The 56,209-nt window shown below is 63.6% G+C and carries 58 protein-coding genes (2 of these 58 running past the window's edge); 31 read left to right on the forward strand and 27 right to left on the reverse strand.

Annotated elements, in window-relative coordinates:
- Positions 1-1,196 carry the 5' portion of a serine palmitoyltransferase gene (gene spt / locus VR863_RS14115; RefSeq protein WP_324829102.1) on the reverse strand. 55 nt of this gene lie to the left of the window's left edge, so the window shows 1,196 of its 1,251 coding nt (coding positions 1-1,196); its start codon is at positions 1,194-1,196; its stop codon lies off the left edge, out of view.
- Positions 1,196-1,438 (reverse strand): acyl carrier protein, encoded by a 243-nt coding sequence (locus tag VR863_RS14120; protein ID WP_324829103.1) that lies wholly within the window; start codon positions 1,436-1,438, stop codon positions 1,196-1,198. The genes spt and VR863_RS14120 overlap by 1 nt, the downstream gene beginning before the upstream one ends.
- Positions 1,439-1,554: 116 nt before the next feature.
- Here VR863_RS14120 and VR863_RS14125 point away from each other — a divergent pair, with 116 nt between their 5' ends.
- On the forward strand, positions 1,555-2,160 hold the full coding sequence (locus tag VR863_RS14125; protein WP_324829104.1) for a Pycsar system effector family protein: 606 nt from the start codon (positions 1,555-1,557) through the stop codon (positions 2,158-2,160).
- On the opposite strand, the gene VR863_RS14130 is transcribed toward VR863_RS14125, so the two are convergent.
- Positions 2,157-2,525: a response regulator gene (locus VR863_RS14130; protein WP_324829105.1), complete on the reverse strand. Its 369-nt coding sequence runs from the start codon at positions 2,523-2,525 to the stop codon at positions 2,157-2,159. The two genes, VR863_RS14125 and VR863_RS14130, sit on opposite strands and share 4 nt — an antisense overlap.
- 51 nt (positions 2,526-2,576) lie before the next feature.
- Here VR863_RS14130 and VR863_RS14135 point away from each other — a divergent pair, with 51 nt between their 5' ends.
- From VR863_RS14135 to VR863_RS14155, 5 genes are read left to right on the forward strand one after another with little or no spacing between them, the layout of a single operon-like run.
- The gene (locus VR863_RS14135; RefSeq protein WP_324829106.1) at positions 2,577-2,867 is read left to right on the forward strand and encodes a DUF3572 domain-containing protein; all 291 of its coding nucleotides are present in this window, start codon (positions 2,577-2,579) and stop codon (positions 2,865-2,867) included.
- Positions 2,864-3,493 (forward strand): HAD family hydrolase, encoded by a 630-nt coding sequence (locus VR863_RS14140; RefSeq protein WP_324829107.1) that lies wholly within the window; start codon positions 2,864-2,866, stop codon positions 3,491-3,493. The genes VR863_RS14135 and VR863_RS14140 overlap by 4 nt, the downstream gene beginning before the upstream one ends.
- Entirely contained in the window at positions 3,490-3,945 is a 456-nt protein-coding gene (locus VR863_RS14145) for a RidA family protein (protein WP_324829108.1), read from the forward strand. Before VR863_RS14140 ends, VR863_RS14145 begins: the two co-directional genes overlap by 4 nt.
- Positions 3,929-4,690 (forward strand): glycerophosphodiester phosphodiesterase family protein, encoded by a 762-nt coding sequence (locus VR863_RS14150; RefSeq protein ID WP_434784999.1) that lies wholly within the window; start codon positions 3,929-3,931, stop codon positions 4,688-4,690. Before VR863_RS14145 ends, VR863_RS14150 begins: the two co-directional genes overlap by 17 nt.
- Entirely contained in the window at positions 4,687-5,823 is a 1,137-nt protein-coding gene (locus tag VR863_RS14155) for a GNAT family N-acetyltransferase (protein ID WP_324829110.1), read from the forward strand. The genes VR863_RS14150 and VR863_RS14155 overlap by 4 nt, the downstream gene beginning before the upstream one ends.
- 4 nt (positions 5,824-5,827) lie before the next feature.
- Here the strand turns inward: VR863_RS14155 and VR863_RS14160 are convergent, their stop codons facing one another.
- Entirely contained in the window at positions 5,828-6,157 is a 330-nt protein-coding gene (locus tag VR863_RS14160; RefSeq protein ID WP_324829111.1) for an SEL1-like repeat protein, read from the reverse strand.
- 287 nt (positions 6,158-6,444) lie between these two features.
- Between VR863_RS14160 and dksA the strand changes: the two genes are divergently transcribed.
- From dksA to kynU, 7 genes are all read left to right on the forward strand, one after another.
- A complete protein-coding gene (gene dksA, locus VR863_RS14165) occupies positions 6,445-6,903 on the forward strand; it encodes an RNA polymerase-binding protein DksA (protein ID WP_324829112.1) in 459 nt (152 codons plus the stop codon).
- Positions 6,904-7,032: 129 nt separating this feature from the next.
- Positions 7,033-7,395, forward strand: a complete 363-nt coding sequence (locus VR863_RS14170; RefSeq protein WP_324829113.1) for a PilZ domain-containing protein — start codon at positions 7,033-7,035, stop codon at positions 7,393-7,395.
- 48 nt (positions 7,396-7,443) lie between these two features.
- Positions 7,444-8,904, forward strand: a complete 1,461-nt coding sequence (locus VR863_RS14175; protein WP_324829114.1) for an ABC transporter substrate-binding protein — start codon at positions 7,444-7,446, stop codon at positions 8,902-8,904.
- Positions 8,905-8,909: 5 nt separating this feature from the next.
- A complete protein-coding gene (locus VR863_RS14180) occupies positions 8,910-9,329 on the forward strand; it encodes a DUF4112 domain-containing protein (protein ID WP_324829115.1) in 420 nt (139 codons plus the stop codon).
- A gap of 36 nt (positions 9,330-9,365) precedes the next feature.
- Positions 9,366-10,157: a tryptophan 2,3-dioxygenase gene (locus VR863_RS14185; RefSeq protein ID WP_324829116.1), complete on the forward strand. Its 792-nt coding sequence runs from the start codon at positions 9,366-9,368 to the stop codon at positions 10,155-10,157.
- Complete coding sequence (gene kynB / locus VR863_RS14190; RefSeq protein WP_324829117.1) at positions 10,154-10,804, forward strand: arylformamidase; 651 nt, start codon at positions 10,154-10,156, stop codon at positions 10,802-10,804. Before VR863_RS14185 ends, kynB begins: the two co-directional genes overlap by 4 nt.
- Positions 10,797-12,014, forward strand: a complete 1,218-nt coding sequence (kynU, locus tag VR863_RS14195) for a kynureninase (RefSeq protein WP_324829118.1) — start codon at positions 10,797-10,799, stop codon at positions 12,012-12,014. The genes kynB and kynU overlap by 8 nt, the downstream gene beginning before the upstream one ends.
- Positions 12,015-12,053: 39 nt before the next feature.
- Here kynU and VR863_RS14200 read toward each other — a convergent pair whose 3' ends face one another.
- Positions 12,054-12,662: an HNH endonuclease gene (locus tag VR863_RS14200; RefSeq protein ID WP_324829119.1), complete on the reverse strand. Its 609-nt coding sequence runs from the start codon at positions 12,660-12,662 to the stop codon at positions 12,054-12,056.
- A 116-nt stretch (positions 12,663-12,778) separates the two neighbouring features.
- Here VR863_RS14200 and gluQRS point away from each other — a divergent pair, with 116 nt between their 5' ends.
- The 5 genes from gluQRS to VR863_RS14225 all read left to right on the forward strand — a co-directional run bounded on the left by gluQRS (position 12,779) and on the right by VR863_RS14225 (position 15,763).
- The gene (gene gluQRS / locus VR863_RS14205) at positions 12,779-13,609 is read left to right on the forward strand and encodes a tRNA glutamyl-Q(34) synthetase GluQRS (protein ID WP_324829120.1); all 831 of its coding nucleotides are present in this window, start codon (positions 12,779-12,781) and stop codon (positions 13,607-13,609) included.
- A gap of 12 nt (positions 13,610-13,621) precedes the next feature.
- Complete coding sequence (locus VR863_RS14210) at positions 13,622-13,852, forward strand: hypothetical protein (RefSeq protein ID WP_324829121.1); 231 nt, start codon at positions 13,622-13,624, stop codon at positions 13,850-13,852.
- A 15-nt stretch (positions 13,853-13,867) separates the two neighbouring features.
- Positions 13,868-14,446 (forward strand): cob(I)yrinic acid a,c-diamide adenosyltransferase, encoded by a 579-nt coding sequence (locus tag VR863_RS14215; RefSeq protein WP_324829122.1) that lies wholly within the window; start codon positions 13,868-13,870, stop codon positions 14,444-14,446.
- 72 nt (positions 14,447-14,518) lie between these two features.
- Complete coding sequence (locus tag VR863_RS14220) at positions 14,519-15,391, forward strand: 3-hydroxyacyl-CoA dehydrogenase NAD-binding domain-containing protein (protein ID WP_324829123.1); 873 nt, start codon at positions 14,519-14,521, stop codon at positions 15,389-15,391.
- 60 nt (positions 15,392-15,451) lie between these two features.
- Complete coding sequence (locus VR863_RS14225) at positions 15,452-15,763, forward strand: hypothetical protein (RefSeq protein WP_324829124.1); 312 nt, start codon at positions 15,452-15,454, stop codon at positions 15,761-15,763.
- Between the two features lie 10 nt (positions 15,764-15,773).
- Here the strand turns inward: VR863_RS14225 and VR863_RS14230 are convergent, their stop codons facing one another.
- Genes VR863_RS14230 through mutS form a run of 3 tightly spaced genes read right to left on the reverse strand, consistent with a single transcriptional unit; the run spans position 15,774 to position 19,205 of the window.
- Positions 15,774-16,187: a YidH family protein gene (locus tag VR863_RS14230; RefSeq protein ID WP_324829125.1), complete on the reverse strand. Its 414-nt coding sequence runs from the start codon at positions 16,185-16,187 to the stop codon at positions 15,774-15,776.
- Between the two features lie 34 nt (positions 16,188-16,221).
- Positions 16,222-16,572 carry a hypothetical protein gene (locus tag VR863_RS14235; protein ID WP_324829126.1) on the reverse strand — a complete coding sequence of 117 codons (351 nt, stop codon included), beginning with the start codon at positions 16,570-16,572 and terminating at the stop codon, positions 16,222-16,224.
- Positions 16,573-16,598: 26 nt separating this feature from the next.
- Positions 16,599-19,205, reverse strand: a complete 2,607-nt coding sequence (mutS, locus tag VR863_RS14240; RefSeq protein ID WP_324829127.1) for a DNA mismatch repair protein MutS — start codon at positions 19,203-19,205, stop codon at positions 16,599-16,601.
- Positions 19,206-19,317: 112 nt separating this feature from the next.
- Between mutS and VR863_RS14245 the strand changes: the two genes are divergently transcribed.
- The gene (locus VR863_RS14245) at positions 19,318-21,579 is read left to right on the forward strand and encodes an NADP-dependent malic enzyme (protein WP_324829128.1); all 2,262 of its coding nucleotides are present in this window, start codon (positions 19,318-19,320) and stop codon (positions 21,577-21,579) included.
- A gap of 1 nt (position 21,580) precedes the next feature.
- Here VR863_RS14245 and VR863_RS14250 read toward each other — a convergent pair whose 3' ends face one another.
- Entirely contained in the window at positions 21,581-22,345 is a 765-nt protein-coding gene (locus VR863_RS14250; RefSeq protein WP_324829129.1) for a sulfite exporter TauE/SafE family protein, read from the reverse strand.
- A 208-nt stretch (positions 22,346-22,553) separates the two neighbouring features.
- Here VR863_RS14250 and VR863_RS14255 point away from each other — a divergent pair, with 208 nt between their 5' ends.
- Complete coding sequence (locus tag VR863_RS14255) at positions 22,554-23,162, forward strand: outer membrane protein (protein ID WP_324829130.1); 609 nt, start codon at positions 22,554-22,556, stop codon at positions 23,160-23,162.
- Between the two features lie 47 nt (positions 23,163-23,209).
- Here VR863_RS14255 and trmB read toward each other — a convergent pair whose 3' ends face one another.
- The 5 genes from trmB to lptB form a co-directional block, all read right to left on the reverse strand.
- Complete coding sequence (gene trmB / locus VR863_RS14260) at positions 23,210-23,911, reverse strand: tRNA (guanine(46)-N(7))-methyltransferase TrmB (protein WP_324829131.1); 702 nt, start codon at positions 23,909-23,911, stop codon at positions 23,210-23,212.
- 19 nt (positions 23,912-23,930) lie between these two features.
- Positions 23,931-24,695, reverse strand: a complete 765-nt coding sequence (locus VR863_RS14265; protein ID WP_324829132.1) for a sulfite exporter TauE/SafE family protein — start codon at positions 24,693-24,695, stop codon at positions 23,931-23,933.
- Positions 24,696-24,852: 157 nt separating this feature from the next.
- Positions 24,853-25,548 (reverse strand): response regulator transcription factor CtrA, encoded by a 696-nt coding sequence (ctrA, locus tag VR863_RS14270; RefSeq protein WP_324829133.1) that lies wholly within the window; start codon positions 25,546-25,548, stop codon positions 24,853-24,855.
- Positions 25,549-25,687: 139 nt separating this feature from the next.
- Complete coding sequence (gene rpoN / locus VR863_RS14275) at positions 25,688-27,139, reverse strand: RNA polymerase factor sigma-54 (protein ID WP_324829134.1); 1,452 nt, start codon at positions 27,137-27,139, stop codon at positions 25,688-25,690.
- Positions 27,140-27,165: 26 nt separating this feature from the next.
- Complete coding sequence (gene lptB / locus VR863_RS14280) at positions 27,166-27,951, reverse strand: LPS export ABC transporter ATP-binding protein (RefSeq protein ID WP_324829135.1); 786 nt, start codon at positions 27,949-27,951, stop codon at positions 27,166-27,168.
- 183 nt (positions 27,952-28,134) lie between these two features.
- Here lptB and VR863_RS14285 point away from each other — a divergent pair, with 183 nt between their 5' ends.
- The 3 genes from VR863_RS14285 to VR863_RS14295 all read left to right on the forward strand — a co-directional run bounded on the left by VR863_RS14285 (position 28,135) and on the right by VR863_RS14295 (position 31,307).
- Complete coding sequence (locus VR863_RS14285) at positions 28,135-28,509, forward strand: hypothetical protein (RefSeq protein WP_324829136.1); 375 nt, start codon at positions 28,135-28,137, stop codon at positions 28,507-28,509.
- Positions 28,510-28,584: 75 nt separating this feature from the next.
- Entirely contained in the window at positions 28,585-29,931 is a 1,347-nt protein-coding gene (locus VR863_RS14290; protein ID WP_324829137.1) for a TldD/PmbA family protein, read from the forward strand.
- On the forward strand, positions 29,928-31,307 hold the full coding sequence (locus VR863_RS14295) for a mechanosensitive ion channel family protein (protein ID WP_324829138.1): 1,380 nt from the start codon (positions 29,928-29,930) through the stop codon (positions 31,305-31,307). Before VR863_RS14290 ends, VR863_RS14295 begins: the two co-directional genes overlap by 4 nt.
- A 7-nt stretch (positions 31,308-31,314) precedes the next feature.
- Here VR863_RS14295 and ppa read toward each other — a convergent pair whose 3' ends face one another.
- Positions 31,315-31,848 (reverse strand): inorganic diphosphatase, encoded by a 534-nt coding sequence (ppa, locus tag VR863_RS14300; protein WP_324829139.1) that lies wholly within the window; start codon positions 31,846-31,848, stop codon positions 31,315-31,317.
- A 98-nt stretch (positions 31,849-31,946) separates the two neighbouring features.
- Positions 31,947-33,854 (reverse strand): M61 family metallopeptidase, encoded by a 1,908-nt coding sequence (locus VR863_RS14305; RefSeq protein ID WP_324829140.1) that lies wholly within the window; start codon positions 33,852-33,854, stop codon positions 31,947-31,949.
- Positions 33,855-33,936: 82 nt separating this feature from the next.
- On the opposite strand from VR863_RS14305, the gene hisS reads away from it, so the two are divergent.
- From hisS to metK, 6 genes are all read left to right on the forward strand, one after another.
- Positions 33,937-35,178 (forward strand): histidine--tRNA ligase, encoded by a 1,242-nt coding sequence (gene hisS, locus VR863_RS14310; RefSeq protein ID WP_324829141.1) that lies wholly within the window; start codon positions 33,937-33,939, stop codon positions 35,176-35,178.
- Positions 35,175-36,242 (forward strand): peptide chain release factor 1, encoded by a 1,068-nt coding sequence (prfA, locus tag VR863_RS14315; RefSeq protein WP_324829142.1) that lies wholly within the window; start codon positions 35,175-35,177, stop codon positions 36,240-36,242. Before hisS ends, prfA begins: the two co-directional genes overlap by 4 nt.
- Positions 36,235-37,077, forward strand: a complete 843-nt coding sequence (gene prmC, locus VR863_RS14320) for a peptide chain release factor N(5)-glutamine methyltransferase (protein ID WP_324829143.1) — start codon at positions 36,235-36,237, stop codon at positions 37,075-37,077. The genes prfA and prmC overlap by 8 nt, the downstream gene beginning before the upstream one ends.
- Before the next feature lie 244 nt (positions 37,078-37,321).
- Positions 37,322-37,990: a DUF4167 domain-containing protein gene (locus VR863_RS14325; protein ID WP_324829144.1), complete on the forward strand. Its 669-nt coding sequence runs from the start codon at positions 37,322-37,324 to the stop codon at positions 37,988-37,990.
- A gap of 41 nt (positions 37,991-38,031) precedes the next feature.
- The gene (lnt, locus tag VR863_RS14330) at positions 38,032-39,621 is read left to right on the forward strand and encodes an apolipoprotein N-acyltransferase (RefSeq protein ID WP_324829145.1); all 1,590 of its coding nucleotides are present in this window, start codon (positions 38,032-38,034) and stop codon (positions 39,619-39,621) included.
- A gap of 37 nt (positions 39,622-39,658) precedes the next feature.
- Positions 39,659-40,897, forward strand: coding sequence for a methionine adenosyltransferase (gene metK / locus VR863_RS14335; RefSeq protein ID WP_324829146.1), 1,239 nt, complete (start codon positions 39,659-39,661; stop codon positions 40,895-40,897).
- A gap of 33 nt (positions 40,898-40,930) precedes the next feature.
- Here metK and VR863_RS14340 read toward each other — a convergent pair whose 3' ends face one another.
- Genes VR863_RS14340 through VR863_RS14370 form a run of 7 tightly spaced genes read right to left on the reverse strand, consistent with a single transcriptional unit; the run spans position 40,931 to position 46,779 of the window.
- Positions 40,931-42,076 (reverse strand): CaiB/BaiF CoA transferase family protein, encoded by a 1,146-nt coding sequence (locus tag VR863_RS14340; protein ID WP_324829147.1) that lies wholly within the window; start codon positions 42,074-42,076, stop codon positions 40,931-40,933.
- 40 nt (positions 42,077-42,116) lie between these two features.
- Positions 42,117-42,785 (reverse strand): ferritin-like domain-containing protein, encoded by a 669-nt coding sequence (locus VR863_RS14345; RefSeq protein WP_324829148.1) that lies wholly within the window; start codon positions 42,783-42,785, stop codon positions 42,117-42,119.
- Positions 42,786-42,837: 52 nt separating this feature from the next.
- On the reverse strand, positions 42,838-43,977 hold the full coding sequence (locus VR863_RS14350; RefSeq protein ID WP_324829149.1) for an NAD(P)H-dependent flavin oxidoreductase: 1,140 nt from the start codon (positions 43,975-43,977) through the stop codon (positions 42,838-42,840).
- Positions 43,978-44,030: 53 nt separating this feature from the next.
- Positions 44,031-44,687, reverse strand: coding sequence for a CoA transferase subunit B (locus VR863_RS14355; RefSeq protein WP_324829150.1), 657 nt, complete (start codon positions 44,685-44,687; stop codon positions 44,031-44,033).
- A gap of 1 nt (position 44,688) precedes the next feature.
- Complete coding sequence (locus VR863_RS14360) at positions 44,689-45,621, reverse strand: 5'-nucleotidase, lipoprotein e(P4) family (RefSeq protein WP_324829151.1); 933 nt, start codon at positions 45,619-45,621, stop codon at positions 44,689-44,691.
- Positions 45,618-46,070, reverse strand: coding sequence for a YybH family protein (locus VR863_RS14365; RefSeq protein WP_324829152.1), 453 nt, complete (start codon positions 46,068-46,070; stop codon positions 45,618-45,620). Before VR863_RS14365 ends, VR863_RS14360 begins: the two co-directional genes overlap by 4 nt.
- A 1-nt stretch (position 46,071) precedes the next feature.
- Positions 46,072-46,779, reverse strand: a complete 708-nt coding sequence (locus VR863_RS14370; protein WP_324829153.1) for a CoA transferase subunit A — start codon at positions 46,777-46,779, stop codon at positions 46,072-46,074.
- A gap of 420 nt (positions 46,780-47,199) precedes the next feature.
- On the opposite strand from VR863_RS14370, the gene VR863_RS14375 reads away from it, so the two are divergent.
- A complete protein-coding gene (locus VR863_RS14375) occupies positions 47,200-49,527 on the forward strand; it encodes a CDC48 family AAA ATPase (protein ID WP_324829154.1) in 2,328 nt (775 codons plus the stop codon).
- On the opposite strand, the gene VR863_RS14380 is transcribed toward VR863_RS14375, so the two are convergent.
- The 3 genes from VR863_RS14380 to polA are packed head-to-tail and all read right to left on the reverse strand — an operon-like array spanning position 49,524 to position 54,760.
- Entirely contained in the window at positions 49,524-50,603 is a 1,080-nt protein-coding gene (locus tag VR863_RS14380; protein WP_324829155.1) for a mechanosensitive ion channel family protein, read from the reverse strand. The two genes, VR863_RS14375 and VR863_RS14380, sit on opposite strands and share 4 nt — an antisense overlap.
- Positions 50,604-50,648: 45 nt before the next feature.
- Positions 50,649-51,905: a sensor histidine kinase gene (locus VR863_RS14385; RefSeq protein WP_324829156.1), complete on the reverse strand. Its 1,257-nt coding sequence runs from the start codon at positions 51,903-51,905 to the stop codon at positions 50,649-50,651.
- A gap of 20 nt (positions 51,906-51,925) precedes the next feature.
- Positions 51,926-54,760, reverse strand: coding sequence for a DNA polymerase I (gene polA / locus VR863_RS14390; RefSeq protein ID WP_324829157.1), 2,835 nt, complete (start codon positions 54,758-54,760; stop codon positions 51,926-51,928).
- 236 nt (positions 54,761-54,996) lie between these two features.
- Here polA and VR863_RS14395 point away from each other — a divergent pair, with 236 nt between their 5' ends.
- On the forward strand, positions 54,997-55,248 hold the full coding sequence (locus VR863_RS14395) for a hypothetical protein (RefSeq protein WP_324829158.1): 252 nt from the start codon (positions 54,997-54,999) through the stop codon (positions 55,246-55,248).
- A 113-nt stretch (positions 55,249-55,361) separates the two neighbouring features.
- Here the strand turns inward: VR863_RS14395 and VR863_RS14400 are convergent, their stop codons facing one another.
- Positions 55,362-56,209 carry the 3' portion of a serine hydrolase gene (locus tag VR863_RS14400; RefSeq protein ID WP_434785011.1) on the reverse strand. It continues 166 nt past the right edge of the window, so only the last 848 of its 1,014 coding nucleotides appear in the window; the start codon falls outside the window, past its right edge — the gene reads right to left on this strand; its stop codon occupies positions 55,362-55,364.

Raw genomic sequence — 56,209 nt, forward strand, 5'->3', positions numbered from 1 at the left:
ACTTCCTCTTCGGAATGTTCGGCGCACAGCGAACAGCGCAGAAGCGTCATGTTCGCAGGCGTCGCCGGAGGCCGCGCCAGGTTGACGTACAGCCCGCCCTGGATCAGCGCTTCCCACATCGCCGCACCCTTTTCGAGGTCGGGCATGATAACCGCGATGATCGCGCTTTGCGGTTCATCGGTGCCCAGCTGGAAGCCAAGGCCTTTCAGGCCCTTGTGAAGGTTGCGGGAATTTTCCCACAGATGGGCGCGCTTGTCCGAACCGTGCATCAGCTTGCGGATGCTGGTTTCCGCCGTGGCGACCACGCTGGGCGGCAGCGACGCGGTGAACACGTAGGGGCGGCAGACCAGGCGCAGGATTTCGAATTTGGGATGGTTCGAAACGCAGAAGCCCCCGACGGTGCCCACGCTTTTGGAAAAGGTGCCGATAATGAAATCGACATCGTCCAGCACGCCTGCGTCTTCCACCACGCCGCGTCCGTTCTCGCCGATGAAGCCCATCGAATGCGCTTCGTCGACCAGCACCATCGCGCCATATTTCTTGGCGATGGCGACCATTTCCTTGAGCGGAGCGACATCGCCCAGCATCGAATAGACGCCTTCCAGGATGACCAGTTTCCCGGCACCTTCCGGGATGCGGCGAAGGCGCTTTTCCATCGCCTCGATATCGTTGTGCTTGAACGGCACGACTTCCGCGTTGCCCAGGGCGCAGCCGTCCCAGATGCTGGCGTGGCTGTCGATGTCGAGGATGATGTAGTCACCCTTGCCCGCGATGGTGGAGATGATCCCCAGATTGGCCTGATAGCCGGTCGAGAAGACCATGGCGTGGTCCATGCCGTAGAAGTCCATGAGCGCCTGCTCGACTTCCTTGTGGCCCTGGTACGTGCCGTTGAGAACGCGGCTGCCGGTTGTGCCCGCACCGAAATCGGCCAGTGCCTGCTTGCCGGCCTCGACCACATCGGGATCGAAGGTCATGCCCATGTAATTGTAGGTGCCGAGCAGGATCGTTTCGCGGCCGTTGCAGATCGCGCGGGTCGGGCTGAGCACCTTTTCCATGACCAGGTTGAACGGATCTTCGACGCCGCTGGCCAACAGGCCTTCCCGCATGGCGATGATGTCGTCGAATTTGGAGAACAGGTCCTTGCCCGCTCCGTCCATGGCAACCGGCTGGTCCGGCTGGCTGATACCTTCGCTCATCAGTCGGCCTGCAGCTTGGCCACGGCGTCGACGAGCTGGCCGTAGTTTTCGATCTCGGCCTGCTGGTTCATGGTGATGATGATATCGAACTCGTCCTCGATTTCGGCGACGAAATCCATCACCGTCAGGCTATCGAATTCGAGATCGTTGGCAAATGTCGTACCGTCTGCGATCGCGACGCCCTTCTTGTTGAAGGGCTCGATCAGCGAACGGATGGTTGTGTCGACTTCGGCGCGGTCCATGGCGGGGCGTTCCAATCCTTGTAACGGCACGGACGGTGGATGCCGTGCATGAATGGGCGGCAAAGCGGTCAATGGGTGCGCTTGTCAAGCTTGGGTCGCAGTGGCACCTTGGCTCAATGGTCGCAAATACCTGTTCCAGCGGGGGAAAACGGATGGGCGATTCGAAAATTACGAAGCCGGCGTCGGGCACGGGATCGGGCAGCGGCGGGGAGCGACCGAAGAAAACCTATTCGAACAACGCGATCCACCTGATGCGAACCGCGCAGATGAGCACGCTCAAGCTGTCCCAGATGGCGGACCAGAAGGCATCGATCCTGCTGGGCGCGACGTTTCTGGTGTTTTCGCTTTCCGTCAGCCGCGCCCTGACCGGACAGATGCCGGTATCGCTGATGATCCTGGCCAGCTTCTCCTTCACCAGTTCGCTGTGTGCGGTGATGGCGGTCTTGCCCAAGGTCGGGCGGCCAGACGGCAAGGCAGCCAATTCCAACCTCCTGTTCTTCGGGCACTTCACCTGGATGGACGAGGAAGAATGGCAGGACAAGCTGCTCGAGAAGCTGGAGACCGACGAAGCCGTTTTCCGCGCGATGGCGCACGACATGTACCAGAACGGCCAGGTGCTGGCTGGCAAGAAATACCGCTTCCTCGCGCTTGCCTACAAGATTTTCATGGCCGGGCTGTTCGTCACGCTCGGCGTGTTCCTGTTCGAAATGTACGCGGCCTAGCCGGGGAGCAGCGCGCGCACCGCCGCCATGAACGGCCCGATCGAAACCGGCTTGGCGAGGTAATCGGCCGCGCCCGCTTCGCGGATGCGTTCCTCGTCGCCCTTGCCGGCATAGGCGGTCACGGCCAGCACCGGGATGCCGGCCAGTTCAGGATCGGCTTTCAACAGCGCAATCAGGTCAACCCCGCTGACATTGGGCAGCTGAATGTCCATTATGATCAGGTCGGGCGCGAATCGCTTTGCCGTAGCAAGCACGTTCTGGCCGTCGGCCACGGGCACGACTTCAAAGCCGTTTGCCTTCAGCACGTCGCAGAACAGTTTCCGGTTGAGATCGTTGTCCTCGACAACGAGGATTCTCTTTGCCACGTGCGGGCCTCCTTGGCTCATGCGATGGCGCCATATTGAAAACGAAGGGAAGTGACAATTATTCGCGAAACTTCGCCAACCGGGTCTGATACCCGTCCGCCCGAAGTGCTGGCGCTCGAAGCGCTGGGGTGGGCGCTGGCCGACGAGCGCCGCGCGGAACGCCTGTTGTCGCTGACCGGCCTCACGCCGGAACGCCTTCGCCACGGGATCGAGGACCGCGGGGTCCAGGGTGCCGTGCTGGAATTTCTCGCCAATCACGAACCCGATCTCGTTCTTGCCGCCGATGCGCTGGGCACCACGCCCGAAGCGCTCGTCTCCGCCCACAAGGAGCTTGCCCGATGAGCCGCCCGCTGATCGTATCCGATTGCGATGAAGTTCTGTTGTACATGGTTTCGCCGTTCCGGGACTGGTTGGGCGAACAGCATGGCGTCGAATTCCGCATGGAGGGCAATGATTTCGCCAACGCGCTTCGTTGGCAGGAAAGCGGCGAAGTGCTGGCACCGGAAGAAATCTGGCGCATGCTGGGCGGATTCTTCGACACCGAAATGCATCGCCAGTCGCCGATTCCCGGCGCGATCGAGGGCATCAACACGCTGGCCGATCATGCCGATGTCGTCATTCTCACCAACCTTGTCGACAAGCGACAGGAGATGCGCACCCGCCAGCTGGCCGATCACGGCCTTCACGCGCGCGTCTTCACCAACCAGGGTCCCAAGGGGCCGGCGCTGCAAGCCATTCTGGACGAATACAATCCAAGCCAGGCGATCTTCATCGACGATCTGGCCCAACATCACCGGTCCGCCCGGGAAACCATCGGCGGGATCACCACGCTGCACCTTTGCGGCGAACCCATGCTCGCTCCGCACATCGATTGCGCCCACAAATCGGGCCACGCCGACGCCCGCATCGACCGTTGGGACGAAGCGTTGCCGTGGCTGATGGGCAAACTTGAAAAGGAAACCACATGAACGTTGCCTACCGACTGCAGGAACTGGGAATCGAACTCCCCCATGCGGCTGCGCCTGTCGCCAGCTACCAGCCGGTGGTGGTGGACGGCCACACCGCGTACGTTTCGGGCCAGCTACCCTTTGTCGACGGCAAGCTGGTGACCGGCAAGCTGGGCGATGACGTGACGCTCGAGCAGGGTCAGGAAGCGGCGCGGGCCTGCGGGCTCATGATCCTGGCTCAGCTCCAGTCGGCGCGGCTTCTGGAACGCGTGGCGCATTTCGTGAAACTGGGCGGCTTCGTCGCGTCGACTCCCGATTTCACCGATCAGCCCAAGGTCGCCAACGGCGCTTCGGATCTGATGGTCGAAATCTTCGGCGACGCTGGCAAACATGCACGCAGCGCCGTGGGTGTGCCGGTGCTTCCGCTCAACGCTGCTGTAGAGGTCGATGCGATCATTGCTCTCAAGGCTTGACCGGCATCTCGCTCCGCCACCGGACCCCGCGCGGGTTCGTTGGCTGGGCGAATGGACCTACGCCCATCGGGGCCTGCACTCCGATGGTGTGCCCGAAAATTCGCTCGCCGCGTTCGCCGGCGCGATCGAGCGGGGTTTCGGGATCGAGTGCGATATCCAGCGCAGCCGTGACGACGCGGCCATGCTGGTCCACGATTGGGAACTGGATCGGCTGACCGGGGTCCGCGGGCCGACATCGGGCTATTCGGCCGAAGAACTGGCGCAGATCGCTTTTCTCGATTCCGAACACAAGCTGGCCCGGCTGGACGATCTGCTCGCGCTTGTCGAAGGCAAGGTACCGATCCTGATCGAGATCAAGTCGCGCCGCGGATACGATGTCGCCCAAAGCTGCCGCGCGGTGCGGGATTCGCTCGGGTCCTATGCGGGCCTGCACGCGGTGATGAGTTTCGATCCGCGTGTATCGGCATGGTTCCGCCGGAATTCGCCCGAAACGGTGCGCGGCCTGGTGATGCGCGAAGACGAACACGGTTACACGCAAAAGCCATGGCAGCGGCATGCCGCGCTGTGGGCCGCGCGTCCGGATTTTCTTGCCTATCATATCGCCGCCTTGCCGAACGCGATGGTCGCGTCCTTGCGGCAGGCGGGGATGCCGGTGACCAGCTGGACGGTAAATTCGCCCGAACTGCTGGAGCGGGCACGCCAGTATGCCGATGCGCCGATTGCAGAAGGCGCCGGCATCGTATGAGCGAAGCCGATCTGACTGCACGGGTTGGCGGTTCGGTCAGCGCTTTCGACCGCAGCGAATGGAACGCGCTGGCCGGTTCGGAAAACCCCTTCGTCAGCCACGAATTCCTGACGGCGCTGGAAGAATCCGGCAGCGTCGGGGCGGGAACCGGCTGGCAGTCGGTTCCGATCGTCCTCGGCACGGAAGGCGGCCCGTTGCTGGCGGCGATGCCCGCCTATCTCAAGAGCCACAGCCAGGGCGAATACGTCTTCGACCACAGCTGGGCCGATGCCTACGAACGGGCAGGCGGGCGCTATTACCCCAAATTGCAGATCGCGGCCCCGTTCACCCCCGCCACCGGCCCGCGCCTGCTGCTATCGGACGATGCCTTTGCCGCGCCGTTGCTGTCGGCGGCCGAACAATTGTGCACCCAGAACGGGTTTTCGTCCGCCCACGCGACCTTCATCGAACCTGGACAACAGCGATTGTTCGACGACGCCGGCTGGCTTTTGCGTTCGGATATCCAGTTTCACTGGCGCAACCGCGGCCTCGACAGCTTTGATCAGTTTCTCGCCACTCTTGCCTCGCGCAAGCGCAAGGACCTGCGCAAGGAACGTGCCGCGGCACAAGCCGATGTGGAAATCGTGCGGCTTCGCGGCGGCGATATACGGCCCGAACATTGGGATGCCTTCTGGCATTTCTACCAGGACACCGGGGCCCGGAAGTGGGGGCAGCCCTATCTGACGCGCGAAGCGTTCGACCTGTTTGGCGAACGTATGGGGGACGCGATCCTGCTGATCCTGGCCTTGCAGGATGGCGCGCCGATCGCGGGCGCGCTGAACTTTATCGGCGCGGATGCCATCTACGGCCGTTATTGGGGCTGCACGCGCGACGTGCGCTTCCTGCATTTCGAATTGTGTTATTACCAGGCCATCGACGTGGCGATCGAACTGGGTCTTTCCCGCGTCGAGGCCGGGGCCCAGGGCGGGCACAAGCTGGCGCGCGGGTATGAGCCTGTCGAAACCGTGTCGGCGCACTGGATCGCCGATCCGGGTTTTCGTGAAGCGGTGGCCGAATTTCTCGAGCGCGAACGCGCTGGCGTGGCCGCCGATCGCAATTACCTGAGCAACAGGACCCCGTTCAGGAAGGGGTAGTGCGTCAGGCTGCCTTGCGGTGGCCCTCGATCAGCCATTCGCGAGCGCGGCGCTGAGCTTCTGCGATTTCGCGGGCTGTCATTTCTTCCGAAACATCGGCGCGGCACCAGGCGGCTTCTTCATGACCCTTGGACGCGGCAATGTTGAACCACTTGTGGGCTTCGATCATGTCGCTGTTCGTGCCGTGGCTGCCGGTCGAAAACGCGACCCCGAGATCATAGAGCGCGTCGATGCTGCCATTGGAATAGGCTGCAAGACATTCTGCGATCAGTGCCTGGGCCGCTTTGCCCTGGACGACCTTGCCTGCGCCACCTTCGATACCGGTAAGTGCCATTGTATTTCCCCCGTTGTTCCCGGCATCCCCTTGCCGGTGAACAAAGAGGTCGCCTTTTATGGTCAATAAAAGGTTAACGCGGGGCCGGATTAATTTATCGGTCAGCCTGGAATCGGTCCCCGCTGCAACGGTTGTGTAGGAAACAATTCGCTGACTGGATTGGCGCTTGTATGCGCTTGGGGCCTTCCGTATAGGGCCGCCAATCAGGGCGAGGGAGTGCCGGAAAAATTCGGACTCGCGGGACGTGTTTGCCCTTTCGATTTGGGTTTTATGGGTGAGAGAGTCGAATGGCCTCAACGGCTTCAAGCGACATGGAAAAACTGGCAAAGGCCCGCGCTGCGGTCGGTGCTGACTACGTCCCCGGCGAAGACGAAGAGTATATGAGCGAACGTCAGCTCGATTACTTTCGCCTGCTTTTGCTGGATTGGAAAAAATCCATCCACGATGCTGCGGGCCAGACGCTCCAGTCTCTTCAGGATGGCCCGATCCGCGAACCGGACCTTAACGATCGCGCATCGTCGGAAACCGACTGGGGGATCGAACTGCGAACCCGCGATCGCCAGCGCAAGCTTATTTCCAAGATCGATTCCGCGCTGCGCCGGATCGATCAGGGCGAATACGGATATTGCGAAGTTACCGGCGATCCCATCGGCTTGAAGCGCCTCATCGCGCGCCCCGTGGCAACCATGACCGTCGAGGCACAGGAAGCGCATGAGCGCCGCGAGAAAATCTCGCGCGACGATTGATCGCGAAAATCCTTCCGCGAAATTTACCCTGAAATTTTACCGCATTTTCAGGCGGCGGCGTCAGGGTCTTTTCCTGAACGCCATTCCCTTTTGACGGAATGCGCCCGCGAAGAGGAGCTTGCGACCAGAATGTCTGCAGTGGATACCCGCAATGTATCGCGCGACAGCCTGTTCCTGTTTGCGGAACTGGTGGTCGACGGCCAGGCCGATGGCGCAAAGGTTAAGGTTCGCAACCTCTCGGCCGGGGGCATGATGGCCGAAGGCGCGCTTGCCACGGCGCGCGGCGATCGTGTCACGGTGACTTTGCGTAACGTCGGCAATGTAAGGGGTGTTGTCGCCTGGGTTCAGGGAAACCGGTTCGGTGTTGCGTTCGATACCGAAGTGGACCCCTTGCTTGCGCGCCCGGCGGTGAAGACCGGCGAAAGCGCGTCGCCGCGGTACACGCGCCCGATCGGTGTGGGCGGGAGCGGCCAGGGCATGCGCGCGATCTGACGAAAACCGCGGCTGACGGGGCACTGCTGTCCTGCTAGGCACGTTGCCATGCGATTGGCCGCCACCTTTTTTCTGCTCCTAACAACTGCCGCCTGCAGCGGCGGGATCGACGATGGTGTCGTCGACGTGGCCTTCATCGGCGAAACCGGCGATCTTGAAGCCGATGGCCTTCGGCTGGCCTATGCGGGGCAGCATTTGCGCGCGGCGCAGACACAGGGGCTGGTCCGGCTGGATGCAGGCGGGGCCGTGGTCCCCGCGATTGCCGAACGCTGGATCGTTACCGACGATGGTGCCAGCTACATCTTCCGCATTCGCGAATTCGATCTGCCCGACGGTACCCGCCTGACCGCGCAGGTGGTGCGCGACAGCCTGCGACGCACACTCCGGCGTCTGCAGGGAACCTCGCTCGGGCTCGATCTTGCCAAGGTGAACGATATCCGTGCGATGACCGGGCGGGTGGTCGAAATCCGGCTCGCCAGCCCGATGCCCGACCTGTTGCAACTTCTGGCACAGCCCGAACTCGGCCTTGCGCTGGACAAGACCAGTCTTGGCCCCATGGCGGCGACCGCGCAGGGCGATTCGTTCCTGCTCGATCCGATGCCACCCGAAGCGCGCGGGCTGCCGATGCAGCCCAATTGGGACGACGTGGTGACCACCGTGCGCGTGGATGCGGTGGACGCATCGGCCGCGACCGAAGGTTTCGCGCAAGGTCGGTTCGACATCGTCCTCGGTGGCCGGCTTTCCACCTTGCCGCTGGCGGATTCCGGGCCCCTGACGCGCGGCACTATCAGGCTCGATGCGGCGATGGGCCTGTTCGGGCTCGATGTCGTTCGCCCCACGGGGTTTCTCGCTACGCCTGAAAACCGGGAAGCGCTGGCGCTGGCGATAGACCGGAACAACCTGATGCAGGCGTTCAATATCGGCGGGTGGGTGCCCACCACGCGGATCGTGGCTGCCGGCCTCCCCGGGGATACGGGGACGGTGGGTGAACGCTGGGTAGATATCGGGATTGCCGATCGCCGTGCGCGGGCGTCCGCCCGCGTTGCCCAATGGCGCGCAGCCAACGGGGCGGCCCCCAATCTCGGCATCGCCTTGCCGGAAGGTCCGGGTTCGGATCTCCTGTTCGACGCACTTGCGCGCGATTTCGCGGCGATCGGCGTGGGGGTCCGGCGCGCCGGACCAGGAGAAACGGCGGACCTCATGCTGCGCGACAGGGTCGCCCGCTATGGCGCCGCGCGCTGGTTCCTCAACCAGTTCAACTGCCAGGTTTCGCGCAAGGTGTGTTCGACCGATGCGGATTACCTGGTCGCGCTTGGCGTCGATGCCAGCGACGCGGCGGAAGAGGCATCGCTTCTGGCGGAAGCGGAAACGACCTTGCTGGCCACCAACCTCTACATCCCTCTGGGTGCCCCGGTGCGCTGGTCGCTGGTGCGCGGAGACATCAACGGCTTTCTGGAGAACGGCTGGAACGTCCATCCCTTGTTCCCGCTTTCCAGAGCGCCCATCTAGGGTCCATGACCGAGCCGACCAATCGTGCGCGCCCCATGGGGCTGGATCTTCCAACCGGCACCGATCCGCTGTCCATTCGAAAGCGTATCGAGGCGATGGAGCAATTGCTGGAACGAAGCTTCGTTCTGCCGGGCACGAAATACCCCATCGGCCTCGACTCGATCATCGGCCTTGTGCCGGTCCTGGGCGATGTCGTGACAGCCGTGCTTGGCGCCTACATGGTCTGGGAAGCGCGCAATCTGGGGCTGCCGAAGTGGAAGCTCTGGCGCATGGCGGGCAATGTCGCTTTCGACAGCGCGCTGGGTGCCGTTCCCCTTGTCGGCGACGCGTTCGACTTCGTTTACCGGTCGAACACGCGCAACCTGAAAATCGTCAAGAAGCACCTCGACAAGCATCACCCCGCGACGCGCGGGATCGAGGGGTAGTTTCGCTCGCAACGAATGCGCGCTAGGGCATCTGCCATGGCGCAAAACGTTACCTACGGATCCTATCTCGATCTCGACCGCATCCTGTCGGCGCAGCATCCCACTTCGGACGCGCACGACGAGATGCTGTTCATCATCGTCCATCAGGCCAGCGAGCTCTGGCTCAAGTTGTGCATCCACGAACTGGTCGCGGCACGCGCCTGCATCATCGAAGACCGCCTGCGGCCTGCGTTCAAGATGCTGGCCCGCGTGGCGCGCGCGCAGGTCCAATTGATCCAGAGCTGGGATGTTCTGAGCACGATGACCCCGCATGATTATTCCACCATTCGCCCGCATCTTGGGGGCTCGTCCGGCTTCCAGTCGGCACAGTACCGGATGATGGAATTTCTGCTGGGCGGGCGTAAGCCGCAGATGGTCACGATGCACGATGCGACCCCGCAGGTGGCGGATGAACTGCGCGGCGAACTTGCCCGCAAGAGCATCTATGCCGAAACCGTGGCGCTGCTTGCCCGGCGCGGGTTTGCGATCACCGATGCCGTGCTGGATCGGCCGCTTGGCGAACCGTGGGACCATTCCCCCGAAGTCGAGGCGGCGTGGGCACAGATTTACCGCGATCCCAGGGAACATTGGGACCTGTACGAACTCGCCGAAAAGCTGGTGGACCTGGAATACCATTTCCAGCGGTGGCGGTTCGGACACCTGAAGACGGTGGAGCGTATCATCGGTTTCAAGACCGGAACGGGGGGAACACCCGGCGTGCCTTATCTTGCCGGCGTTCTGAAACAGGCCTTCTTCCCCGAATTGCTGAGCGTGAGGACCGCATTATGAGTTCGTGGCGTTCGCGGCGGCGGATTTGGGATATTTCCCAGACACTGCGCCCCGGTCTGCCCGTCTGGCCGGGCGATACCGCGTTCATGTTCGAGCGCAGCTGGCGGATGGAGGACGGATCGCCCGTCAACGTCGGCCGGATGACCATGAGCACGCATTCGGGAACGCACGGCGATGCGCCGCTGCATTACGCCGCCGACGCCGACGATATCGCCGCCGTCGAACTTGATCCGTATATCGGCGAATGCCTTGTGATCGACGCGACGCAGGTCGCCGGGGGCAGGATCGACGTCGGCGATCTGCCGCATATCGAAAGCGCGGATCGCGTGCTGTTCCGGACATTCGATGCCTTTCCGCACGATAAATGGGACAGCACTTTCACGGCCATATCTGCAGACGCCATCGCCTGGCTGGCCCTGCAAGGCGTCAAACTGGTGGGGACCGATGCCCCTTCCGTCGATCCGCAGGATTCCAAGACCATGGACGCCCACAAGGCCGTGCTGGCGCACGACATGCGGATTCTCGAAGGGTTGGTGCTCGATGGCGTTCCCGAAGGGCGATACGAACTGATAGCGTTGCCGTTGAAGATTGCCGGGGGCGATGCAGGCCTGTGCCGCGCCATACTGAGGGATCTGGTCGATGATTGAGCGCGCAAGAACACTCGATGTGGGCGATCCGCTGGCCCGATACCGGGACCGTTTCGACCTGCCCGAAGGGGTAATCTACCTTGACGGAAATTCGCTCGGTTGCCTGCCGCGCGAAACGCCCACGCGCCTTGCAAAGGTGGTTCGCGAAGAGTGGGGCCAGGACCTGATTCGCAGCTGGAACACCGCCGGCTGGATCGCCATGCCGCAGCGCGTCGGGGCGAAAATCGCGCCGATGATCGGGGCCAAATCCCACGAAGTGATCGTGTGCGACAGCGTGTCTGTGAACCTGTTCAAGCTGATATCCGCCGCGTTGCAGATGCGCCCCGGACGCAAGGCGGTGTTGAGCGAACCGGGGAATTTTCCGACCGATCTCTACATCATCGAAGGGCTTGAAAAACAGGGCCTTGCGACCCGGCGTCTGGCCCCGCGTGACGCGATCGCGGGGGCACTGGATGGCGATGTCGCGTTGCTGCTGCTGACCCATGCGCATTACAAGACCGGCGAACTGTTCGATATGCCGGCGCTGACCCGCGCGGCGCATGATGCCGGCGCGCTGGTCCTTTGGGATCTGTCGCATTCGGGCGGTGCTCTGCCCGTCGATCTGGGGGAATGCGGTGCCGATTTCGCAGTCGGGTGCGGGTACAAGTATTTCAACGGCGGACCGGGGGCGCCCGCCTATGCGTTCGTGGCCGAACGGCATCAGGATGCGTTGCAGCAACCGCTTACCGGATGGATGGGGCACCAGGCGCCGTTCGCCTTCAGCGACGATTACACACCGGCCCCTGGCGTCGATCGGCTGCTGTGCGGCACTCCGCCGATCCTGGGGGTCGCGGCGCTCGAAGTGGGCGTGGACCTGATCGCGGAAATCGGCATCGGACCCCTGCATTCCAAATCGCAGGCGCTGTCCGAATTCTTCCGCCAGTGCCTGCGGGAACGCGATGTCGCGCTCGACCTCGTCAGCCCTGCCGACCCCGCGCAGCGCGGCAGCCAGTTGTCCTTCCGCCACCCAGAAGCGTACGCCATTTGCCAGGCGCTGATCGCGCGCGGGGTGATCGGGGATTTCCGCGAACCGGACATCCTGCGGTTCGGATTTGCGCCCGCCTATCTGCGGTTCGAGGATATGGCCGAAGCCGCGCGGCATGTGGCAGAGGTGCTGGAAAGCGGCGAGTGGCGGCGCGATGAATTTCGCGAACGCTCTGCGGTCACCTAACCCGGCCTCGACGCCCGCCTTCGGGCGGCACGCGGCGATCTATTCTTCCAGCTCGATGTCCCAGTAAAGCCAGTCGCGCCATGTCTCGTGCAGATAGTTCGGCGGGAACTGCTTGCCGTGTTGCTGCAATTGCCAATGGGTCGGGCGGATCGGTTCGGCGTAAAGGTGCATTCCGGCCTGTTTCGGCGTGCGCCCGCCTTTCTTCATGTTGCAGGGCGCGCAGGCGGTGGCGATGTTTTCCCATGTCGTCTTGCCGCCCAGCCGGCGGGGCACGACATGGTCGAACGTCAGGTGGCTCTGATCGCCGCAGAACTGGCAGCTGAAGCGATCGCGCAGGAACAGGTTGAAGCGGGTGAAGGCGGGAAATTCGCTCGGCTTCACATATTGCTTCAGCGCGATCACGCTGGGGATTTTCATGTCGAGCGAGGGGGAATGGACTTCCCGATCGTAGGTGGCGATCACGTCCACCCGGTCGAGGAAGATGGCCTTGATCGCCGTTTGCCACGGCCACAGGCTCAAGGGGTAATAGGAAAGCGGTGTGTAATCGGCGTTGAGAACGAGAGAGGGGCACGACTGCAAATTGCGTGTCGGATCGCCCTCGCTACTTCGGAATGTAGCGGCCCGTTCGATCAGCTCGGCCCTAAACACGTTACGCGCTCCTCCCCGATGACGATGAAAATGCACTTGCACGAGGAAGCGTCAAGCCTGTTACAGACAGGCTATCCACAGTGTTTTCCACCGAATCGCCAACAGAGAAGCGCCGCTTGACCGTCACCCGCTTTGCCCCAAGCCCGAATGGATCGCTGCATCTGGGGCACGCCTATTCGGCGATTGTCGCCCATGATCTGGCGATGAAGGATGGTGGCCGGTTTCTTCTGCGGATCGAGGATATCGACGGCGCGCGGTCCCGCCCCGAACTGGCCCGCGAGTTTCGCGAAGACCTCGCCTGGCTTGGCCTGGCCTGGCACGAAGTGCCCGCGCAATCGACCCGGCTTGCCCGGTATGATGAAGCCGCCAGACGCCTGTTGGCGGACGGTCTGCTGTATCCCTGCACGTGCACCCGCGCCGAAATCGATGCGCTGGAGCCGCGCATGGGGCCTGAAGGTGCAATCTATCCCGGGACGTGCAAGGGCCGCAGGGTCGACCCTGCAAAACCGGCTGCGCTTCGGCTTGATGTCGATCGGGCGCTTGCGCTGACCGGTCGCGTTACTTTCGAGGATGATCTTGCCGGGACCATCGTGGCCGATCCGCGCCCACACGGCGATGTGGTGCTGGTGCGCAAGGATGCCCCGGCCAGCTATCACCTCGCCGCCACATTGGACGATGCCACAGACGCCATCACGCTGGTCACGCGGGGGCAGGACCTGTTCACGGCAACGCATGTGCATCGCATTCTCCAGGCGCTGCTGGGCCTGCCGGTCCCGCGATACCACCACCACGGCCTGCTGGTGGACGAAAGCGGCACCAAGCTGGCAAAGCGGCGCAACTCGCCTTCGCTGGCGGATCGGCGCCGTGCCGGAGAGAAAGGGCTGTTGCTTGCCGAGCAACTCAGGTTGCACAAGTTTCCGTCTGGTATTTCGCTCGTCAGCGCCTAAGTCTGCTGCATCATGACAACATTCCTCACCATCGTCCTCGTCGTCCTGATGGCTTTCGTGGTCATCTCGCTTGTGCGCGGCATCGTCGCTTTCCTGAAAAGCACCAAGATCGATCTCGAGAGTGGGGAGCAGGTTGACGCCACCGAAATGCAATTGCTGCAGAACAAGATGATGTTCGCGCGCATCAAGTATCAGGCGATGGCGATCGTCGTGGTCGCGGTGATCCTCGCGATCGCAAACTGATCCGGACCCGGCGTCGTGGTCAAGCTGAACAAGATCTACACCCGCACGGGCGACGATGGCACCACCGGACTGGTGGACGGTTCGCGTCTCGAAAAACACGCTCCCCGGATGGAGGCGATCGGTGCGGTGGACGAAACCAATTCGGCGCTGGGACTGGCGGCGGCGGCCCTCGTCGGCACACCGCACGCTGAACCGCTGTTCCGTATTCAGAACGACATGTTCGATCTGGGCGCGGATCTGGCAACGCCGGCGCAGGACGGGGATGATTTCGCCCCATCGCAAATGGTCCTGCGGATTGTCGACAGCCAGGTCGCATGGCTCGAACAGCAGATCGACGCTGCGAACGAGCGGCTTGCCCCGCTGACCAGCTTCATCCTTCCGGGCGGCACCGAAGCGGCGGCGCGCCTTCATGTGGCCCGCGCGTCGGCCCGCCGGGCGGAACGATCGATGACCGCTCTTGCCGGGGTGGACCGGATCAATCCGCAGGCGCTGGCCTATATAAACCGCGTGTCCGATTACCTGTTCGTGCTGGCCCGCGTGGCCAATGGCGACGGGGAAGGGGACGTAAAGTGGATTCCGGGCGGAAATCGCTGACTGGCCGCTAGCCACGCGGCATCTCCCTCGCTAAGCCGCGCGCTTTGCTGCACATGCGAAGGAACAATCTCGATGAGCAAGACGATCGCCATTATCGGTGCCGGCCAGATGGGTTCGGGCATCGCCCAGGCCGTTGCCGCGCACGGCATGGACGTGCTGCTGGCGGATGTCGGTCTGGACGTCGCGGAAAAGGCGGTCGCGGGGATCGACAAAGCGCTGGGCAAGCTGGTCGGTCGCGGCAAGCTTGAAATCGCGGATGCCGAAGCCACGCTCAAGCGGATCACGCCGGTCGGGGACTATGCGCCGATGGATCGGGCGGACCTGATCATCGAGGCCGCGACCGAAAAGGAAGCGATCAAGCAGGCGATCTTCGAAAAAGCGGGCAAGGTTCTTGCCGCGGACGCGATCATGGCATCGAACACCAGTTCGATCCCGATTACCCGCATGGCCAATTATTCCCCCGATCCGGCACGGTTCATCGGCCTCCACTTCTTCAACCCGGTCCCGATCATGGGGCTGATCGAGGTGATCCCGGGCCTTGCGACCGCGCAGGCGACAACCGACCGGACGATCGCTTTCGCCGAAGGGCTGGGCAAGGAAGTGGTCCTGTCGCAAGACGAACCCGGCTTCGTGGTCAACCGCATCCTGTTGCCGATGATCAACGAAGCGATCTTCGTACTGGGCCAGTCGACCGCCGGCATCGAAGACATCGACAAGGGTTGCCGGCTTGGCCTCAACCACCCGATGGGCCCGCTCCAGCTGGCCGATTTCGTCGGACTGGATACCTGCCTCGACATCATCATGGTGCTCTACAACACCACCGGCGACAGCAAGTATCGCCCCGCGCCGCTGCTGGTGAAATATGTCGAAGCCGGCTGGCTCGGCCGCAAGAGCGGGCGCGGTTTCTACGACTATTCGGGCGAAGCTCCGGTCCCGACACGGTAAGGGGCCGGCGTGGGAACGTCCTGCGTTGCCTGCACGTTCATGAGGAAAGGAGATTTTCTCATGAGTACCCCCAAGGGCATGGCCCCCGAAACCCATAACGACGAGCAGGACGACGAGCGCAGCCAGGCTCAGACCGTCGCCGAGGATGCCGTGCACGGAGGCACTTCGAGCCCTACCGAAAGCAAGAAGGGCCCGCACAAATCGGACCTTATGGGCGATTCGACCCAGGATACCGTCGATCACATGCGCGACATGGAAAGTTCGGGCCGGATCGATATGGACGCCTATCGCGGCGAACCCAACCATGACGACAACGTCGACAAGTATGGCGAAGGTCACAACCCCGACAGGCTGCGCGGCGACGGGGCCTAATTACCGGACCCTAATTACCGGACAGGGCGCCGTCGTTGAGGATCCACAAACCCAACGTAAGAACGGCGGCGCCCGTCGCGATCGCATAGGCCATGATCTTGAAATTCGGCGCGTCGATCGCTTCCAGCTTGTGCGGATCGAGCCGGCCTAGTGTTTTGCAAGCCCGCCGTTCGGCCGTGATCGCCAGCCATGCGCCGCCAAGTATGAACATGGTGGCGATGGCCTTTGCCAGCCATGGCGGATCGAAGGCGCCGAACACGGCCTTGAAACCCAATCCGATGCCGATCGCCGCGAACGCCGTACGCATCCAGCCCGCAAACGTGCGTTCCATCGCCATGATGCTGCGGTCTTCCGCCAGATCGGTCCGCAGTTCGGCCCACTGCGTGCTCTTGTCGGGTTCGTCGGTCGGATCGTCCTGTGCCATTCTGTCTTAATGGACCGGCACGGGCGCTGGTTCCTCAATAGGTCTGCGGCGTCGGGTCGACCATGGGCGCTGTGTCGTCGATCAGATAGCTTTCATCGACCGGTTCGGGGTCGAGAACTTCGGGTGGTGAAGCGTCGGCGTACCATTGCTCGAGCGTCAGGTTTTCGCTCGACCGGCGGTTGGGGCGGGGGGAAGCCGGTTTGGTCGCGACCTGGACCGGCAGGTCCATCGCGGCGGGTTCGGTAGAGGCGCCGGGAACCCTTTCGTTCATTTGTGCGATCATGCCGGGATCGTCTTCGCCGCCGACGAGCAGCGCCACGCACAGCAGGAACAGACCCACCATGAGGAGCTTCTTGCCGTGATTGGTAAACAGGCCGTCTTCCATGGTTGCACACCATAGGTGCGGCGCGGTTAAAGCTTCGTTTCCCCCGTGTGGGCCTTTAATTCGTAAAGCTTCTCCAGCGCATCGCGCGGCGACAGGGTGTCGATATCCAGCGCGTCCAGCGCCTCGCGCAGCGTATCGACCGCTTTTTCAGGGGCCTGAAGACTGGCGGCGAACAAGGGTAGATCGCCGAGACCGGCAGCGAGTCCACCGGTTTGCGCCCGCCCTTTCTCCAGCTTGTCGAGCACGGCCTTGGCGCGCCTCAGGACCGGTGCGGGAACGCCCGCCAATCGCGCCACATCGAGGCCATAGCTACGGTCCGCGGCCCCCTTTGCCAATTCATGGAGCAGGACCAGATCGCCTTTCCATTCGCGCGCGCGAACATGGTGAAGACTGAGCGCTTCGCAGGTCTCGGCGAGGCGCGAGAGCTCGTGGTAATGCGTCGCGAACAGGCAACGGCACCGAAGCTGTTCGTGCACCGCCTCCACCACTGCCCAGGCCAGCGCCATTCCGTCATAGGTCGACGTACCGCGCCCGACCTCGTCGAGGATGACGAACGAACGGTCGGTCGCCTGGCTCAGGATTGCGGCGGTTTCGACCATCTCGACCATGAACGTCGATCGCCCGCGGGCAAGATTGTCGCTCCCGCCGACACGGCTGAACAGGCGATCGGCAAGGCCGATCCGCGCCGCACTGGCCGGAACGTAGCTGCCTGCCTGCGCGAGGAGGAGGATGAGCGCGTTCTGGCGCAGGAAGGTGGACTTGCCGCCCATGTTGGGGCCGCCGATAAGCCACAACCGGTCATCCGTCCCGAGTGTGCAATCGTTGGCCACGAAGCGTTCGCCCGCCTTGGCCAGAGCCTGCTCGACAACGGGGTGCCGACCGCCGGTCACCTGCAAACAGGGTTCGTCGACCACGTCGGGACGGGCCCAATCGCCCTCCACGGCGCGTTCCGCAAGCGCTGAACATACGTCGATCCGCGCAAGGGCTGCGGCGGTTGCGGCGATGGCTTCGCGTCTGTCGACCGTCTCGCGCACCAGTTCCTCGAAATGGGCTTCTTCTGCGGCGACTGCGTGCGCGCCCGCTTCGGTGATGCGGCTGGCTTCTTCGTGCAGGCCGATGCTGTTGAAACGCACGGCACCGGCCATGGTCTGGCGATGGGCAAACCCGCTGTCGGCGGCCATCAGCTTGTCAGCGTGCCTGGCCGGCACTTCGATGAAATAACCCAGCACCTTGTTGTGCTTGATCTTGAGCGACGGTGTGCCCGTTTCCTCGCGATATTTCGCTTCGAGCGCGGCGATGGCCCGGCGGGCGTTTCCACTCGTTTCGCGCAAGGCATCGAGCGCGTGGTCATAGCCGCTGGCAATGAACCCGCCCTGCTGGCGTTCGGTCGGCGGGGAAGGAACCAGGGCGCGGGCCAGATGGTCCACCAGGGCAGCGTGTCCGCCCAAGGCACTGGCCATCCGGTCCAGCAACGGCGGCAAATCGGCGCTCGAACGCAGCGTGTCGCGCACCCGTCGCGCCTCGAACAGGCCATCGCGGATCTGGCCAAGGTCGCGCGGACTGCCGCGCCCGGCGACGAGCCGGCCCAGGGCACGGCCGATGTCGGGCGCCTGGCGCAGCATTGCCCGCAGATCCGCGCGAAGCAGCGGGTCGGCTTGAAAGTGATGCACCCCGGCAAACCGGTCCTCGATCGCGCCGCGGTCCGCCAGCGGGGCCGACAGGTCTTCGGCCAGTTGCCGCGCGCCGGCCCCGGTCACGCAGCGGTCGACGCACGCGATCAGGCTGCCTTCGCGCCCGCCACCCTGGCTGGTCAGTATTTCAAGGCTCGCCCGCGTGGCGGCGTCCATCGCCAGGTGGGCACCGGTCCCGCGGGCCACCGGAGGCAACAGGAAGGGCAGCGTGCCACGGCCCGCATGGTCGAGGTAGGCAAGGATACCCCCTGCCGCCGCCAGCATCGGGCGGCTGAAATCGCCCAGCCCGTCCAGCGTGGCGATGCTGTGGATGGCCTTCAACCGCGTTTCGCCCTCTTCGCTGCGGAAATCGGCGCGCGGGCGAACGATCGTATCAGCCGGCGCGCCGTGCCAGTCGTCCGGTCCCACGACCTCGCTTGCTCCAAGGCGCGCAAGGGCGGCGTCCAGCGTGTCGAGCGTGCAGTCTTCCAGTTCCATCCGCCCGGTCGAAATATCGCACGCCGCAATGCCCACACCGTCACGCACCGGCGCAACGGCAACCAGCAGGTTCGCCCGCCGCGGTTCCAGCAACGCTTCTTCGGTCAGCGTGCCCGCGGTCACGAACCGCACGATGTCGCGCGCAACAAGGGCCTTTGAACCTCCGCGCTTCTTCGCCTCTTCCGGGGTTTCGGTCTGTTCGGCGATCGCGACCCTGCAGCCGCCCTTTATCAGCCGCGCCAGATACCCTTCGGCGGCATGCACCGGCACGCCACACATGGCCACGGGCTGGCCGTCGTGTTCGCCGCGGCTCGTCAGCGCGATATCCAGGACGCCCGAGGCGATCCGCGCGTCATCGAAGAACAATTCGAAGAAATCGCCCATGCGGTAGAACAGCAGCGCATCGCCCGCCTCGCGTTTCAGTGCGAGGTATTGTTCCATCATGGGGGTGGGCTTGCCGGACATGGACCTGCCGTAGCGGGGCGGCTGGCGATTCGGGAAGCGGCGACTGTGAGGTTTCCCCTACCGCTCGGCGCGCTGGCGCGTTAGGGCGGGGGCCAAGCGACAAGGGGCTGGCATGTCAGACGATCAAACCAACGCATTCAAGGCGCGCGAAGCGCTGTTCTATCACGAGACGATTCGTCCCGGTAAGATCGAGATTATCGCCAGCAAGCCGATGGCGACGCAGCGCGACCTCAGCCTCGCCTATTCTCCCGGCGTTGCGGCCCCGGTCGAAGCAATTGCCGCCAATCCGGCAGACGCCGCCCGCTACACGGCGCGCTCGAACCTCGTGGCCGTCATCACCAACGGCACGGCGATCCTTGGCCTGGGCAATCTGGGCGCGCTGGCGTCCAAGCCGGTCATGGAAGGCAAGGCCGTTCTGTTCAAACGGTTCGCCGATGTGGATGCGATCGACATCGAGCTGGACACCGAAGATCCGGACAAGTTCATCGAAGCCGTCGCCCTGATGGAACCGACTTTCGGCGGGATCAATCTGGAAGACATTGCCGCGCCCGAATGCTTCATCATCGAACAGGCGTTGCGCGAACGCATGAACATTCCGGTGATGCACGATGACCAGCACGGCACGGCCATCATCGCCACCGCCGGGCTGATCAACGCGTGCCACCTGACCAATCGCGATCTCAAGACCGTGAAGATGGTCGTTAACGGCGCGGGCGCATCGGCGCTTGCCTGTACCGCGCTGATCAAGTCGGTCGGCGTGCCGCACGAAAACGTGATCGTTTGCGACCGGTCGGGGCCGATTTATCCGGGCCGTGACGGGGTGGACCAGTGGAAAAGCGCGCACGCCGTGCCGACCGAGGCGCGAAGCCTCGAGGAAGCGCTGGACGGCGCGGACATATTCCTCGGCCTTTCGGCGGCGGGCGCACTGAAGCCTGAATGGGTGGCCAAGATGGCCGACAAGCCGATCATCTTCGCGATGGCCAACCCGACACCGGAAATCATGCCGGACGAAGCCAAGAAAGTGCGTCCCGACGCGATCATCGCAACCGGCCGGTCGGATTTCCCCAACCAGGTCAACAACGTGCTGGGCTTCCCCTTCATCTTCCGCGGCGCGCTCGATGTGCAGGCCACCGCCATCAACGAAGAAATGAAGGTCGCCGCAGCCCACGCCATCGCCAAGCTCGCGCGCGAACGCGTGCCCGAGGAAGTGGCCGCCGCCTACGGTGTGTCTCACCAGTTCGGCGAAGACTACATCATTCCGGCCCCCTTCGATCCGCGGCTGATGGAAGTAGTCTCGAGCGCGGTTGCCAAGGCGGCGATGGATTCGGGTGTCGCTCAGGCACCGATCGCCGATTTCGATGAATACCGCCACGCGCTGAAGGCGCGCCTCAACCCGACCACTGCGGCGCTGACCAACATCTACGAACTGGCCAAGTCCAACCCCAAGCGGATGGTCTTTGCCGAAGCGGAAGAGGACGTCGCCCTGCGCGCCGCAATCCAGTACCGCGAATTCGGGTATGGCGACCCGATCCTGGTCGGCCGCACCGACAAGGTGCGCGAGAAGCTGGTCGAACTGGCCGTGGAAGATCCCGACGACTGGATCATCGAGAATTCGAAGGTGTCGGACAAGGTCCCGGCCATGGTCGACTATCTCTACAAACGCCTGCAGCGGCGCGGTTACACCGAGCGTGACGTTGGCCGGATGGTCAACCAGGAACGCAACGTGTTTGCGGCCTTGCTGGTGGCCCTGGGCCATGGAGACGGAATGATTTCCGGCCTGACGCGCACGTTCGCGCAAACGGCCCGCGAAGTCGGCCGCGTGCTCGATCAGGCGCCCGGTGCCGTGCCGTTTGGCATCCACCTGATGATCGGCAAGAACCACACCACCTTCCTGGCCGACACCACGATCAACGAACGCCCGACTGCGGAACAGCTTGCGCATATCGCCCGGGAAACCGCGGCGGTCGCGCGCCGCATGGGGCATGAACCGCGGGTCGCCTTCCTGTCCTATTCGACGTTCGGCAATCCCAGCGGGCAATGGCTGGACAATATCCGCGATGCGGTGGCCATCCTCGATGCGCAGGAAGTGGAGTTCGAATACGAAGGCGAAATGGCGCCCGATGCCGCGCTCAACCCGACGGTGATGAAGCTTTATCCCTTCAGCCGCTTGTCTGGCCCGGCCAACGTGTTGATCATGCCGGGGCTGCAATCGGCCAATCTGTCGGCCAAGCTTCTGCGCGAACTTGCCGGCAATGCGACGATCGGCCCGATGCTGATCGGCATGGAAAAGCCGGTGCAGATAGCCCCGATGACCGCCTTGGCGCCCGATGTGCTGACACTGGCCGTTCTGGCGAGCGCTGGGGTCGTCGGTTAAATCAGGCGAGCGCCGCGAGAATACCCGCGGCGCTCGTTACGCTGAGCACGAAGCCCACCAGCGTCAGCATGATGCGGGCAGGAAGGAATCTGGCCACCAGCGCGCCGGCTGGTGCGGCCAGGATTCCCCCGATCAGCAGGCCGAGCGTAGCACCGGCAATCGCCTCGACCCCGAAGTGGGCGAGGAACGCCGCGGAAATTGCGATGGCCACGAAGAATTCGGCGCAATTCACCGTTCCCACGACCTTGCGCGGCATCGCCCCCTGAACCAGCAGGTTCGAGCTGACGACCGGCCCCCATCCGCCGCCACCGATCGCATCGAGGAAACCCCCGACAAGGCCAAGCGGCGAGGCGAGGCGCGGTTCGTGCCGCTCCATCCCGCCGCGTATGCCGCGATACAACAGGTAGGCACCCAGAAGCATCAGGTACGCCAGGACGAAGGGCCTGACGGCCTCTGCCTCGATCTGCGACAGGCCATAGGCACCCAGTGCGCCGCCGATGACCCCGAACAGGGCGAGGCGGAGCAACAGTGGCACGTCGACGTTTCCCGCGATGAAATGGCTCATGCCGGAAGCGGCGGCGGTAAAGCATTTTATGACGTGCACCTTGTAGGAAGCGTGGGCAGGCGGCACGCCCAGCATCGCGACAAGCATCGTGTTGGCAATGGCACCAAACGCCATCCCGAGCGCGCCATCGACCAACTGCGCGGCAAAGCCGACCGCCACGAACGGCAGCAGTTCCTCCAGACCGGCAAGCGCCACGTCCATCGTGAGAAAGGTCCTCCTAAGGCGGCGACCGTCTCCACTTACGCGTGCGCCATTTGTGCCGTCATGCGGGATTCCCCTCGGGCATAGTCCGAATTTCGCTCGTCTCGTCGTGGATTGTCCCCCGGTCGTCGTCCGGTTCATGCGCGCGCAAGCGCCAGCTTGGGAAAGGCGCGCAACGTGTTCGAAAATGCACGTGAAAGGACTTGAAATGAAAAAGACAACTGCACTGGTCGCAATGGCTGCCGCAATGGCCGCCGCCCCCGCTATGGCGCAGGACCAGAACACCGCACCCGGTGGTCTGTATGTCGGCGCTCTGGCCGGTTACGAAGGCCTCGATGTCGAATCGGGTGACGGCAGCGTGACAGCTGACGCCGATTCAGCGGTCTATGGTATCTCTGCCGGCTATGATCTTTCGCTCGGCAGCGCCTTCGTCGGTGTCGAAGGTGAAATTTCGAAAAGCGGCGGTTCCACCACCTTCCCCTCCACCTTCGGCGGGGCGCGTGACGGCCTCGAAGCCGATGGCCAGTATTACATCGGCGCCCGTGCCGGCTTCGCCGTAACCCCGGGCATCGCTGCCTATGGCAAGGTGGGGTACACCGCGCTCGACACGCGTGCGTTCACCTCGGCTGGCACGCTTGGCGAACTGGACGAAAATGCGGACGGCCTGCGCTTTGGCGGCGGTTTGCAGATCCAGCTTCCCGGCCCACTGGAAGGGCGCATCGAATACCGCCGCTCGCAATACAAGAACATTGCCGACAGCGATTTCGGCGATGCCACGACCAACCAGGTCGTTGCCGGTATCGGCGTGCGTTTCTAACCGCAATCATGACCAGGGAAGGGCCGCCTCGAAAGGGGCGGCCCTTTTCATTTGCGTCGAAAGCGGAAGTACCAGACTTCGTGGCCGTACACGGTGCGCGCCTTGTTCTCGTATCGCGTTTCGGGCCAGCCTGACGGGCGGTTGGACCAGCTGTCGCGCCCGTCCACGATCCATTCGAATTCGTCGGTAAAGCGGCGCATCACCATCAGGGCGTGGCGCAGGTAGACCGCATGGTCGGTGCCAAAGCGGAACTCGCCGCCGGGCTTTAGCTTGTCCGCAATCATCCGAACCGGGCCATCGTTCATCATGCGGCGCTTGACGTGCTTGTTCTTGGGCCAGGGGTCCGGGTGCAGCAGATAGAGCATGGTCAGGCCGCCATCGGGCACGCGGCGCAGCACTTCCAGGGCATCGCCATGCTGGATGCGGACGTTGGCCAAAGTCCGGTCGCGCACGTGGGTCAGCGCCTGCGCCACCCCATTTACGAAGGGTTCGGCACCGATGAACCCGTGGTCGGGCAACATGTCGGCGCGTTCGGCCATGTGTTCGCCGCCGCCGAAACCGATCTCGAAATGCAGGGGGCGGTCGAAGCCGAACAGACGCTCGGCCGTAACCGGTCCTTCTGGCGGGACCGCGATCTGCGGCAACAGCCTGTCGATCAGGTCCTGCTGGCCGCTGCGCAGGGGTTTGCCCTGGCTGCGCCCGTAGAGCCGGTTGATCGTTGTCGGATCGCCTTCCTTGAATGCCGTCATGGGGCGGCCACGTAGCGGCCTACCCCCACGCCGTCCAGATGCCGTATCCGCTGGTAAGCGACAGCGCGATCCCGACGAGGATCAGCATGAGCTTGGGACTGAAGTGCTTTGCCGCCACGGCACCGAAGGGCGCCGCTGCAATCCCGCCGATGATCAGGCCCGCCGTAGCCCCCGCGATATGCGACAGGCCGAGGTGGTAGATGAAGGCGCCCGAAATACTCAAGGTCAGGAAGAATTCGACCGAATTGACCGTGCCCACCACCTTGCGCGGTTCCGCCCCCTGGACCAGCAGGTTGCTGGTAACGATCGGTCCCCAGCCGCCGCCGCCTGCGGCGTCGAGGAAACCGCCGACGAGGCCCAGCGGGGCGACGAATTTCGCCTCGCGCAGCTTGGGCGGATACAGCAGCCCGCGCACGAGCAGCCACAGGCCGATCCCTGCCAGATAGACCAGCACGAACGGTTTGATGGTGTCACCGTCGATCGATGTGAGCAGGTAGGTGCCCGCAAGACCGCCCATGATGCCGGGCACCAGTAGTCGGACGAACAGCTTCTTGTCGATGTTGCCGTTGAGAAAGTGGCTGAGACCCGATGTCGCGGTGGTGAAGCATTCGACCAGATGGACGCGCTGCGAGGCGAGGGCGGGGGGAACGCCCAGCAGGCCGACCATCAGCGTGTTGGTGATGACGCCGAAGGCCATGCCCAGCGCGCCGTCGATCATCTGGGCGGCAAATCCGATCAGGATGAAGGGGACGATCGCCCCCAGGTCGAAACCGAACAGTTCCATAAGAAGGGGGCGCCTTTCGCCGATTGAATACCGTGCGAATACAGCCCCTGACGGGCGCTGGCGAGTGATGAAAAACTGCGTGGATCAAAAGCAAAACGCCCGGAGCCGATGGCGGCATCCGGGCGTTCTCGCTGTTTCCCGTCCAGGAAAAGTGGTGTCAGGCGGCTTCCGCCTCTTCGTTGGGATCGCGCAGGACATAACCCCGGCCCCAAACGGTTTCGATGTAATTGTCGCCGCTGCAGGCATGGCTCAATTTCTTGCGCAGCTTGCAGATGAAGACGTCGATGATCTTCAGTTCGGGTTCGTCCATGCCGCCATAAAGGTGGTTCAGGAACATTTCCTTGGTCAGGGTGGTGCCCTTGCGGAGCGAAAGCAGCTCCAGCATGGCGTATTCCTTGCCGGTCAGGTGAACGCGGGCCCCGTCGACTTCGACGGTCTTGGCATCCAGGTTCACGGCCAGCTTGCCGGTGCGGATGATCGACTGGCTGTGGCCCTTCGAGCGGCGCACGACGGCGTGAATGCGGGCAACCAGTTCTTCGCGGTGGAAGGGCTTGGTCACGTAATCGTCAGCGCCGAAACCGAAGCTGCGGATCTTGCTGTCCATTTCGGCAATGCCCGACAGGATCAGGACCGGCGTCTGCACCTTGGCGACACGCAGTTTCTTGAGCACGTCATAGCCGTGCATATCCGGAAGGTTCAGGTCGAGAAGGATAATATCGTAGTCGTAGAGCTTACCCAGATCGAGGCCTTCCTCGCCGAGGTCGGTCGAGTAGACGTTGAATCCCTCGGTAGTGAGCATAAGCTCGATCGCTTTTGCCGTTGTCGGCTCGTCTTCGATCAGCAGTACACGCATGGGTGGTCCCCCCTTGGCCCCTAACTCGCGGTAACTCCTCGCTAAGAGGTGTTGCGCTCTATTAACCACACAAGATTTGAACAAAAAAGGTTAACAGCAGGTAAAGCGCGTTAACATTTTTGAGTGTGGCAGCAGGGACTCACAAGGACCGGAGCTTCTTTTCGCGCCGCCGTTGGGCGCTCGACCCGATGCCGATCGCTTCGCGGTACTTCGCGACGGTTCGGCGGGCGAGGTCGAACCCCTCTTCCTTGAGCAGGTTTGCCAGCGCCTCGTCGGACAGGACTTTCCTGGGATCTTCCGCATCGCACAGGGCGCGGATGCGCGCCTTGATCGCTTCGGAGGAAGCGCCTTCGCCGTCGGCCGCCGCGACCCCGCTGGAAAAGAAGTACTTCAGTTCGAAGGTGCCGCGCGGGCAGCTGAGATACTTGTTGCTGGTCACACGGCTCACCGTGCTTTCGTGCATTTCGATCGCTTCGGCCACTTCGCGCAAGGTCAGCGGCCGCATCGCGGTGACGCCTTGCCTGAGGAACCCTTCCTGCCGCTTCACGATCTCCGCGGCGGTTTTCAAGATGGTTCGCTGGCGCTGGTCGAGCGCGCGGATCAGCCAGTCGGCTTCGCCCAGTTGTTCGTTGAGCCAGGATTGCGATGCCTTGTCGCGCGCGCCCGCCTTCAGTTCGACATAATAGTCGCGATTGACCACGAGGCGCGGCAGGCTGGCTTCGTTGAGGTGTATGTTCCAGCCCCCATCGGCGCCGGGAGAAACGAGTACGTCGGGCACCACCGCCGCTTCTGCTCCGCCACCGAAACGGCACCCCGGCTTGGGATCGAACGATCGCAGTTCCGCCAGCATGTCGGCGAAATCCTCGTCGTCCACCTGGCACAGCCGTTTCAGCCGGGCGACTTCGCCTGCCGCGACAAGATCGAGATTGTCGATCAGGCGGGCCATGCACGGGTCGTAGCGGTCCGCCTCCTTTGCCTGAAGCGCCAGGCATTCGGACAAGGTGCGCGCGCCGATGCCCGTGGGGTCGAGCGACTGGACAAGGTCCAGAGCCCGTTCGACATCAGCCAGCGGTGCGCCCAACTCCTCGGCAAGGTGGCGCAGGTCGGTGTGGAGATATCCCGCTTCGTCCAGGTCGCCGATGATCCGCAGGGCGATGATGGCTTGTCGGGGATCGCTGGTGACGGAACCCACCTGGTCGGTCAGATGCTGCGCCAGTGTCGGCCCGTCGGCCGACCGGTTTTCCAGATCGGGAAGATCTTCGCCCATGCCCCCGGCGCTGGCGGCGCGGCCCCAGTCCCCGATGTCGCCCGGCGCGGCTTCGGGATCGAGCGCGTGATCCGCTACATCGAGCGCGCTTTCCCCGTCGAAATCGGGTGCGCTGTCATGTTCGCCGGGTTCGGGCGGTGCATCCTCACCGGCGTCGCGCCGGACCTCGCCCATCTCCAGCAAGGGGTTGGACTCGAGCGCTTCGGTAACGAAGGTCTCGATTTCCAGATTGGACAGCGCCAGCAGCTTGATCGCCTGCTGGAGCTGCGGCGTCATCACAAGCGATTGGGTTTGCCGGAGGTCTAGCCTCGGACCCAGGGCCATGGTTCAGCTCCCGGCGCGCCCGCGCATCACAGGGTGAAACTTTCGCCGAGGTAGAGGCGCTTGACGTTCTCGTCGGCGACGAGCGCCTGCGGCGTACCTGCGAACAGGACCTGCCCGCCGTAGATGATGCAGGCGCGGTCGACGATTTCCAGCGTTTCGCGGACATTGTGATCGGTAATCAGCACGCCGATGCCGCGCGTCTTGAGATCACGTACGAGGTCGCGAATGTCGCTGATCGAAAGCGGGTCGATGCCGGCAAACGGTTCGTCCAGCAGCATGATCGATGGCTTGGCCGCCAGTGCGCGGGCGATTTCGCAGCGTCGCCTTTCACCCCCGGACAACGCCATGGCCGGGCTTGTGCGCAGCCGTGTCAGGCCAAACTCGTCGAGCAGCCGTTCGAGTTCCTGCGCCCGCGTGTCCGCATCGGGCTCGACCATTTCGAGCACGCAGTTGATATTCTGTTCAACCGTCATGCCGCGAAAAATGCTGGTTTCCTGGGGCAGATATCCCAGGCCCAGGATCGCGCGGCGATACATCGGCAGGTTGGTGACGTCTTCGCCGTCCATCAGAATGCGGCCCGCATCGGGGCGAACCAGCCCCATGATGGAATAGAAACACGTTGTCTTGCCCGCACCGTTGGGGCCGAGAAGGCCAAGCACTTCGCCCTTGCCGACGCTGAGCGAAATATCGGTCAGCACCGCGCGTTTGTCGTAGCTCTTGGCGATCGAGATCACCTCGAGACCGCCCTGCGGAATAGGGGGAGCCGCGTCGTGGACGGGGTCGGGAGCGGTGGCGGTTTCGATGTCGGCCATGGCTGCGCCATACGCAGGTCGAACCGCGCTGAAAACCCCGTGCACCCCATTGTTCGACGAATTGGCAGGATTCATGCATGAACCGCATTGGGGCACCGCCGCGCAACTTTCGCACACCAGCTTGCCATGTTCCGGCAAATTTGAAACAATGCGACTCGGGCGAGAAAAACTGGGGAGAGACCGATGGTCAAGACGCTGGACAACAGCCATCCTGCAAGCAAGGCCGGTGAAGCGGGTACCCGTGACTGGCGCAAGGCGATGAGCGACAATGTCGCGATTGCGCTCCTGGTTTATACCGGCCTCCAGATTTTCGTGACCGTACAGGCCATGAAGGTGGGGCTGACCTCCACCGCACCCTACTTCATCCTGATCATCCTGGTGGTTGCGATCATCCCCTTCTGCCGCAAGTTCGAGCATCGCTGGACTGCCGTTCCCGAAGACCACGCGCACGACCCCCAACTCGCATCGGCCTTCCGGCGTGACCAGGTAACGCTGTGGGTGTTGGCCATCGGCGTGCCGTTCCTGCTCACCGGTTTCTTCCGGTTGATTTTCGCCTGACGCTGCGTGGCGGTTGCCTCGCGCAGGCGCCGCCCCTACCTCCGTTTCCATGATTGCAAACGGAACTTCAAACCGATGATCGGTAGTGACGAAGCGCTGGCCCGGTGCCAGCAGCTGGTCGAGCTCGCGCGCGCGAAGGGGGCTGACGCTGCCGATGCGGTGTGCCGCGCGGCGGCATCCGAAAGTGTCGGCGTGAGGCTGGGCGCGCTGGAGGATGTCGAACGTTCCGAAAGCGAAGAGATCGGCCTGCGCGTTTTCGTGGGCGCGCGTTCCTCCTCGATCCACACCAGCGATTTTGCGCCCGAAGGGCTGGCCTTGCTGGCCGAGCGTGCGGTCGAAATGGCGCGGATCGCACCCGAGGATGCGTATGCAGGGCTGGCGCCCGAAGACCGGTTGTTCAACGGCCAGATGCCGGACCTCGAACTTCTCGATCATGACGAACCGACGCCAACCCAGCTGCGCGAAGCAGCGCTTGCCTGCGAAGATGCGGCGCGCGATGTTCCGGGCGTCACCAACTCGAACGGCGGCAGCGCCAGCGTATCGCGAACCGTTTTCGGTCTCGCAACATCGCACGGGTTCGCCCGCGGCTACGCCACCGGTTCGCACACGCTTTCGGCCAGCGTGGTTGCCGGGGAAAGCGGCGCAATGCAGACCGATTACGCCTATCGAACCACCCGTTACCGCAGCGATCTGCCAGGTCCGCAGGAAATCGGAGAGGAAGCGGGCCGGCGCGCAACGCGCAAGGTCGGGCCGGTCTCCATCCCGTCACAAAGAATGCCGGTCGTTTTCGATCCACGCGTCGGCGGCGGCGTGCTGGGGCACCTGCTTTCGGCAATGTCCGGACCCGCCATCGCGCGAAAGGCCAGCTTCCTGATCGGGCGCGAGGATGAACAGCTGTTCGATACCGGCCTGCGCATCGTCGAAGATCCGCTGCGTGTGCGCGGCCTGCGATCGCGCGTGTTCGACGGGGAGGGGGTGGGTTGCCGCCCGCGCACACTGGTCGAAGACGGCAAGATCACCGGCTGGCTGACGAATGTCGCATCGTCGCGCCAGCTTGGCCTGCCGCTTACCGGGCATGCCGGTCGGGGCAGCGGAGGGGCGCCAGGGGTATCGCCCAGCAACGTTATGCTCGAAGCCGGGTCTGTCAGTGTGGCCGAACTGATCGCCGATATCGAGGACGGCCTGTTCGTCACCGACCTGTTCGGCCAGGGCGTCAATCTCGTCACGGGAGACTACAGCCGCGGAGCCAGCGGTCTGCGTATCCGCAACGGCGAACTGGCCGAGCCCGTCGCCGAAATCACGATCGCGGGCAATCTGCCCGAAATGTTTCGCGCGCTGGTGGCGGCGAGCGATCTGGAACTGATCCGCGGTATCGACACGCCGACATTCCGCATCGACGGCATGTCGGTGGCCGGCGAATGACACGCCTGTTCGCCTTTCTTGCCGCGATCATCCTGGCTGCGCCGCTTCACGCGCAAGTGGTGGAAAGCGCCCCGGCGGAACCGGTTGAAGCGCCCACCCCTGTCCAGACCATAGCCGCCACTCAGGACGAGGGCGCGGACGAGCGGATCGCTGGGCGCATATCGGGCATCTTTGCCGAACTCCCGGCTTTCGAGCAGGTGGATGTGGCGGTCAGCGAAGGCGTTGTTTCGCTGTCGGGCACGGTCCCGCGCCAGGAAGATATCGCGCGCGGCGAGGCCATCGCGATGCGGGTGTCGGGCGTGGTCACGGTTGAAAACCGGCTCGAACGCGATGTGTCGCTGTCAGCGGACGGGGCGGGGATCGCCAGCGTGGCTGACCGGTGGGATGGCTTCGTCAAGCTGCTGCCGCTGATCGGGGTTGCGCTGGCAATCTGGGGGCTGATCGTGACAGCCGGCTATATTATCGCAGGCCTCGGGGCGCTGTGGCACAAGCTGGCGCCGAACAGTTTCCTGGCCGAGCTGATCGCCAGCGCGATCCGCTTCATCTTCATCATCGGTGGCCTTGTGATCGCGCTCGACATAATCGGGGCAACCGCCCTGCTTGGTGCGGTCCTTGGCGGGGCCGGGGTCATCGGCATCGCGCTGGGTTTCGCAATGCGCGATACGATCGAGAACTACGTCGCATCGCTCATGCTCAGCCTGCGCCAACCGTTTCGCGCCAACGACTGGGTTCAGATCGACACATACGAAGGCCGCGTGATCCGGCTTACCAGCCGCGCCACCATCCTGATGACGCTCGACGGTAATCACCTACGCATTCCCAACGGCCAGGTCTTTCGCTCCGTTATCCTGAATTACACGCGCAATCCGCAGCGCCGGTTCGAGTTCGACCTGGGCGTCGATGCCGATGACGATGCGCTCGCCGCCCGGCAGCTGGGACGCGACACGCTGGCCGGTCTGGAGTTTGTGTTGGCCGATCCGCCGCCCGAAGGCCGGATCGTCGAAGTCGGGGATTCCAATGTCGTCATCCGGTACCTCGGCTGGATCGACCAGAACGAGGCGGATTGGTGGAATTCGCAGACCTTTGCCATTGCAGCGGTGAAACGTGCGCTGGAAGATGCCGGCTTTGCCCTGCCGGAGCCGATTTATCGCCTGCGGTTCGATCAGCGCACCCAGCCGCTTCCGTTTGAAAATATCGCCAGGGGCGGCGTCAAGGCATCAGCCCCGACCCCGGCGCGCAAACCGGCCGCAACCCAAACCGTGGCGCCCGACGTTTCGCCCAAGGACGATATCAGCCAGATGGTCGAAGCCGAGCGGCGCGAGGCGGGCGGCGGGCAGGACAAGGACCTGCTCGACCAATCGCGCCCCGTGGAATGATCGGGATTTACTTGTCGGCTTCGTAGCGTTCGATTGCTTCGATCACGATGCGGCGCGCTTCGGCAGCATCGCCCCACTTGCCGACCCGGACCCACTTGTCGGCTTCGAGATCCTTGTAGTGGGTGAAGAAGTGTTCGATCTGCTGGAAGATGATCGATGGCAGATCCTTGGTTTCGCCCACGTCCGAATAATACGGGAAGGTCGTGTCCACGGGAACGCAGATCAGCTTTTCGTCTCCGCCGTGTTCGTCTTCGAGGTTCAGCACGCCGATGGGGCGGGCGCGCACGACACACCCGGCAATGAAGGGCGAACGCGCGATCACCAGCGCATCCAGCGGATCGCCGTCCGGGCTGAGCGTGTGGGGTACGAAGCCGTAATTGGCCGGATAACGCATCGGCGTGTGCAGGATGCGGTCGACGAACAGCGCCCCCGATGCCTTGTCGAATTCGTACTTCACCGGTTCACCGCCGGTGGGAACTTCGATGATGACGTTGAGGCTTTCGGGCGGGTTGTCGCCCACGGGGATCATATCGATGCGCATCGGTTCTCTTCTCAGTAGCGAACGGCCCCTCTCCCCAGAAAGACTTCGGGCCGCGCCCTAAAGCGCACGGGCGCGGCGGGCAAGCCCTTGGCGTCGAGTTATTTGCGCCGCGGCGACAGCAACAGGTCGAGGCCTTGCTCTTTTGCGCCGACCCGTTCCAGCCACGCGAAACGCACGCCTTCGAAATACGGCAGATCGAGCGTTTCGAACCGGTCGCCGCGGCGTACGATCAGGCGCGGTGCGACCTTGCTTTCCTGCGCGTCCCGCAACGCTTGCGCCAGGCGATCCTGCGTAAACGCCATGCCGTCGACGGCCACGATCCGGGTATCCGGCATAAGCCCTGCGTCGAAGGCCACCGAGCCCCAGGCAGTCCCGGAAACCTTCCCGTCAGCCGCCACGGCAATGCCGAGCGAGCCGGAAAAATCGCCCTTGCCGCCGCTGCGCGCCTGCCGGGTGTAGGGGTTGGGAACATCGCGCCAAACCAGACGGTACCCCCCCAGTTCGATCCCCGCCAGCGGGGCGGGCTGCCCCGCCTCGCCCATGCGGCTGCCGAGGAATGCGTCCCAATCGTGGGGGTAGACTTCGTTCAACGCCGCCACGATGTCGGACCGGTCGTAAGGGAGCACGTCCCATTCGCCGTCCCGCATGCCGAAGAAGATCTTGGCAAAATCGTCCAGCCCGCGCCTGCCTCTGGTTCCCTGGCGGATGATCTGGTCGGCTTCGAGCCAGACCAACCCGGCTTCGCGATAATAATCGCGGTTCCGGCTGAGCGAGGGGAAGGGCCGGTCGGCCGAATACCCCAGCATCGGATCGAAGGTCGAATCTTCGACGCTGCGCCATTCGCGCCCCGGCTGAGTGGAATAATAGGCGGCACGTTCGGCCAGAAAGCCCAGCACCTGATCCTTTGGCATGAAGCCCGACCGCGCGGCCAACACCCAGTCCCAGAACGAAGTCTGCCCTTCGTAAACCCACAACAGCCGTGCATCGAGCGGCGTATGATAATCGGGCGCGGTCAGTCCGGCGGGGCGGCGGAATTTGCCGTTCCAGCTGTGCACGAACTCGTGCGGCAGCAAGGAATTGTCATAGGTGTTGCCAGCGAAGTCGGAAAGGTCGTCGGTGGTCTGGGTGTTTTCGCTCGACCGGTGATGTTCGAGCCCGATGCCGCCAAGCTGGTCGGTCAGGGCGAGCAGGAAATCGTAATGGTCGAAATGCTTCGCCCCGAAGGTGGCCAGCGCTTCTTCGACGAGCGCGCGCCCAGCCCCGATGGCCTCTTCGTCGGCCTCGAGGTTCTTCGCCTCGTCGCCGAACGCCTCGAGGTCGACGGAATGGCCAAGCTCCCAGCGGCGATGGTGCTTGCCCGCGAACAACGGCGAATCGACCAGCGTTGCATAATCGGTTTCCGCGTAGCTCACCCGGCCACCAGCCACCTGCGCCCCATCGAGGGCGCCTGCCGCGACCCAGCCTTCGGGCAACAGCACACTTGGCTTCACGCGCAGCAGCCCCACGTCATAGCCGGCCGGGTATAGGGTCATCTTTTCCCACTGCACGTTCAGCATCGCGTCGGTCATCAGCACGCGCCAGCCCTGACCGGGGAAAGGCGATGCGTAGGTGATCTCGGCGCTGACCTGGGTCGCGCCAGCGGGCAATGCCAGCCGGAAGGCATAGGGTTCGCCCGTCACGCGTTCCCAGGCAACAGGGCCTGCATCGCTGGCAAAGGACAGCCGCGACACGCGCTGGATCTGGCCCGACGGTGCGTGGTTCCCGGGCAGCCACTTGGGATAGACGAGCACAAGGTCGCGCGTATCGGGTGCAAGAGGAATTGCCTGACGTGTCGTAAACGCGCGGCTTGCCGTGTCCCGTGCATCGACTTCGATCACCATCGTGCCGGGATATTCCGCGGCGCGAGTCGGTGGCAGGGGGCTTTCGGCCGGGTGCGCGGGCGCGGATTGCGCGGCCAGCGGTGCGGCAAGGGACAGGGCGACAAGCGAAGCAAAGGTGCGAAACATGGCGCCCCTGTGCCTTGTCGGACCTGCCAACGCAATCGCTGCACCATTGCGGTGCCGCGCGCGGGCCAGTAACGGGCGTGCCATGTCGAAAACACCAAGCAAGACACCCCAGGCCATTCGCGGCACGCAGGATATCTTCGGGCCCGATGCCGAAGCGTTCGCCTTCGTGGTCGAAACCTTTGAGCGCGTACGCAAGCTCTACCGCTTCCGCCGGGTGGAAATGCCCGTGTTCGAAAAGACCGAGGTGTTCAGCCGCGCGATCGGCGAAACCACCGATGTCGTTTCGAAGGAGATGTACTCCTTTGACGATCGCGGCGGGGAATCGCTGACGCTGCGGCCCGAATTCACCGCGGGTATTGCGCGCGCCTACCTGACCAACGGCTGGCAGCAGCACGCGCCGCTCAAGGTGGCGACGCATGGGCCGCTGTTCCGATACGAACGTCCGCAGAAGGGGCGCTACCGCCAGTTCCACCAGATCGATGCGGAAATAATCGGCGCAGCCGAACCGCAGGCGGATGTCGAATTGCTGGCCATGGCCGACCAGTTGCTGAAAGAACTCGACATCGATGGCGTCACGCTTCACCTTAACACGCTGGGCGACGGCGACAGCCGCGACGCCTGGCGCGCCGCGCTGGTCGAACACTTCCGCGCGGTAAAGGACGAGCTTTCGGACGATTCGCAGGAGCGGCTCGAAAAGAACCCTCTGCGCATTCTCGACAGCAAGGATCGCCGCGACCAGCGTTTCGTCGCCGATGCGCCGAAGATCGACCAGTTCCTTTCGGACGACGCGCGCGCCTTTTTCGACGCGGTGACCAGCGGGCTGGATGCGGCAGGGGTAAAGTGGACCCGCGCCGAAAGCCTTGTCCGCGGTCTCGATTACTACCGCCACACTGCCTTTGAGTTCATTCCCGACGAGGGCAGCGAAGCCGCGTCCCGGCTTGGTAGCCAGAGCACGATTCTGGGCGGCGGTCGCTACGATGGACTGATGGAAAGCCTTGGCGGCGCACCGACTCCGGCGGTGGGCTGGGCTGCCGGGATCGAGCGGCTGGCGATGCTGGTTGGCGACAAGGGTGAAGCAAACGCGGACGTGATCGTGGTCGTCGAAAACGACAGCCTGATCTCAAGCGCCATCACCGCGATCGGCAAGCTGCGCGGCAGCGGCATGACAGCCGATTTGCTGGCCAGCGGCAGCCCCAGAAAACGGTTCGACAAGGCGTCAAAGATGGGCGCTGAAAACCTGGTTTCCTTTGCGGTCCACGACGGGGCCGAAAGCATCCGGGTGCGCGGGCCGAACCAGGCGGAAATCGACCGGATACTTTCGTGACCATACCGCGCGAACGCCTTGACCAGATTACCCATCGCTTCGCCGAGCTCGAAGCGCGGATGGCCTCGGGCACGCTCGAGGGCGAGGAGTTCGTGCGCGCATCCCGGGACTACGCCGAGCTGGAGCCGGTGGCCAAGGTCGCCGCCGAGGTCAAGGCGGCGCGCGAAGAGATTGCCAGCCTGGAGGAAATGCTGGCCGATCCCGAAATGAAGGCGATGGCGGAAGAAGAGCTCGCCGCCTTGCGCAGGCGCCTCCCCGAAGCGGAGCGTCAACTGGCGATCGCCATGCTTCCCCGCGATTCGGCCGACAGCAAGCCCGCCATGCTCGAAATCCGTGCAGGCACCGGGGGCGACGAAGCCGCATTGTTCGCGGGCGATCTTTACCGCATGTACGAACGTTTCGCCGCCGATCAGGGCTGGAAAGTGGAACCGGTCAGCATGAGCGCGTCCGAAGTCGGCGGCTTCAAGGAAATCGTCGCCAACGTGACCGGGACCGGCGTGTTCGCAAAGCTCAAGTTCGAAAGCGGTGTCCACCGTGTCCAGCGCGTGCCCGAAACCGAAAGCGGGGGGCGCATTCACACGTCGGCGGCGACCGTTGCGGTCCTGCCCGAACCCGACGCGGTCGACGTGCAGATCGAGGACAAGGATCTCAAGATCGACGTATACCGCGCGAGCGGCGCGGGCGGACAGCACGTCAACACCACCGACAGCGCGGTCCGCATCACTCACCTGCCGACGAACACCATCGTCACCTGCCAGGATGGGCGCAGCCAGCACAAGAACAAGGAAAAGGCGATGCAGGTACTGCGCGCCCGCCTTTACGAGCAGCAACGCGAAGCGTCGCAGGGGGCAGAGGCCGAGGCGCGCAAGGCCATGGTCGGCAGCGGTGATCGCTCCGAACGCATCCGCACCTACAATTACCCGCAAGGCCGCGTGACCGACCACCGCATCGGCCTGACCTTGCACAAGCTGCCCGAAATCATCGCCGGGCCGGGCCTTGGCGAACTGGTCGGCGCGTTGATTGCCGAGGACGAAGCCAAACGGCTCGCGGCGCTGAGTGACTGAGACCGTCGCCGGGGCCATCCGCGTGGCCGCCGACCGGCTGGCCGCGACGAGCGGCACCGCGCGCCTCGATGCCGAATTGTTGATGGGCCACGTGCTGGGCGTGTCGCGGTCGGACCTGCTGGTGTTCCATCTCGGCCGCGATGTCCTGCCGCACCGGACGGCGTATGAACGCCTCGTCGAACGGCGGTTGCGGCACGAACCGGTCGCCTATCTCGTGAACACGCAGGAATTCTACGGCCTTCGCCTTGCCGTAACGCCCGATGTCCTCATCCCGCGCGGCGACAGCGAAGTACTGGTCGATGCGGCGCTGGACATCGTGCCCGATGCCGGCCGCGTGCTCGACATGGGGACCGGGTCGGGTGCGCTGTTGCTGGCCTATCTCGCCAACGCGCCACAGGCTCGCGGTGTCGGGATCGACGCGTCGCCGGGCGCGCTGGAGGTTGCCACGGCCAATTGCGAGCGATTGGGCCTGTCCGAGCGCGCCCGGTTCCTGCTCGCAGACTGGACCACGAAGGACTGGGACGCGCCGCTGGGCCAGTTCGATCTTGTGCTGTGCAACCCGCCCTATGTGGAAGATGACGCCCCGCTGGACCGCGACGTTCGCGAATACGAACCGGCCAGCGCGCTGTTCGCCGGTCCGCAGGGGCTTGACGACTATCGCGTGCTGGTGCCGCAACTTGGCAAGCTTTTATTGCCGGGCGGTGTCGCAATTTTGGAAATCGGGGCCACGCAAGGCGATGCAGTGGGCGATATCGCCCGCGAATCGGGCTTCGCGGTAGCGGTCAGGAAGGACCTTGGCGGTCGTCCTCGTGCCTTGGTCTTGCGCCCTTCCTGAGATAGGGGCTTGGCAAAGGCGATTCGACTCTCTACCTCTGGCCACAGGCCAGTGGTGTGCGACGCGCTCGTCCCGCCGGTTTAAGCTCCGATCATATGCAGTTCCGGTGCGAGGCAGAAGGCCCCGTATACCATGCACGAAAACTGGGGCACGCGACCTGCGACTTCCGCAGGCGCGCAAGGGGTCACGCGGCTATATGCGGACCGATGGTTCGCGCTGCGTCATTAATGAGGACAGGTAACCCTTGAACAACAACAATCGTAATAACCGCCGTCGCGGACGCGGGAACAATCGTCCCCAAGGTGGCGGCGGAAATCAGGCCAACCGGATCGACAGCCGCGCTCGCGGGAACGCGCCGCAGCTGCTCGACAAATACAAGAAGCTTGCCCAGGACGCCCAGCACAATGGCGACCGTGTGCAGGCCGAGTATTATCTCCAGTTTGCCGATCACTATTTCCGCGTGATTGCCGACAACAAGGCCCGCCAGGACGAACAGAAGGGCAAGCGCGGCGACGACCGTGAGCAGTCCGACGACGATGGCAGCGATGGCGATGATCGCCGCGGCGATAAGCGCCGTCCGCGCGGCCGCCGGGACGACAACGACAATCGCCAGGACCGCAATCGCAACGATGACGACGATAGCGACGGCGATTTCGACGGCGACAACGACAGCGGATACGAACCGGAAGACAACCCCTTCACCCGCCGCGCCGAGGCCGAACCCAAGAAGCGTCGCGCCCCGCGCAAGCCGAAGAAGGCCGATGACGCCGGCACGGCAAAGTCGGGTGAAATCGACGCTGCGGTTCTGCCGCCTTCGATCGGCGCCAAGGAAACCGCCAACGATGAAAAGCCGGCACCGCGCCGCCGTCGTCGCAAGCAGGAAGACGACAGCGAGGTCGGCGCGGTCGGCTGATCGCGCTTGATTGCCTGACATGACGGATTAAGGGCGGGCCGATGGACGCATTCCTCGGTTTCGCTCGCCGGCATCCCAACTGGACCGCGCTCGCGCTTGGCGCGCTGGCGGCGCTCGGTTTCCCGCCGCTTCACCTGTGGCCTGTCGCTGTTGCAGCGATGGGCGCGTTTGCCCTGCTCGTCTTTGACAGTCCCACACCGCGCGACGCGTTCCTGCGCGGTTGGCTGTTCGGGCTGGCGCATTTCACCGTCACCGACAACTGGATCGCGACCGCGTTCACCTATCAGGCGCAGATGCCGCCTGCACTTGGCTGGGCGGCTGTTCCGCTGCTTTCGCTCTACCTCGCGGTCTATCCGGGCCTTGCCGCGGCGATCGCATCGGCCGTCGCCCGCCGCGCGCCATTCCCGGCTTTTGCGCTGGCGTTGGGGGCGGCGTGGGTGCTGGCCGAATGGCTGCGGAGCTGGGTATTCACAGGCTATGCGTGGGGGCCGTTCTCTCTCGCGCTGCTCGGCCCGTGGGACCGGCCGGGATTGGCCGCACTGCTGCCCTTTACCGGCACCTATGCCTTGTCGGGAATTGCCGTCGCGCTCGCGGGATTGCTGGCTTGGCTGGTTGCCGGCAGGCGTTGGATTGCAACCGGCGTAATGGCTGTGGCCTTGATTGCCGGCATGTACTTTCCCGTTGCCAAGGGCGATGACGGGTTCCTTCCGCTTACGCTGGTTCAGCCGAACCTGCGGCAGGAAGATATCGACGACCCGACGAAGTACGAAGGGCAGTTCCAGAACCTGGCCCAGCTGAGCGTTCCCGAAGGCCCGATCAGCCGGCGGCTTGTCCTGTGGCCTGAAAGCGGCGTCCCAGATTATCTGCGCGACGGTTATCCGCAGCGCTATTATGATCAGATGACCGCTGGCGGCGACCCCGCCTTCGCGCGGGCGCGCATCGGTTCGGTTATCGGGCCGGGCAGTTTGCTGCTTACGGGCCATACCGATCTCGAACTGGGCGAAGTCGACGGGCGTATCCGCGCCCTTGGTGCCTACAACACCATTACCTCCATCGACGCGGAGGGCCGCCTTGGCGAAAGTTACGCCAAGGCGCATCTGGTCCCCTATGGCGAATATCTGCCGATGCGCGCCCTGCTCGAACCGCTGGGCGCCTCGCGGCTGGTCGCGGGATCGATCGATTTCATTCCAGGGCCCGGCCCCCGCACCATCGACCTCGGCGATCACGGTAGGGCGGGAATGCAGATCTGTTACGAGATCGTTTTCTCCGGCGAGGTCGCGGAACGCGGCAACCGGCCGGACTACATTTTCAATCCGTCCAACGACGGCTGGTTCGGGGCCTGGGGGCCGCCGCAACATCTTGGACAGGCGCGAATGCGGGCGGTCGAAGAAGGCCTTCCCGTGCTGCGTTCCACCACCACGGGTATCAGCGCGGTCATCGACGCGCGCGGGGTCGTTCGTGACCACATCGGTCGCCACGTGGCGGGCCGGATCGATACGCGTGTGCCGCCCGCAGCCGAACCGACGTGGTTTTCGCGTGCCGGACACTGGCTCACCCTGCTGTGGGGAGCGGTGCTGCTTGCGTTATCGCTTGTTGCCATGCGCCGGATGGGAAGCTACCCCCGCAACTAACACATAAAGATTTCTTTATATCGAGGTTTCGAACCCCATGCGCACCAATTACCTGTTCACTTCCGAAAGCGTATCGGAAGGGCACCCGGACAAGGTTTCCGATCAGATCAGCGATGCGATCGTCGATCTGATGCTGTCGAAAGATCCGGAATCGCGCGTCGCCTGCGAAACCATGACGACCACCCAGCGGGTCATCCTGTCCGGCGAAATTCGCTGCGCGCCGATGTATGATGCGCACAACCCCGATTGGGCGGAAAACGGTGGTTGGGCACCCGGCGCCAAGGAAGAAATCGAGATCGCTGTCCGCCGCACGGTTCGCGAAATCGGTTACGAACAGGCCGGCTTTCACTGGCAGACCCTGACCTTCGAGAATCACTTGCACGGCCAGTCCTCGGAGATCGCACAAGGCGTCGATGCCAGCGGCAACAAGGACGAAGGCGCTGGCGACCAGGGCATCATGTTCGGGTTCGCGTGCGACGAAACGCCCGACCTGATGCCGGCAACCATTGATTACAGCCACAAGATCCTCGAACGGCTGGCGGCTGATCGCAAGAGCGGCGCGGCCCCGTTCCTCGAACCCGATGCCAAAAGCCAGGTCACCCTTCGTTATGAAAACGGACGGCCGGTGGCCTGCACGGCGGTGGTCGTTTCGACCCAGCACGCCAAGGGCTATCATGAAGGTGCCAGGGAAGCCGAACTGAAAGCCTACGTCAGGAAAGTCGTCAGCGAAATCCTGCCCGAAGGTTGGCTGACCGATGAGACCGACTGGCACATCAACCCCACCGGTGCCTTCGAGATCGGCGGACCCGATGGCGATGCGGGGCTGACCGGGCGCAAGATCATTGTTGACACCTATGGCGGCGCAGCCCCACACGGCGGCGGCGCGTTCAGCGGCAAGGACCCCACCAAGGTTGACCGGTCGGCTGCCTATATCGGGCGCTATCTTGCGAAGAACATCGTCGCGGCTGGCCTCGCGCGGCGGTGCACGATCCAGCTGAGCTACGCCATCGGCGTGTCCAAGCCGCTTTCGATCTATGTCGACACGCACGGCACCAACGCGCAAGGCGTTACCGACGAGGCGCTGGAACAGGCAATCGGTCGGATCGAGAAGCTGGGCGGATTGACCCCTCGCGGCATCCGCACGCACCTTGGCCTGAACAAGCCCATCTACCGCAAGACCGCGGCATACGGCCATTTCGGACGGCAGGCGGAAGGCGACCAGTTCCCGTGGGAACGCACGGATCTGGTGGACGACCTGAAGGCGGCGCTGGCCTGACCCCAGCCGGAGGGCGCGCGGCTTCGGCCCCGTTCAATCGTTCTGGTGCTGGCCCTTGCGCGGCGAAGGCGTGTCGAGCGCCAGTTCCGCTTCGGAAAAGGTGAACGGGCTTCGCACGCCGGGTATTCCGTCGATATCCACCCGCATCCCGCGGGCAACGACTTGCCGGTCGGCGAAGACGGCATCGATCGCGTTGATCGGTCCGGCCGGAATGCCCGCACTCGCGCATTGCGCCAGCAGATCGTCCTGTGTGCGACCGCGTGTTTCGGCCCGGATGATCGCATCCAGCGTCTCGCGGTTGGCGAGCCGCGCTTCGTTGGTGGCGAACCGTTCGTCTTCCAACAGGTCATCGCGCCCGAGAAGCGTTAGCAACCTGCGGAACAGTCCATCGTTCGCCGGCGCCAGGACAATCTCGCCGTCGGCAACGGGGAACACGCCATAGGCGCTGACCTGGGCGTGTTCGTTGCCCATGCGGGGCGGGTTCTGTCCGGTGGTAAGAAATTGCAGCGCCTGGCTCGCAAGCAGACCTACCGAACAATCGAGTAGCGCCATATCGACGTGCTGCCCGCGCCCCGTACGTTCGCGCATGGCCAGCGCCGCCTGAATTGCGATGACCGAATAGAGCCCGCACGAAAGATCGGAGATCGAGATGCCCATCTTCATCGGCTGGCCGTCCGGTTCGCCGGTCAGCGCCATGAACCCGCTCATCCCCTGGATCACGAAGTCGTAACCCGCTTCGTGCGCGCGTGGCCCGGTCTGCCCGAAGCCGGTTATGGAGCAATAGACGAGCGCAGGATTGGCCCCGCACAGGCTGGCATGGTCGAGGCCGAACTTCTCCAGCGCGCCCGTCTTGAAGTTTTCCAGCACCACATCCGCACCCAGCGCAAGGGCGCGGACACGCTCCAGATCCTCGGCGCTCTTGAAGTCTGCGACGACGCTGCGTTTTCCGCGGTTCGTGGCGTGGTAATAGGCCGCCTCGTGGTCGCCGTTGTCACGGTCGATCCACGGCGGCCCCCATTTGCGCGTGCCATCCCCATCGGGGCTTTCGATCTTGATTACGTCTGCACCAAGATCGGCAAGGATCTGGCCGGCCCAGGGCCCTGCCAGAACGCGCGCCAGTTCAAGAACCTTGAGGCCCGCGAGGGGCGCCTTGGCGTTGCGGGGTTTATCGAGCCACATAGCGGCGCTGCTGCGTTACTGCCGGGCGCTGGTCAAGCGTTCAGATGGCGTAGGCAGCGGGATCCTCGTCCGGCCACGATGTCAGGCGCGGATTTTTGCGGTTGAGGAAAACCGCCGGAAGCTTCGCCAGCATCAGCGATTTGTGGATCCAGTAATCGGTCCACTTTTCCTTCCACAGCGGCTTGGGTCGGCGGCCGTGCGCGCGCAGCCATGCATCGTAAGGCATCCAGTGGCTGGGTTCGTCCCTTTCGACCACTTCGAAGATACGCTTCATCGCCTTGTCGGACCGGATGTGCCGGTTTTTCAGCAGCACATCGACCTGGTCCATGCCGCGCTGCTCGGTGACCATGATGACGCGGCACAGTTTTTCGAACTCGTCACCGTTTTCCACGATGGCCCCGGTATCGAGATCTTCGATGGTGCAGCCGAAAACCGTTTCGATGAAATGATCGATATGGCCGCAGGTCCGATCTACCTTGAGGGGCATGATCCCGCGCAGTTCGAACCAGCGTTTGAACATGCGGTAGTGTTTTTCTTCATCGGCGCGGTGCTTTTCGACCGCAGCGATGAATTCCGCATCGTCCGGGCATCGCGCTCGCACCGCTTCGAGCACACGGTCGAGCGATGTGTAACCGCGATGCTCGTTATAGATGTAGATCGAGCCGAGTACGTCGAGGAAACGGTTTCGGAAAGAAGTGTAGAGACCCATGCGCCATCTATTTCACGGATGACGGCTCCCATCCACTAAATTAGCGGGCCGATCATTCGGTTTCCATGAGGCCCGCGAGACTTGCCACTGCCTCGATGAACTCCTCGCGAAAGTCCTGGACGACCTGCCTGCTCGACCGGACTTGTTCGACAAGGCCAACACCCTGTCCGACGAAGTAGCTGACCAGTTCGCGGGCCTCGGAATTGCCGGCCGCGGCATCGCGCTCGATGCGGGCGAAGGCGGGCTCAGACACCATGCCCATAAGCGGCATCGGCAAGGTGCCGGGGCCATCGGCAGCATCCCAGGCTTCGTGCCATGGGGTGCGAAGCTGGCGCGCGGGCTTGCCTGTGCGGCTGCGCGAACGCACGGTGTCGCGGCTGCGCGCGGCAACCATCTTGTCGCGAAAAGCCTCGCTCGTTTCGGCCTCCGGTGTCGCCAGCCAGATCGATCCGGTCCACGCACCTTGCGCGCCAGCCGCCATCATTCCGGCCATCTGGCCACCGGTCATGATCCCGCCAGCGGCAAGTACCGGAATGTCGTGCCCCGCCCGGCCGAGCGCACGGACCACTTCGGGGATCAGCACGAGGGTGGAAACCTCGCCGCAATGGCCCCCCGCCTCGGTGCCCTGAGCGACGATGATATCGACCCCCGCCTCGGCCTGGCGGATCGCGTGTTCCTTCGCGCCGACCAGCGCGGCCACGGGAACGCCGCGCTTCTTGCCTTCTTCGATCATGGCCGCAGGCGCGATGCCCAGCGCGTTGGCGATCAGCCGAATGGGATGCCGGAACGCGACTTCCATCAGCGCCAGGCCGTTTTCAGGGGTGATACCCATGCGTTCCGGCAGAACGCGCAGCTCGGCTTCGGGCGCGATGCCGTAATGACCAAGAACGTCGTTTACGAACGACTGGTAGGTCGGATCGATCGCGGCTGCGCGGCTCTTGTTATCGCCAAGGCTGGCGACGCGCGGGTCGACCACCTCGGGTACGAGCACGTCCACGCCATACGGCGCCCCGTCGACATGCGCGTCGATCCAGGCGAGTTCTTCTTCCAGCTGGTCGGGGCTGAACCGCGTTGCCCCCAGCACGCCGAAACCGCCAGCCTTGCTGACCGCCGCGACAACATCGCGGCAGTGGCTGAAGGCAAACAGCGGGAATTCCGCGCCGGTCAGTTCGCAAACACGATTCATCGCCATGAGCATCTCCTCTTTCCGGGAGACACCCTATCCAGCGTGCAGGTCTGCGCAAGTCAGAGCGTGTAATGCGCCGTCGTCTTGGCCGCGATTTCTTCGGCCGTGACACCGGGAGCCATTTCGACAAGCCGGAACGGGCTGGCGTGATCGGGACGCTGGAATACAGCGAGGTCGGTAACGATCATGTCGACCACGTTCTTGCCCGTAAGCGGCAAGGTGCAGGCCGGGATGAACTTGGGGCTGCCGTCTTTGGCGTTGTGTTCCATCACCACGATGATCTTCTTCACGCCGGCAACAAGGTCCATCGCGCCGCCCATGCCCTTGATCATCTTGCCCGGGATCATCCAGTTGGCGATGTCGCCGTTTTCGGCAACTTCCATCGCACCCAGCACCGTCAGGTCGATATGTCCGCCACGGATCATCGCAAAGCTGGCGGCGCTGTCGAAATAGGCGGAATGCGGCAGTTCGCTGATGGTCTGCTTGCCGGCGTTGATCAGGTCGGCGTCTTCTTCACCGGCATAGGGAAAGGGGCCAATGCCCAGCATTCCGTTCTCGCTTTGCAGCGTGACATGCATCCCTTCGGGGATGTGGTTGGCCACCAGCGTCGGGATGCCGATGCCCAGGTTGACGTAGTAGCCGTCCTTCAACTCGCGCGCGGCGCGGGCGGCCATCTGGTTGCGGTCCCAGCCGATCTTTTCTGCCGTGTCGCTCATGTCATTCGCTCTCGTTCATTATCGCGGGCGCGCCGTCTTCGGACGGCATCCAGCGGGCATTCGGGGGGAAGACCTCGTCGATCGTGCCCTTCTGCCAGGCACCGTAGGCGGAGTTCGGGATCACGAACCAGCCTGCGCCCCACAGGTCGGCCAGATCGCCATTGGCAACCATTGCGCGCCGTTCCTGGATGCCGAGGTCGGGATTGTTGAAGACATCGGCGAAATCGCCAAGGTTGTCGCCAGCCAGCACGATGACGCAGTATTTGCTGGCAATGGTGGCCCGGCGCCCGTCCTTGCGGCTGCCCATGGCGTCATCGCCGCGCAGGAACAGGTTTTCCAGGTGGACGGCGGGCCCCGCGCCCGCGGCATTGATAGCCGCTGCGGTGCCGGCGGCGGTGTCGGAATTGCGATTGGTGTTGAAGATCACGGTGATGCCCGCTTCGCGCAGGCGCGCCAGACCAGCGACCGCACCGGGAACAGGCGCGGCGATGCCCGTCCCCCCCTTGGCCCACTGCTCCCATTCTTCGGCCACGAACGGCTTGCCGGAATAGGCCTGCCAGTATTCGTATCCGGTGTTGAGCAAGACGGTCTCGTCCACATCGAACACCGCGGCAAACGGCTTTACCTTTCCGTCGGCGGCCACGCACGAAGGGGCCGCAATGCCGCCTTCCACATCAGGCAGGCCGAGCGGTACCGATTCCGGCATTTTCCGCTGCCGGCTGACCGAAACGGCGTAATCGGCCAGCTGTCGCCATGCCTGGATCGACGCGCCAGCCGCTTCACCCGAGCCGTATAGCCAACGCATCGTGTCGGGCGCTGCACGCTCGCCGCCGGACATGGAAGGGGCAGCGGCGCTGGCGGCGGGCGGCACGTCTACGGTGGCGCACCCTGCAAGCAGAACTGCGAATGCGGCGGTGAACGCTTTGGATTTCATGCGATTGCCTCCATTTCGGCGGGCAGGGGCAAACCGGGCCTCTCCACCTGCCAGAGTATCGAAAGAACGCGCCAGCTATCGTCGGGCTGACGCATCAGTTGAAAGGAATTGATACCCCGCGTGGCCCCGCGGGTGCCATCGGGCTCGGTCCAGCCGCCCGAATAGGATGACCATGCGTGTGCCATGTCGCCATAAACGGCAATACGGTTGACCAGCGTGCTTTCGCCGAAGCCGTTGGCGACGAGGAATTCGCGCTTGCTGGCGATGTATTCTTCCAGCGTGCTGCTTTCGATGCCGTCGGCGCGGATCGCGGTGAGCCGGGCATCCGGCAGATACAGCGCGCGCATTGCATCCCAGTCGCGGTCCTCGCCGATGCCGCCGGATATGGCGGCGTAGACTGCGGCAACAGTCCGGTCGATCGCGTCCGTGTCTGCCTGGGCGGGGGGCATCCTAGGCGCCTTCGCGCTCGCGCGTGGTCACGAACTCGATCTTCTTGTCATAGGGCGCGCCCACGATCATGCGCTGAACGTATACACCGGGCAGGTGGATACAGTCGGGATCGAGGCTGCCGGTGGGCACGATTTCCTCGACCTCCACCACACAGGCCTTGCCGCATGTGGCGGCGGGCAGATTGAAATTGCGGGCCGTCTTGCGGAACACCAGATTGCCCGTTTCGTCCGCCTTCCAGGCCTTGATTATGGCGAGATCGGCAAAGATGCCGCGCTCGAGGATGTATTCCTCGCCGTCGAATTGCTTGGTTTCCTTGCCCTCGGCAACCTGCGTACCGACGCCGGTCTTGGTATAGAAACCGGGAATGCCGGCACCGCCGGCGCGCATCCGTTCGGCCAGGGTGCCTTGCGGGCAGAATTCAACTTCGAGTTCGCCCGAAAGGAACTGACGCTCGAACTCCTTGTTCTCGCCGACGTAGCTGGAGATCATCTTTCTGACCTGCCGCGTCCGCAGCAGCATACCGATCCCCTCCCCGTCGATGCCCGCGTTGTTGCTGGCAAAGGTGAGGTTTTTCACGCCGTTTTCGCGGATTGCCTCGAGCAGGCGCTCTGGAATGCCGCACAGGCCAAAGCCCCCGCTGGCTATGAGCATGTCGTCCTTGAGCAGCCCTTCGAGGGCGGCGGCGGCATCGGGGAAAATCTTGTTCATGGGTTGGCCGCTTAACCGGTAACCCGCCATCTGTCACGAGGGGGGACGCTACGGCGGCAAGGGGTCGTCGGGATTTTGCATCGCAGCACGATCTGGCGCCCGCTTCGCACTTGCGGAAAATTGCGGGAAGGAGCGAAAATCCAGCAATCTTCACAGTTTCGCATCAACAGGTTGCGTCTGACGCAAGTATGCTTGTTCTTTTCGCACTTGCACAAAAATCGACCACCCAGCATATCTCTCCCTGCCTTTTAGGCATCCTCTCCCAAGACTTTTCAGCCCGGTTGGCCCCTTTCAGGAACGCCAGCCGGGCTTTTTTCTTGCCCGTTTGCGGACCTCGTGCCGAACTCGTTCATTGCATCCTGTGTGGCCAGACCCCAGCTTGGCTGTGAACGAAATGACGGAACAAGGGAGGCCACCCCCATGGCTGATGCGGACGCTGCGACGGCGGTAGAAGAAAAGACGGTCAGGCTGCAGGTTGCAGCGGCGCGCCAGGAAGAAAGCGGACAGGGCATCGCCCGTATGCCGCGTTCGGCTTTTCAGGCGTTGGGCATCACCGAAGGCGATGTGGTCGAAATCACCGGAAAGCGGTCGACCGCGGCCGTGGCGATGGCCGCGTATGACGAAGACCAGACGCTCGACGTGGTCCGGCTCGACGGCCTGCAGCGCGGCAACGCGGAGGTCGGGTCCGGCGAACACGTAAAGATCGCCGTGGCCCAGTCCCGTCCGGCGACGCGCGTGGTGTTCGCCCCTGCCCAGCGCGAAATGCGCCTGCAGGGTCCGGCCCAGGCGCTGAAGCGCAACTTCTTTCGCAAACCGCTGGTCGCTGGCGACCTTGTGGCGACGACAGGCCAGCAGCCGGTCGAAAACATGCCGCCCGAAGTGCGCCGCATGTTCAACGCCCCCGCCTATGCCTTGACCCAGATCCGACTGAGCGTGGTGTCCACCAGCCCCAAGGGCATCGTCCATATCGACGAGGATACCGAAGTCGAACTGCGCGCCGAATTCGAACCGCCGCGCGATGCCCGCGCCGTAGTCAACTACGATGACGTCGGCGGTATGGCCGAGACCATCCAGGCTCTGCGCGAAATGGTCGAACTGCCGCTGCGCTATCCTGAACTTTTCACCCGGCTTGGCGTCGATCCGCCCAAGGGCGTCCTGCTGCATGGCCCGCCCGGAACCGGCAAGACCCGGCTGGCGCAGGCCGTGGCGAATGAAAGCGACGCCAGCTTTTTCACCATCAACGGGCCTGAAATCATGGGCTCGGGTTATGGCGAAAGTGAAAAGCGCCTGCGCGAAGTGTTCGAAGAAGCTACGAAGTCTGCGCCGGCAATCGTCTTCATCGACGAGATCGATTCCATCGCCCCCAAGCGGGACCGCGTGCCCGGCGAAGCGGAGAAGCGGCTGGTCGCACAGCTTCTCACCCTGATGGACGGGCTGGAATCGCGCGCAAACCTGGTGGTGATTGCCGCCACCAACCGGCCCGAGGCCATCGACGAGGCGTTGCGGCGGCCCGGGCGTTTCGACCGCGAAATCGTCATCGGTGTGCCCGACGAAAAGGGCCGCCGGGAAATTCTCGGCATCCATACGCGCGGCATGCCGCTTGGCGACAAGGTCGATCTCAACGAACTGGCGCGGGCGACCTACGGGTTCGTCGGTGCGGATATTGCCGCGCTTGCACGCGAAGCGGCGATCGATGCGGTTCGGCGGATCATGCCCAAGCTCGACCTGGACGAACGCACCGTGCCGCCCGAGGTGCTGGACGAACTCTATGTCAGCCGCGAGGACTTCCTTTCTGCGCTCAAGCGCATCCAGCCATCGGCCATGCGCGAAGTCATGGTTCAGGTGCCCAATGTCGGCTGGTCCGATATCGGCGGCGTCGGGGATGCGATTGCCAAGTTGAAAGAAGGGATCGAACTGCCGATGAAGAACCCCGAGGCGTTCCACCGCCTCGGCATTCGTCCGGCAAAGGGCTTTTTGCTCTATGGCCCGCCCGGAACCGGCAAGACCTTGCTGGCAAAGGCCGTCGCCAAGGAAGCCGAGGCCAATTTCATTTCGATGAAGAGTTCGGACCTGTTGTCCAAATGGTATGGCGAAAGCGAACAGCAGATTGCGCGCATGTTCAAGCGCGCCCGCTCGGTCGCACCGTGTGTGGTCTTCATCGATGAAATCGACAGCCTGGTTCCGGCGCGCGGAAGCGGGCAGGGCGAACCCCAGGTCACCGGGCGGGTGGTCAATACGATCCTCGCCGAGATGGACGGGCTGGAGGAACTGCAGTCGGTGGTGGTCATCGGTGCAACAAACCGGCCAACCCTGGTCGATCCAGCGTTGCTACGTCCCGGACGGTTCGACGAGCTGGTCTATGTCGGCACGCCCGACAAGGCCGGCCGCGAACAGATCCTGGGCATCCACACGATCAACATGCCCCTGGCTGACGGCGTCAGCCTTGCGCACATCGCGGGCAAGACTGACCGCTTTACCGGTGCCGATCTGGAAGATGTCGTGCGCCGTGCGGGCCTCAATGCCCTGATTCGCGGGGGCGGGGACGTGGAAAACGTCACCGCGGAAGACTTTGCCGAAGCGTTGAAGGACAGCCGGGCGACGGTCACCCGCGAAATGGAGACCGAGTATCAGAAGATGCGCGGCGAACTGAAGAAGCGCGCCGCCGAAGTGCATCCCATCGGCTTCATTCACGAAGGCATGGTCGCGCCCACGCGCGACCAGAAGCATGGCGACGACGTGGAAGGTTAGGCCCCAAGCACCCGCTGGTTCGCCGCTTCCACTTCGAGGCGGTGGCGGATCAGCGCGCCGGACTGGTTCAGCTTCAGCCATTCGATCATGTGTTCGCGCACCGCGCAGCGCAGGTTGAACAGGTCGCCGATAGTGGCCGCGCTCATCGCGAGGCGCAGTTCGATGCTTTCGGGATAGGCTTCGGTCATGACCAGCGCGAGGTTGCGTCCATCCCACAGGGGGTGTTCTTTCACGAACCGTTCGAATTCGACCCGGATAGGCTCGACCTCTGCGACCGGATCGAGATGGAGCATGACTGGTCCGGTCAGCTTCTCGCTCACGCGCGACCAGTTTTCGAACGTCTGTTCGAGCAGGCGGCTGGTCGGCACGACGAGAACCCGTTCGTCCCACGTCCGCACCGTCACAAAGCTCATTCGGATTTCCTCGACTCGGCCAGCCTGGTCGTCGACTTTCACAAGATCGCCGATCCGCAGGGGTTGGGTAATGGCCATCTGCAACCCGGCGATCAGCGATTTCAGCGCTGGCTGCGCGGCTGCACCGACCGCGAGGGCGGCCAGACCTGCCGAAGCGAGCATGGTGGTACCGACATCGCGGACCCCAGGAATGTTCAGCATCACGAGCGAAACCGTGACGATCGCGATCGCAACACGCACGGTGCGCGAAAGGATCGCGATGCGCGTCATGCGTCCGCGATGGGCGACCGGATCGTCCGCATTCTGAACCTGGACTTCGTAACCCGCCGCGACACCCTTCACCGCCGCAAAGGCGACCCATCCGACCAGAGCAGGAGTCAGGAAGCCGGTGAAGACATCCCAGCCCCGACCGATTAGCGCATCGTTTTCCGCACCGATGGATATGGCGAAGCCGATCATGGCGAAACGCAGCGGACGCCGGATCTTTGCCAGGACCACGTCGTCTATCACGCTGCTGGAATGGCTCACCACGCGCCGGATGACCGCGAACAATATCCAGTGCACCACCAGCGCGGCGAGCACTGCGGCACCGAGGGTGATCAGGTGAGCGATCACGTCGTCATACGAAATCGACCAGTTGCGGGGATCATACCGTTCAAGCATGGGCGCGTGCCTATGGGCGCTGGGCGCAGCTTTCAAGGGTGGTGATCAGTCTTCGACGGGAAGATCAATCGTCACGATGAGGCCTTCGGGCGCGAAGTCACGATCGACTGAGCCACCAAACTGCCGCGCTGCGCTGTTCATGAGCAGGCTGCCGAAACCCTTGTGGTCCGGCTCGCCAATGGTCGCCGATCCGATCTCGTGCCATTTGAGGAAGACGCGGCTATCGCGCACCTCCCACGTGACCCGCACGGTCCCCGCGCCGTTCCAGGCCCCGTATTTCACCGCGTTGGTGGTCAATTCGTGCAGCACCAGTCCAAGCGGCGTAATCCGCTTTGCCGGCAGCAGCACTTCGGGCCCTTCCACCTCGGCCGTCTGATTCGCCGAACGATAGGGCGCGAGTGAGGTTTCGACCAACTGGTGGAGCGATGCCACGGGCCGTTCAAGCTCGCCCTGGCTAACCTCGTGCGCGGTCAGCAGCGCGCGGATCCGTTGCGCGATGCTTTCGGTAACTTCCTTGGCCTCCGGCTTGTCGCGAGCGCTCATCTGCACGATGGCGAGGACCACGGCGAACAGGTTCTTGACCCGGTGATTAAGCTCGCGCGCAAGCAGGTCGGCGCGGTCGCGTGCTTCGCCAAGGGCGGCGGCCTGCGCGGCTTCGGCTTCGGCCCGCGCGGCACGGCCGGCCAGCAACAGGCCCGCGATAAGGGCCAGGATAAGCAGCACCAACAAACCGCCGAGCATGGGCAGAACACGCGCTTCGGCGCGTGCGGTGTCTTGCGCGGCCTGGGACAATATCTTCGCTTCGATACCCTCCATTTCGCGGATGGCCCGTTCGAGCCGCTCCATCGTCTCGATCCCTTCATCGGTAAGAACACCGCGTCGTGCGTCGAGCAGGCGGCCAGCCGCCAGAAGATCGATGGATTCGGACAATTCCGCAAACTTTGCGCGGGCGAGGGCATCGATTTCGTCGATAAGCTCGGCCTGCCGCGGCGTGGCGTGCGGGCCGACCAGCTGGCGCAAGCGGTCAATCGCAGGACCCACCTGCTCGCGCCCCACATCATAGGGGATGAGATACCGCCGATCGAGCGTGATGAGGTAACCGCGTTGCCCGGTCTCGGCCATGCGTGCCGCCCGGCCCACATCGCGAAGGCTGACCATCACCTCGCTGGTGAGGCGTACCTGCGCGCGTTCGGCCCGCTCGGCTTCGATATTCCGCCAGACAAGGAACAGCAGCGCGAACATGGCTGCGCCGATCACGGAAATCAGGATGAAATTGCTCCACCGAAGACCGCGGCGTTTCATCGCGAAGGCGAAAATGCGTTTCAGTGGGCTGCTCCCCAGCTCAGCCCGGTGCCGATTTCCACACCCAGCGGCACTGTCAGTTGAACGGCAGGTCGGGCGGCCTGGGCCATCACGTCCTCGATAATGGTCGATGCTGCCGCAACGTCGCCTTCGGGAAGTTCGAAGACCAGTTCGTCATGCACCTGCAACAGCATCCGGACATGACCAAGACCGGCCGCTTCGAGCGCAGGCATCATGCGGACCATGGCGCGCTTGATGATATCGGCGCTGGTGCCCTGGATCGGTGCGTTGATGGCGGCGCGTTCGCTGCCCTGCCTTTCGGCCTGGTTCTTCGACGTAATGCGGGGGAACCATGTCTTGCGGCCAAACAGCGTCTCCGAATACCCGCGTTCGCGCACGATTTCCTGCGTTTCCAGAATGTAACGCTGGATACCCGGGAAGCGCTGGAAATAGGTGTCGATCATCGCCTGCGCTTCATCCGATTCCACACCGAGCCGGCCAGCCAGGCCCCAGCGCGATATCCCATAAAGTATTGCGAAATTGATAGTTTTTGCACGCCCACGTGTATCGCGGTTCACTTCGCCGAACATTTCCATCGCGGTGCGCGCATGGATATCCTCGCCATTTGCGAAAGCGTCCTTCAGGCTGGGTACGTCCGCCATATGCGCCGCGAGGCGCAGTTCGATCTGCGAATAGTCGGCTGCCAGCAGGACATTGCCTGCGTCCGCCACGAAAGCGTCGCGGATCTGCCGCCCGATTTCGGTGCGGATCGGGATGTTCTGCAGATTGGGATCAGTCGACGACAGGCGGCCGGTCTGTGCGCCGACAAGGCTGTAGCTGGTATGGACGCGTCCGGTTTCCGGGTTGATCGCTTCCTGCAATGCGTCGGTGTAGGTCGACTTCAGCTTGGCCAGCTGCCGCCATTCCAGCACCTTGTCGGCAATGCCGGCTCCTTCGCCGGACAGCCGTTCCAGGATCGCCTGATCGGTGGAATACTGGCCGCTCTTGCCCTTGCGGCCGCCCTTGTAACCCAATTTGTCGAACAGGATGTCGCCAAGCTGCTTGGGGCTGCCGACCGTGAATTCCTGGCCTGCAATCTGGTGAATTTCGCCTTCGAGGCGGGACGTTTCCTTGGCGAATTCGTCCGACAGCTTTGCCAGTCGCGCACGATCCACCTTGATCCCGTGCCGCTCCATCATGGCCACGACGGGGACCAGCGGGCGGTCGACGCGCTGATACACCCGCGTGCCGCCTTCGGTGGCGAGCCGCGGTTTGAGATGGCAATGCAATCGCAGCGTGACGTCCGCATCCTCGGCCGCGTATTCGGTGGCCTTGTCCAACGGCACTTCGCCAAATGGGATGGCCTTCTTGCCCGTGCCGCAGACCTCCTTGAACGCGATACAGGTATGCCCGAGGTGGCGCAGGGCCAGTTCGTCCATTCCGTGCCCGCCGCCGATCCCGTCGAGCTGCCTTCCGGCATCGAGATCGAAGCTCATGATCATCGTGTCGTCGATCGGGGCAACCATGATCCCGCAGCGGGCCAGGACGTTCAGATCGTATTTGCCATTGTGGAAAATCTTGAGCACCGCATCGCTTTCCAGCAGCGGCTTCAGGGCCGCCAGCGCGGCGGTTCGTTCGACCTGATCGGGCTTTTCGGCAAACATGTCCGTGCCGCCATGGCCTAGCGGGATATAGCACGCGTCATTCGGACCAAGCGCAAGGCTTACGCCCACAAGCTGCGCGCGGATGGCGTCCAGGCTGTCGGTTTCGGTGTCGACGGCAACCCGCCGCGCCGCGCGGGCACGTACGATCCAGTGTTCCAGCCGATCCATGGTCTGCACGCATTCATACGCAGACCGGTCGATGGGGGGCATATCGGGCAGCGGCTGGCGGTTGCCCGCTTCGCTTGCCGGGGCGCTCTGGGTGCCCTGCTTGGCAGGGTTCAGATCGGTTGTCCGCCCGGGGCTGCCGTTGCCGGTTTCCAGCCGTTTGAGCAGGCTGGTGAAGCCGTGCTTGGCAAGAAACGCGGCCAGCGGTTCGGGTGGCACGCCGTCCAGCTTGAAATCGTCCAGCGGTTCGGGAAGGTCGCAATCTTCCTTAAGCGTCACGAGAACCCGGCTAAGTTCGGCCATGTCGCGACCTTCGAGCAGGCGTTCCTTAAGCTTCGAGGTCTTCATGCCGGGCGCTGCGTCGAGCGCGGCGGTGAGCGAGCCATGTTCGCCGATCAGTTTGGATGCGGTCTTGGGACCGACGCCGTAGATGCCCGGGATATTGTCCACGCTGTCGCCCATCAGCGCCAGCACATCCCCGACCAGTTCCGGCTGGACACCGAATTTCTCTTCGACCTCGTCCCGATAGATGCGCGCGCTTTTCATCGTGTCGAGCATGTCGATCCGTGCGCCGTCCTTTTCGCCGACCAGCTGCATCAGATCCTTGTCCGAGGACACGATGGTCACGTCCCAGCCGCGGTTCTGGGCCGCGCGCGCATAGGACGCGATCAGATCGTCGGCTTCCAGTCCCGCTTCCTCGATGCAGGGCAGGCTGAAGGCGCGGGTCGCGTCGCGGATCAGGGGGAATTGCGGCACAAGGTCTTCGGGCGGATCGGGCCGATGGGCCTTGTATTCAGGGTAGATGTCGTTGCGAAAGCTGTACGAACCCTTGTCGAGGATGACGGCCAGGTGTGTCGGCCCCTCGGCCTTGTCCAGATCTTCGGCCAGCTTCCACAGCATGGTCGTGTAGCCGTAAACCGCGCCGACCGGCGTGCCCTCGGGATCGGTCAGAGGCGGCAACCGGTGGTAGGCGCGGAAAATATAGGCAGAGCCGTCAACGAGATAGAGGTGCGATTTATCAGCCATGGGTTCGCGGCTTAGCAGCGCCCATCGCCGTTGGGGAGCGCTTTCGACAGGGGAATGAGGCAGGCGCTTCGTGGCTGAAAAATGGCAAGAAAATGGCATGATTTGGGCGAATTAGCTTGCAGCGCCACAATCCTGCCACTATTTAGCCATCGTGAGGCCCGATTCAGGGGCTCGCGCAGAGAGCGCCCTTCGGGATTGCCGACTGCATTAAACTCGCTGTTTAAGGAATTTATTCTATGCGTAAGATCGCACTTTTCGCTGCCGCTTCGGCCGCTGCCCTGACCCTCGCAGCTTGCTCGGAAGCTACCGAAGACGCTGCTGACGCAACCGTCGAAAACGCCGCTGCTGACACCGAAGCCAACATGGAAGCCGCTGGCGACGCTGTTGAAGCCGGTGCTGAAGAAGTCGCTGCCGACGCCGACGCAGCTGCTGCTGAAGTCGAAGCCGACGTGCAGGACGAAACCACTGCCGAAGCACAGGCCGACTAATCGACCTATTGCTTTCGGACGGGTTTCCGTCTCGAGACAGGAAAGGGCGGTGCCATCAGGCGCCGCCCTTTTTCTTTGCCTGATTGACTAAAGTGGCCCGCGCCGGCGCGCCGTCAGTTGCCGCCGTAATCGGCAGTGGCCCAATTGCGCTTGTTCTGCGCAGCATACCCGTCGTGCAGCGCGCGGGCGATCTGCGCGATCTTGGCTTCGCGGTCGAGGCGGGTCCCCTGGCCGGTGACATAGATTGCCACCGCCACCGCGCGTCCATCGGCCGTTTCCAGAATGCCGATATCGCTGGATGTGTTGTTGAGCGACCCCGTCTTGTGGCTGACCCGGACGCCGGCGGGCATCAGCGCCGGAATGCGGCGCTTGCCGGTGCGCGTACGGCTCATCGCGCCCAGCAGCACGCGGCGGCTGTCGTCGTTCAGGAACTTGCCCTGGTAGAAGCCGCGGAGGAGTTGGACCATCGCCTTGGGCGTGGCGCTGTCGCGCAGGTCGATGTGGTTGGCCGGATTGAATTCACCGTCGTCGCGCACCAGCGTCGCGATGTCGCGATCAAGGCTGAATTCCTTGATACCCTGGCGGCGAACCCAGTCGTTGACCTTCTCCGGGCCGCCTACCACGCGCAGCAGCGCGTCGGTTGCCGGATTGCTCGACCGCGTGATCATGATTTCGATCAGGTCGATCGCCTTCATGTACTCGCCTTCGTAGACCGGGGCGACGCGACTGGAAAATCGGGTGGAACGACGGGGCAGGAGCAGCGGAAACTCGCTGGTCAGGCTCCACCGGCCCTGTTCCACGCCTTCGAGAAAGGTTGCAGCAATCGCGATCTTGCTGGTGCTGGCCATCGGGAACCGCTGGTCGCCGAGAATGCTGACCAGCTGTCCGCTGGAAAGGTCGATCGCGGCAACGCCGATGCGGCCTTGCGATCCGTCAGCCAGTTCGGCGATCCGCCTTTCGA

Source organism: Qipengyuania zhejiangensis (assembly GCF_035607565.1).
Lineage (GTDB): Bacteria > Pseudomonadota > Alphaproteobacteria > Sphingomonadales > Sphingomonadaceae > Qipengyuania > Qipengyuania zhejiangensis.

Bases quoted from the DNA above. Each gene is read 5' to 3' on its own strand.
- VR863_RS14120 (WP_324829103.1), bottom strand. From the start codon at position 1,438: ATGGACCGCGCCGAAGTCGACACAACCATCCGTTCGCTGATCGAGCCC.
- VR863_RS14125 (WP_324829104.1), top strand. From the start codon at position 1,555: ATGGTCGCAAATACCTGTTCCAGCGGGGGAAAACGGATGGGCGATTCG.
- VR863_RS14140 (WP_324829107.1), top strand. From the start codon at position 2,864: ATGAGCCGCCCGCTGATCGTATCCGATTGCGATGAAGTTCTGTTGTAC.
- VR863_RS14145 (WP_324829108.1), top strand. From the start codon at position 3,490: ATGAACGTTGCCTACCGACTGCAGGAACTGGGAATCGAACTCCCCCAT.
- VR863_RS14155 (WP_324829110.1), top strand. From the start codon at position 4,687: ATGAGCGAAGCCGATCTGACTGCACGGGTTGGCGGTTCGGTCAGCGCT.
- VR863_RS14160 (WP_324829111.1), bottom strand. From the start codon at position 6,157: ATGGCACTTACCGGTATCGAAGGTGGCGCAGGCAAGGTCGTCCAGGGC.
- dksA (WP_324829112.1), top strand. From the start codon at position 6,445: ATGGCCTCAACGGCTTCAAGCGACATGGAAAAACTGGCAAAGGCCCGC.
- VR863_RS14170 (WP_324829113.1), top strand. From the start codon at position 7,033: ATGTCTGCAGTGGATACCCGCAATGTATCGCGCGACAGCCTGTTCCTG.
- VR863_RS14175 (WP_324829114.1), top strand. From the start codon at position 7,444: ATGCGATTGGCCGCCACCTTTTTTCTGCTCCTAACAACTGCCGCCTGC.
- VR863_RS14180 (WP_324829115.1), top strand. From the start codon at position 8,910: ATGACCGAGCCGACCAATCGTGCGCGCCCCATGGGGCTGGATCTTCCA.
- VR863_RS14185 (WP_324829116.1), top strand. From the start codon at position 9,366: ATGGCGCAAAACGTTACCTACGGATCCTATCTCGATCTCGACCGCATC.
- kynB (WP_324829117.1), top strand. From the start codon at position 10,154: ATGAGTTCGTGGCGTTCGCGGCGGCGGATTTGGGATATTTCCCAGACA.
- kynU (WP_324829118.1), top strand. From the start codon at position 10,797: ATGATTGAGCGCGCAAGAACACTCGATGTGGGCGATCCGCTGGCCCGA.
- VR863_RS14210 (WP_324829121.1), top strand. From the start codon at position 13,622: ATGACAACATTCCTCACCATCGTCCTCGTCGTCCTGATGGCTTTCGTG.
- VR863_RS14220 (WP_324829123.1), top strand. From the start codon at position 14,519: ATGAGCAAGACGATCGCCATTATCGGTGCCGGCCAGATGGGTTCGGGC.
- VR863_RS14225 (WP_324829124.1), top strand. From the start codon at position 15,452: ATGAGTACCCCCAAGGGCATGGCCCCCGAAACCCATAACGACGAGCAG.
- VR863_RS14230 (WP_324829125.1), bottom strand. From the start codon at position 16,187: ATGGCACAGGACGATCCGACCGACGAACCCGACAAGAGCACGCAGTGG.
- VR863_RS14235 (WP_324829126.1), bottom strand. From the start codon at position 16,572: ATGGAAGACGGCCTGTTTACCAATCACGGCAAGAAGCTCCTCATGGTG.
- mutS (WP_324829127.1), bottom strand. From the start codon at position 19,205: ATGTCCGGCAAGCCCACCCCCATGATGGAACAATACCTCGCACTGAAA.
- VR863_RS14245 (WP_324829128.1), top strand. From the start codon at position 19,318: ATGTCAGACGATCAAACCAACGCATTCAAGGCGCGCGAAGCGCTGTTC.
- VR863_RS14250 (WP_324829129.1), bottom strand. From the start codon at position 22,345: ATGGACGTGGCGCTTGCCGGTCTGGAGGAACTGCTGCCGTTCGTGGCG.
- VR863_RS14255 (WP_324829130.1), top strand. From the start codon at position 22,554: ATGAAAAAGACAACTGCACTGGTCGCAATGGCTGCCGCAATGGCCGCC.
- trmB (WP_324829131.1), bottom strand. From the start codon at position 23,911: ATGACGGCATTCAAGGAAGGCGATCCGACAACGATCAACCGGCTCTAC.
- VR863_RS14265 (WP_324829132.1), bottom strand. From the start codon at position 24,695: ATGGAACTGTTCGGTTTCGACCTGGGGGCGATCGTCCCCTTCATCCTG.
- ctrA (WP_324829133.1), bottom strand. From the start codon at position 25,548: ATGCGTGTACTGCTGATCGAAGACGAGCCGACAACGGCAAAAGCGATC.
- rpoN (WP_324829134.1), bottom strand. From the start codon at position 27,139: ATGGCCCTGGGTCCGAGGCTAGACCTCCGGCAAACCCAATCGCTTGTG.
- lptB (WP_324829135.1), bottom strand. From the start codon at position 27,951: ATGGCCGACATCGAAACCGCCACCGCTCCCGACCCCGTCCACGACGCG.
- VR863_RS14285 (WP_324829136.1), top strand. From the start codon at position 28,135: ATGGTCAAGACGCTGGACAACAGCCATCCTGCAAGCAAGGCCGGTGAA.
- VR863_RS14290 (WP_324829137.1), top strand. From the start codon at position 28,585: ATGATCGGTAGTGACGAAGCGCTGGCCCGGTGCCAGCAGCTGGTCGAG.
- VR863_RS14295 (WP_324829138.1), top strand. From the start codon at position 29,928: ATGACACGCCTGTTCGCCTTTCTTGCCGCGATCATCCTGGCTGCGCCG.
- ppa (WP_324829139.1), bottom strand. From the start codon at position 31,848: ATGCGCATCGATATGATCCCCGTGGGCGACAACCCGCCCGAAAGCCTC.
- VR863_RS14305 (WP_324829140.1), bottom strand. From the start codon at position 33,854: ATGTTTCGCACCTTTGCTTCGCTTGTCGCCCTGTCCCTTGCCGCACCG.
- hisS (WP_324829141.1), top strand. From the start codon at position 33,937: ATGTCGAAAACACCAAGCAAGACACCCCAGGCCATTCGCGGCACGCAG.
- lnt (WP_324829145.1), top strand. From the start codon at position 38,032: ATGGACGCATTCCTCGGTTTCGCTCGCCGGCATCCCAACTGGACCGCG.
- metK (WP_324829146.1), top strand. From the start codon at position 39,659: ATGCGCACCAATTACCTGTTCACTTCCGAAAGCGTATCGGAAGGGCAC.
- VR863_RS14340 (WP_324829147.1), bottom strand. From the start codon at position 42,076: ATGTGGCTCGATAAACCCCGCAACGCCAAGGCGCCCCTCGCGGGCCTC.
- VR863_RS14345 (WP_324829148.1), bottom strand. From the start codon at position 42,785: ATGGGTCTCTACACTTCTTTCCGAAACCGTTTCCTCGACGTACTCGGC.
- VR863_RS14350 (WP_324829149.1), bottom strand. From the start codon at position 43,977: ATGGCGATGAATCGTGTTTGCGAACTGACCGGCGCGGAATTCCCGCTG.
- VR863_RS14355 (WP_324829150.1), bottom strand. From the start codon at position 44,687: ATGAGCGACACGGCAGAAAAGATCGGCTGGGACCGCAACCAGATGGCC.
- VR863_RS14360 (WP_324829151.1), bottom strand. From the start codon at position 45,621: ATGAAATCCAAAGCGTTCACCGCCGCATTCGCAGTTCTGCTTGCAGGG.
- VR863_RS14365 (WP_324829152.1), bottom strand. From the start codon at position 46,070: ATGCCCCCCGCCCAGGCAGACACGGACGCGATCGACCGGACTGTTGCC.
- VR863_RS14370 (WP_324829153.1), bottom strand. From the start codon at position 46,779: ATGAACAAGATTTTCCCCGATGCCGCCGCCGCCCTCGAAGGGCTGCTC.
- VR863_RS14375 (WP_324829154.1), top strand. From the start codon at position 47,200: ATGGCTGATGCGGACGCTGCGACGGCGGTAGAAGAAAAGACGGTCAGG.
- VR863_RS14380 (WP_324829155.1), bottom strand. From the start codon at position 50,603: ATGCTTGAACGGTATGATCCCCGCAACTGGTCGATTTCGTATGACGAC.
- VR863_RS14385 (WP_324829156.1), bottom strand. From the start codon at position 51,905: ATGAAACGCCGCGGTCTTCGGTGGAGCAATTTCATCCTGATTTCCGTG.
- polA (WP_324829157.1), bottom strand. From the start codon at position 54,760: ATGGCTGATAAATCGCACCTCTATCTCGTTGACGGCTCTGCCTATATT.
- VR863_RS14395 (WP_324829158.1), top strand. From the start codon at position 54,997: ATGCGTAAGATCGCACTTTTCGCTGCCGCTTCGGCCGCTGCCCTGACC.